Source organism: Salinicola salarius (genome assembly GCF_002179555.1).
GTDB classification, from domain to species: Bacteria; Pseudomonadota; Gammaproteobacteria; order Pseudomonadales; family Halomonadaceae; genus Salinicola; species Salinicola salarius_A.
In genome coordinates, this window is record NZ_NHOU01000021.1 from 1 (window position 1) to 57,671 (window position 57,671).

The window sequence follows — 57,671 nt, forward strand, 5'->3', positions numbered from 1 at the left end:
GATCAGGCAGCGTGACCTGAATAGTTACAAATGAACAAGCTCGACAAGAAACGCGTATCGAAGACGAGCCTGTGCCATGGTCTGGGCGTGGCGCTCTTCATCGCGCTGCTGACCGGCTGCGATGCCCATGGCGAGGCGGAAACCGCCAGTGCGCCGCCGCCTCCGGAAGTCGATGTGGCCACGGTACTGGTGGAGCCGGTCACGCTGCGCGAGACTTTCACCGGCCGCGTAGTGTCACCCCAGACCGTACAGGTCCGGCCACGGGTGAGCGGCTACATCGACGAGGTCGCCTTCGAGGAAGGCGAGCGGGTCGAGTCGGGTGACCTGCTATTCCGTATCGACCCCCGGCCCTACGAGGCTCGCGTCCAGGCCGCCAAGGCATCGTTGGCTCAGGCGCAGAGCCAGCGTCGGCTTACCGAGGTCGAGGCCGGCCGATCCCGCCAGCTGATCCAGAAAAACATGATCTCCCGAGAACAGCACGATCAGCGCCAGGCGGCGGCGCTCAACGCCCGGGCACAGGCAGCGGAAGCCGAGGCCACGCTGAGCAGTGCCGAACTGGATCTGCAATATACGCGTATTACCGCCCCGGTGACCGGGCGCACCGGCCGCGCCATGATCACCCAGGGCAACCTCGCCAGTGCCGACCAGTCGGTGCTGACCACGCTGGTGTCGGTGGATCCCCTGTATGTCTACTTCGACAGCAACGAAGCCGAGGCGCTGAGCGCGCAGACGCTCCTGGCCCAGGGCAAGGCCGCCACGCTGCATATCGGCCTGACCGGCGAGACAGGCTTCCCCCACCAGGGACAGTTGGATTTCGTGGACAACCAGATCAACGCGGATACCGGCACGCTGCGCTATCGCGCAGTTCTATCCAACCCGGATGGCGCCTTCAGGCCCGGCCAGTTCGCGCGCGTGGAGATGCCCGTGGCTCAGCTCGACGAGGCGATGCTGGTGAATCGCAAGGCGGTGCTCGCCAATCAGGATAGGCGTTTCGTCTACGTGGTCGGCGACGACGACACCGTGATGCCCCGTCAGGTGCAGCTCGGCCGTGAAGTGGGTGATCTGGTGGTGGTTCGCGAAGGCCTCCGGGCCGGCGAGCGGGTAATCGTCAACGGCACCCAGAAGGTGTTCGCTCCCGGCATGCCCGTCGCGCCGAACCCGATCGCCATGCGTGAGGCGAGCATGAGCAACGACGTCGCCATCAACCAACCCTAGGCTTTGTACGAAAACTGCCTGTGCTCGGCCATACGGCGTTAAAAATCAGCTCAAAGTACTCATTTACACCCGTAAACTCCGTCTTTTCGCTGATTTTTTGCCTTGCGACCCACAGGGAGGTGGGAAGTGCGTTGGCCCGTAGGGAACGGGCCTAGGGCTGGTCGTCGCTCGCCGACTTTTCGTACACACCCCAGCGCTTCCCGGCGTTTCACTCTCGAAAGCGCCTCTCCCAAGCGCCTCTCCCCCCGGAACGACAAGACGCGGCGGGCATCGTCCCCGCCGCCCAGGAGCCAGTCGTCATGAATTTTTCCCGCTTTTTCGTGGACCGGCCGATCTTCGCGGCGGTGCTCTCCATCGTCATCTTCGCGGTGGGGGCGATTTCCATTCCCAACCTGCCGGTCAGCGAATATCCGGAGGTGGTGCCGCCGTCGGTGCTGGTGCGCACCACCTACCCGGGAGCCAACCCCAAGGAGATCGCGGAAACCGTGGCGACGCCGCTGGAGGAGGCGATCACCGGCGTCGAGGACATGATGTACTTCAAGTCCGTGGCCGGTTCCGATGGCGTCTTGCAGATGACCATCACCTTCCAGCCCGGGACCGATCCCGAACAGGCCACCGTGCGCGTCCAGAACCGGGTCAGCCAGGCGCTGGCGCGTTTGCCGGAAGCGGTGAGGCGGCAGGGTGTGACCACCCAGAAGCAGTCCCCCACCTTTCTGATGGTGGTGCATCTGGTCTCGCCGGATGACAGCTACGACACCCTCTACTTGCGCAACTACGCGCGCCTGCACGTGCGCGACCAGCTGGCGAAGATTTCCGGTGTCGGCGAGGCGCAGCTGTTCGGCGGCGGCGATTACGCCATGCGCGCCTGGCTGGATCCCGACCGCATCGCCTCCCATGGCCTCACCGCCGGCGACGTGGTCGACGCCATGCGCGAACAGAATGTCCAGGTCTCCGCCGGGCAGATCGGCGCCGAGCCGATGCCGGAAAGCGACTTCCTCACCCTGATCAACGCCAAGGGCCGTCTGTCCACCGAGCAGGAATTCGGCAACATCGTGCTCAAGGTCGGCGAGGATGGCGAGATCCTGCGACTCCGTGATGTCGCTCGGCTCGAGATGGGCGCGGGCGACTACACCCTGCGCTCCAGGTTGGATGGCAAGGACGCGGTGGCGATCGGCATCTTCCAGTCGCCCGGTGCCAACGCCCTGCAGATCCGCGACCAGGTGGTCCGGACCATGGACGAACTGGCCACCCAGTTCCCGCCGGGTGTGGAGTATCGCACCGTCTACGACACCACGCTGTTCGTCAGCGACTCGATCCGCTCGGTAATCCAGACGCTGCTGGAGGCGATACTGCTGGTGGTGCTGGTGGTGACGCTGTTCCTGCAGACCTGGCGCGCATCGCTCATTCCGCTGCTGGCGGTGCCGGTCTCGGTGGTGGGTACCTTCTCGGTGCTGTTGCTGCTGGGGTATTCGATCAACACCCTGACGCTGTTCGGGCTGGTGCTCGCCATCGGCATCGTCGTCGACGACGCCATCGTGGTGGTAGAGAACGTGGAGCGCAACATCGGCCAGGGGCTGGCGCCACGTGCCGCCGCGCATCAGGCGATGCGCGAGGTGTCAGGGCCGATCGTCGCCATCGGCCTGGTGCTGTGCGCGGTGTTCGTGCCGATGGCGTTCCTCTCCGGCGTGACCGGCCAGTTCTATCGTCAGTTTGCGGTCACCATCGCCATCTCCACGGTGATCTCCACCATCAACTCGCTGACGCTGTCACCGGCACTGGCCGCCATGCTGCTCAAGCCCCACGACGCGCCCAAGGACCGCCTGACCCGGGTGATAGACTTCCTGTTCGGCTGGCTGTTCCGACCGTTCAACCGTTTCTTCAACGCCAGCTCCAGGCGCTATCAGGGCGTGGTATCGAGCAGCCTGCGCCGTCGCGGCGCGGTGTTCGTGATCTACCTGGTCCTGCTGGGGTCCACCGGTTATCTGTTCCAACTGGTGCCGCCGGGGTTCATTCCGGTGCAGGACAAGATGTACCTGATCGCCGGCGTGAAGCTGCCGGAGGGCGCCTCGCTGGATCGTACCGATGACCTGCTGCGCCAGGTGGTGGATATCGCCATGGAGACCGACGGCGTCGAACATGCGATCTCGTTCCCGGGACTCAACGCGCTGCAGTTCACCAACACCGCCAATACCGGGCTGGCGTTTCTGACCCTGAAGCCGTTCGATCAGCGCACCCGTACCGCGGCGGAGATCAACGCCGAGATCGCCGGCAAGATCAGTGGTCTCAAGGACGGCATCGCGTTCTCGTTCATGCCGCCGCCAATCCTCGGGCTGGGCAATGGCTCCGGCTATCAGCTGTTCATCGAGGACCGCGGCGGGCTCGGCTACGGCCCGCTGCAGGAGACAGTGACCGCCTTCCAGGGCGCGGTGGTGCAGACGCCAGGCATGAGCTATCCGATCACCAGCTATCAGGCCAACGTGCCCCAGCTCGATGCCGAGGTGGACCGACTCAAGGCCAAGACCCAGGGCGTGGCGGTGAGCGATCTGTTCGATACCCTGCAGACCTATCTGGGCTCCACCTATGTCAACGATTTCAACAATTTCGGCCGCACCTGGCAGGTGATCGCCCAGGCCGACGCCCCCTATCGCGACAGCGTCGAGGATATCGCCAGGCTGCGTACCCGCAACGCCCAGGGCGAGATGGTGCCGATCGGCTCGATGATCGATATCCACCAGAGCTTCGGCCCCGATCCGGTGCTGCGCTTCAACGGCTACCCGGCGGCGGACCTGGCCGGCGAAGCCGACCCGCGGGTGCTCTCCTCGCCCCAGGCGATGAGCGTCTTGACCGATATCGGCGCACGGGTACTGCCGGATGGCATCGACTTCGAATGGACCGACCTCAGCTATCAGCAGTCCACCCAGGGCAATGCCGCGCTGGTGGTGTTCCCGCTGGCGGTACTGCTGGTGTTCCTGGTGCTGGCGGCGCTCTACGAAAGCTGGACACTGCCGTTGGCGGTGATCCTGATCGTGCCGATGTGCCTGCTGTCGGCACTCGTCGGCGTCAGAATCTCCGGCGGCGATACCAACGTCTTCGTCCAGGTGGGCCTGGTGGTCCTGATCGGACTGGCCTGCAAGAACGCCATCCTGATCGTCGAATTCGCCCGCGAGCTCGAATTCCAGGGGCGCGGCGTGGTGGAAGCGGCGCTGGAGGCCTGCCGGTTGCGACTGCGCCCGATCATCATGACCTCGATCACCTTCACCGCGGCGGTGATACCGCTGGCGCTGGGTCACGGCGCCGGGGCCGAGGTGCGTCAGGCGCTGGGGATCGCGGTGTTCGCCGGGATGCTTGGTGTGACCCTGTTCGGCCTGTTCCTGACGCCAGTCTTCTACGTCGCGCTGCGCAAGCTGGCCGGCCCGCTCAGCCAGGATCACGGCTCGACGATGGAAGGCGAAGATCATCGGCCGAAAAACGACCCTGCGTGATCGAGGGGCAGGGCCACACCAGCCAACCGTTGGCAAGGAGGGATACGATGCGCCACCCTGCTGTCTACGCCACCGGGAGCCGACATCGTGACCGTTTCTCGCCGACTCTTTTTTGCCCTGTGGCCCGACGACGCCAGTCGCCAGGCACTGGCCGACGAGGCCGAACGCCTGGCGCCACTCTGCGGCGGCTACCCGCTGCCAGCGGAGAACATGCACATCACGCTGGCGTTTCTGGGCAGTGTCGACGCCCCGCGGCTGGAGGCACTCGTCGATCTGACCCGAGCGTGGCCGGCGCTGCAGGGCGAGTGGACGCTGGATCGGCTCGGGCATTTCCCCAAGCCCCGCATCGTCTGGGCCGGCAGCCAGACGCCGAATGACATACTCATGACGCTCAATGCCGAGCTCTGGCAGGCGCTGTCCCGCCACGGCTTCACCGCGCCGCAACGTGAATTCACCCCGCACGTCAGCCTGGTACGCCAGGCCGACCGTGCGGCACCCCAGTCACGGCTGCCCACGTCGATCCGCTGGCGCTTCGATCATCTCGCCCTAGTGGAGTCGCAGCTCGGCAACGGCGGCTCGCGCTATCGGACGCTGGCTGACAACATCGGCTGAGATCATGGCGATGATGGACGCGACTCGCCCTCGACGGCTTCGAGAAACGCCCCGGTATCGCCCTGAAATAGTGGCAGCATGCGGGCCAGCCGCTCGTGGGGCCAGTCCCACCAGGCCAGCGCCTCCAGGCGTGCCACGGTTTCGGGATCCTCGAAGCGTGGGCGCAGCGGGCGAGCGGGGTTGCCGACGACGATGGTGTAGGCGTCAACGTCCTTGGTCACCACGCTACCGGCACCGACGATGGCGCCATTGCCGATGGTGACGCCGGGCAGCACGATGGCACCGTGGCCGATCCAGACATCGTGACCGATCACGACACGATCCTCGGCGCGCCAGTCGAAGATCCGGTCGTCGACGCCCTGGTCGCTGCCGGCGAAGCCGAACTTGCCGGGGCGGTAGCTGAAATGGTGCAGCGTCGGCCGCCACCAGGGGTGATTGCTGGGATTGATGCGCACGCTGGAGGCGATCGACGTGAATCTGCCGATCTCGGTGAACATCAGGTCGCAATCGCGCTCGACATAGCTGTAGTCGCCGAGCGTGACGTGGTTGAAGACGCAGCGGTCGCCCACCTCGGTCCAGGCGCCCAGGCGACTCTCGTGGAGTTTCGCCGTGGGCGCGCTGGTGGGGGCGGCGCTCAAGCGCCGGGAAACGGGCTGTGAAGACATGAATCCCTCTCAGAAAAGAATGTCGCTGCCATCGGCAGCCAACTCCACGCCTTCCGGCAGGGTTCGCGACGTTGCCAGGAAGTCGGCGTCCAGTTCGTGACTGATGTGCGTCAGCCAGGCGCGAGACGGCTGGATTCGCTCGATGATCTCCAGCGCCATGGCGACGTTGTTGTGGTTGCGGGGCGCAATGTAGGAATCCGGATGGGTGGCATCGATCACCACGCCATGCGGCCGCCATTCGGTCAGGAAGCTTTCGGTGGCGCCGGGCAAGCCCACGGTATCGCACAACCAGGCCAGCCGATTGACGCCGTCGGAGAGCGCGTAGCCCAGCGTCGGCTTGCTGTGATTCAGCGGCAGCGGCGTGACCTCGAGCCGGCCCAGCTGCAAGGGCCGAAACGGCTTCAGGCCGGGCTGGAAGTCGAGAATGCCGGGGTTCTTGTGCAAATCGGCACAGCCTTGAGGATCTTTGGGACCGTAGACCGGAATCGATTCGCCCCGGCCCCAGCGCAGATGCAACAGCCCCTGCACATGATCGGCGTGATAGTGGGTCAACAGGATGGCGGCCGGGCGCTGACGCTCGCAGCGGGCGGCCAGATCCATGCGGCCGGCGTCGATCAGAATCAGGTCGCCATCGAGTTCGATCTCGCCGCAACAGGGCTCGCGGCGGTGGCAGCTCAGCAGCCGCGCCCGCTGGCAGGCCAGGCAGTCGCAGCCGAAGCAGGGAACCTGTCCGCTGTCACCGGTACCCGAAAAGCGCAGCTTCACGCCGGACCGTCCGCTACGGGCGTGGCGTCGAGCCAGGCTTCGAGCGCCTTCACGCCATGCGCCAGCTCGCCGCCGTTGTCGATTCGCGCAATATCGCCCAGCGCATCCTCACCGCCGCCGCGCGCCAGCCGCGCCTCGATCTCGGCCGGCGTCTCGCGCCCGCGAGCGATCAGACGCCGGCGCAGCACCTCGACATCCGCCACGACCAGAACCGGCATCAGGGCCGCGCCGAAGCGTCGACGGGCGCGCTCCAGCGCTCGCCGGCTGCCGTTGAGCACCACCGTGTGCCCCGCCGCCAGCCACGCTTCGATCTCGATCCCGACGCCGTAGTCGAGCCCATGCGCGCTCCAAGATAGGCAGAACAGCCCCTGCTCCCGCCGCCAGTGAAATGCCTCGCGGGAGAGTTCGATGCAGTTCTCCGCCCCGCCGCTGGCGCGCGTGATGTAGCGATGCGCCACCAGCGCGTCCGGGCGCCGTCGTGCCAGCTCGCGCAGCAGGCTGTCCTTGCCGACGCCGCTGGCGCCCATGACGTAGATCAGACGCGACATCTCGGACCTCTCGAAAAATACGCCATCAATGGACCTGTCTACCCGCAGACCAAACTCTCTGCACCACCGGATGATCGTCGATCAATCGCACCCGCAACAGATCGGCACGGAGCCCCGGCGCCAGGCGCCCACGATCGGTCAGGCCTACCGCTTCGGCCGGTATGCGTGTCGCGGTGGCGACCGCCCGGGGCAGCGCGTAGCCGTTCTCCATCGCCGCCACCTTGAACACCGCGTCGAGCAGCGCCGCCGGGTAGTAATCCGATGACAGGATATCCAGCACGCCCAGCTCGACCAGATCGGCAGCGGCGATGTTGCCGGAGTGGGAGCCGCCGCGGACGACGTTGGGTGCGCCCATCATCACCGCCATGCCGGCACGGTGGGAGGCCTCCGCCGCTTCGCGGGTGGTGGGGAACTCCGCGACTCGGGTGCCATATTCATGGCTTTCGGCGACGTGCTCGACGGTGGCGTCGTCGTGGCTGGCGATCGCCAGGCCCCGTTCGCGACAGCTGGCCGCGATGGCGCGGCGATGCTCGGCGCTGTAGCGCTGGCTGTTGTCGATCTGGGTCGCCATGAAGGCGTTCATCGCCGCGTCATCGAGCTGGTACTTGCCCTGATAGTAGACGCGATACGCCTCGAGGCTGGCGAACTGGCGCTGGCCGGGGGCGTGATCCATCAGCGAGACCAGGCCCAGCAGCGGTGACGACGACAGCTCGCCGAAGCGCACCAGCGTGTTCGGGTGACTCACCTCACAGCGCAGGTGCAGACGATGATCGACCCGCGCCAGACCGTCGTGAACGATCTGCGACAGGGCATGGCACATCTCGTCCAGTGCCCGGTGGCGCATGCTCTGCTCGTCGACGTCACCGATCGAGACCGCATCGAACACGGTGGTGATGCCGCTGGCCGCCATCTGGGCGTCGTGGGCCAGCGCCGCCTGACGTCCCGGCCATTCGACCTTGGGTCGCGGCTGGAAATACTTTTCCATGTTGTCGGTGTGCAGCTCGACCAGCCCTGGCAGCAGCGTGTCGCCTTCGCAATCGACGGCGCCCCCGGTCTGGCTCGCGCCATGGTCGATGGCGGCGATCCGGCCGTCGCGGATCACCAGCGTGCCGTCGATCACCTCGTCGTCGAGCACCAGCCTGGCGTTGGTCAGTACCTGTTCCTGCGTGCTCATGACAGCGTCTCCTGAGTGTTCTGGGTAACGGAAGCGCGGGCGCCGAGACTATCGTCCAGCGGCAGCAGGCGATCGGCGACGCGCTCGCGCACGTCCTCGTCGTGGAAAATGCCGAGCATCGCCGCGCCGCGGGCCTTGGCCTCGCCGATCAGGGTGATCACCACGTCGCGATTGGTGGCGTCCAGCGACGCGGTGGGTTCGTCGAGCAGCAGCAGCGGATGCTCGCCGATGAAGCCGCGGGCGATGTTGACGCGCTGCTGCTCGCCGCCGGAGAAGGTGCCGGGCGGCAGCTGCCACAGTCGCTCGGGCAGGTTGAGCCGGGCCAGCAGCGTCTCGGCGCGCTGGCGGGCCTCGTTTTCGTCGGCACCACGCGCCAGCAGCGGCTCCATCACCACATCGACGGCGGCGACCCGCGGTACCACGCGCAGAAACTGGCTGACGTAGCCGATCACGTCCCGGCGCAGGCCGTGCCAGGCGTAGGCCGGCAACGTCTCGAGGTCGAGTTCGCCATCCTCGAAATGCAGCCGGATGTGCCCGCGGTCGATGCGATAGTCGCCGTGAAGCATCTTCAGCAGCGTGCTCTTGCCGATACCGCTGCGACCGGCAAGCACCAGGCATTCGCCGGCGTCGAGGGTCAGCGAGAGATCGCGCATCACGTCGATCTCGAGCCCGCCCTGGCCGTGCAGCAGGAACCGTTTGTGCAGCCCATCCACCGTGAGGCGAGGTCGGGCGCGTTTCGGGGAAGCGCTAGTCTCGGAAAGCATCGGAATTCCTCCCTCAAGGTGTCAGCACGGATGAAACCAGCAGCTGCGTATACGCGTGCTGCGGATCGTCGAGGATCTGGTCGGTAAGGCCGGCCTCGACCACCTGGCCGCGGCGCATCACCATCAGGCGGTGAGCGAGCAGGCGCGCCACGGCGAGGTCGTGGGTGACCAGCACCACCGAAAGGCCCAGTTGGCGTACCAGCGTGCGCAGCATGTCGAGCAGGCGCGCCTGCACCGAGACGTCGAGCCCGCCGGTGGGCTCGTCCATGAACACAAGACGCGGCCGGGTGACCAGGGTGCGGGCGATCTGCAGGCGCTGCTGCATGCCGCCGGAGAAGGTGCGCGGGGCGTCGTCGATACGACCGGGGTCGAGCTCGACCTGGCGCATCCACTCCTGGCCGGTGGCACGCAACTGACCGTAGTGGCGCTGGCCCTGGGCCATCAGCCGCTCGCCGATATTGGCCCCGGCGGAAACGCCCATCCGCAGGCCATCGCGGGGGTTCTGGTGCACCAGCCCCCATTCGAGACGCAGCAGTGCTCGACGCCGTGCCTCGCCGATGGCGTAGAGATCGAGCTCGGCCTCATCCCTCTCCAACTCTCCCTTATCCAGCACGTCTTCTCCGGCGCCGGCTCGAGCGGCTTCGGACTCGTGAATAGCCCTTCGATAGACCACGCGTCCCGCATCGGGCGCTTCCATCCCGGCGAGCACGCGCAACAGCGTCGACTTGCCGGAGCCGGATTCGCCGACGATGCCCAGCACCTCGCCGGCATGCAGTTGAAAATCGATCGCCTCGCAGCCCTTGCCGGGACCGTAGAGGCGGGTGATGTCCTGAACGTCCAGCAGGACCGGGCGCTCCAGTGCCGGCTTCTTCATGCCACCTCTCCCCGTCGCGTCTGGCAGTAGTCGGTATCGGAGCAGACGAACATCCGCCCGCCCTTGTCATCGGTGATCACTTCGTCGAGATAGCTGTGATCGCTGCCGCACAGCGCACAGGTGTGCTCCCAGCTCTGGACCTCGAACGGATGGTCCTCGAAGTCGAGGCTCTCGACCCGGGTGTAGGGCGGGATCGCGTAAAGCCGCTTCTCGCGACCGGCGCCGAACAGCATCAGCGCCGGGTTGCCGTCGAGCTTGGGGTTGTCGAACTTGGGGATCGGCGACGGGTCCATCACGTAGCGCCCGTCCACCTTGACCGGGTAGGCGTAGGTGGTGGCGATATGGCCGTAGCGGGCGATGTCCTCGTAGAGCTTGACGTGCATCACGCCGTACTCCTCCAGCGCGTGCATCAGCCGCGTCTCCTGCTCGCTGGGCTCGATGAAGCGCAGCGGCTCGGGAATCGGCACCTGGAACACCAGGATCTGGCCGCTTCGCAGCGGCGTCTCGGGAATCCGGTGGCGGGTCTGGATGACGTCCGCCGCGGTGGTGGCGGTGGTGGTCTCGACGCCGGCCACGCGCTGGAAGAAGTGGCGGATACTGACCGCATTGGTGGTGTCGTCGGCACCCTGGTCGATCACCTTGAGAATGTCGTAGGCACCGAGAATGCTCGCGGTGAGCTGCACACCGCCGGTGCCCCAGCCGTAGGGCATCGGCATCTCGCGTCCGCCGAACGGTACCTGATAGCCGGGAATCGCCACCCCCTTGAGCAGCGCGCGGCGGATCATCCTTTTGGTTTGTTCGTCCAAATACGCGAAGTTATAACCGTCCACGTTAGCGCTCCTCCTGCTGGGGGCTGGCGGTGTCGCGGGTGCCGTCGAGTTCAGCCTGGCGTGCGGCATGCTCGCGTCGCAGACGGCGCAGCAGATCGAGCTCGGACTGGAAGTCGACGTAGTGCGGCAGTTTCAGGTGCGAGACGAAGCCGGAGGCGTCGACGCTGTCGGCGTGGGCCAGCACGAACTCCGCCTGCTGGGCGGGGCCGATGATCGGCTCGCCCAGCTCCTCGGCGCGCAGGGCGCGATCGACCAGCGCCATCGCCATGGTCTTGCGCTCGTTGTGGCCGAAGGCGAGGCCGTAACCGCGCGTGAACTGCGGTGCGGCCTCGCGCGAGCCGCCGAACTGGTTGATCATCTGGCACTCGCTCAACGCGATCTCGCCGACGCAGATCGTCTCGTCCCACTCGTCGACGTGGATCTCGACCTCCACCTGACCCAGGCGAATCTCGCCGGCAAACGGGTGGTTGCGGCCGTAGCCGCGCTGGGTGGAGTACCCCAGCGCCAGCAGGTAGCCCTCGTCGCCGCGGGCCAGCATCTGCAGCCGGGCGGCACGGTCCATCGGGTAATCGGGCGGATCGCGGGTGATGTCCGCAGGCTCACTGCCGTCGTCGATCTCCTGCTCCACCAGGCCTTCGTCGTTGAGCAGCTCCAGAATCTGCGGGCACGCCTCGGCTTCGGTAACCTCTTCGCGAATCTCGGCGGCCGGCACCTCGGCACCGGCCAGCTGCAGGAAGTCGAGCAGGCGGTGGGTGTAGTCGTAGGTCGGCCCCAGAATCTGGCCGCCGGGGATGTCCTTGTAGGTGGCGCTGATGCGGCGCTCGATGCGCATGCTGGCGGTGTCGAGCGGCTCGCTGACCGCCAGTCGCGGCAGCGTGGTGCGATAGGCGCGCAGCAGGAACACGGCTTCGGTGAGATCGCCGCTGGCCTGCTTGAATGCGAGCGCGGCGAGTTCGGGATCGTAGAGCGAGGCTTCGCTCATCACCCGGTCGACGGCCAGCCGCAGCTGGTCACCGACCTGGGCGACCTCCAGTTCCGGGCGATCGCGATCGCCGCGGCGGCGGTCGGCCAGCCAGCGATGGGCGTTGGCAATCGCCTGCTCGCCTCCCTTGACGGCTACGTACATCAGTTCGTCTCCTGAGAATCGGCGCGAGCCTCGACACTCGCAATTCGGGTGCTGCGGGGAATCGCCGCCAGCTGCGCGCCGCAGCCGAAGATGGCGTCCAGCCCCTGCGGAAAGCTGGCACGGTTGCCGGCCAGGCGAGTCATCAGTGCCCGGCAGCCGGCGCCGTCACCGATATCGAGCACCCGCGACTCGGCGATGCCGGGGCCGCTGAGCCGCCAGCCGTGGTCTGCGTCGTCGGCACCGTTCGAATCGTTTTCCAGCCGCTCGACGGCGACCAGCAGCGTGGTACCGCGATCGGGATAGGTGTCGCTGCCCACCGCGAAAGGTGTCTGCGGATCGAAGGACTCGTGGGTCAGCAGCGCGAAATCGGCACTCGCCGGGTCATCGGTGATTCGCGCGCCGGTGTGGAAGGTCAGCGCCTCGCGCAGGGCCGGCGAGTCGAGGTCGGCGGCGATCCAGACGCGTGTCTCGAGGTCGCAAAGCGTCAGCACCACGCCCCACAGTGCGGCGCCCAGCGCGTCACTCGGCGCCACCTGGGGCGGTGCCGGCAGTGCCAGCGTGGTCAGCGTGCCCGGCTCGGAAAGCGCGCCGAGAATCTGGCGAAACAGACGCTGACTGTCGTGGGCGGGGTCGGCCAGCCCAGGCCAGACGAGATCCCTCGTCGTTTCCGTCTTTACCGTCATTGCTTTGTCCATCGTCACTTCCTCCATCGTCATTCGCCCGTGCTCACTCGCCACGTACTCATTCACCACGTGCTCACTCGCCACGTACCTATTCACCACGTACGAGGGTGAAGAAGTCGACGCGGGTGGCGGCGGCGGTGGCGGCATCGCGGCGCTGACGCTCGGCCAGTTCCTCGGCCAGCGGCGCGAGTACGTGCGTCTCGAGCTTCTGCTGCCATTCGGCGTGCTGGGCGACGGCATCGGCCAGTGCGATCAGCTCGGCGTGGCGGTGGTCACGGCCCCGCACCCAGCCGTGGCCGAGGGTGCCGTCATCGAGGGCGACGCTGGCGCGGGTCAGGGTCATCTCGCCGAGATGGAAGGCGTTGCCGGTACCGCCGGTGCGGCCCTTGAGCATCGCCATGCCGGTTTCCGGGCCGCGTACGCAGCGATGTGCGGGCACTGCATCGAGCGCCGTCCAGCACGCCTCTATTCGCTCGCGGGTGGAGAGCGCCAGCAGCCGCTGACGCGCGCCTCGTGATGTGTCGTTCATGACGCAACCTCGTCGGTGTCGAAATCCATGGGGTCGATGTCGAAATCAACGTGATAGGAGAGCCGGTCGGCGCGCGCCCGGCCCATCGAGATTTCCACCAGCGCGCCGTCGGCATCGGTGTTTTCGCTGGTCATCAGCAGCAGCGGTGCGTTGAGCGGACACTGCAGCCAGCGGGCGTCGTCGCGGGTGGCGGTTGCGGCATCGATGCGCACCCGGCGTCGGTGAAGCCGCAGGCCATAGTGCTGACCCAGCAGGGCGCGGGTGGAACCGCCGCGATAGCGCTCCAGCCAGCCCGGCACGCGCTCGGGATCGAACCAGTGGCGCAGCCGCATCAGCGGGGCATCGTCGACGTAGCGCACGGTATCGACCCGCAGCAGCGGCTCGTCGGCGGGCCGTCCGAAACGCAGCGCGATCGCCTCGGGAGGCGTCACGAACCCCTGTTCGAGACAGCAGGTATTCGAAGGCAGACCGAGGCCGGCCAGATTCTGGGTCACCTTGCTACCGGCGCTGACGGCGTAGTCGAGACGTCGATCCACCACCTGAGTGCCGCGTCCCTGGTGGCGCGTCACCAGGCCGGCGGCGACCAGCTCGTCCAGCGCCCGGCGTACCGTGTGGCGATTGACCGCGAAGCGCTTGGCCAACTGGGCCTCGGTCGGCAGCAGATCGCCGGGGGCGTAGTCGGCGCGAACTTCGCGCACCAGCTCCTCGGCCAGTTCGCGGTAGCGCGGCATCGTCAAAATTTGTCTAGACATCATCGGACCCAAAAAACCGGGGGAAGCCCCGGCATCAGATGAAGCGTTTGCGAACACGCTGCGACGCCATATCGAGCAAAGTGACGGCAACGATGATCACCAGCATGATCGTGGCGGTCTCGGTGTACTGGAATCCGCGCATGGTTTCCCAAAGCGAGACGCCGATCCCACCGCCGCCGACCATGCCGAGCACCGTGGCCGAGCGAATGTTGGACTCGAAACGGTACAGGCTGACCGAGATCCACAGCGGCAGAACCTGGGGAATCAGGCCGAAGATGATCTCTTCCAGCCGCCCGGCGCCGGTGACGCGAACGCCTTCCATCGGCCCGGCATCGGTGGCTTCCACCGCTTCCGAGAACAGCTTGGCGAGCACGCCGGTGGTGTGGACGAACAGCGCCATGGTGCCGGCGAACGGCCCCAGGCCGACGGCGACCACGAACAGCATCGCGAAGACCAGTTCGTTGATCGCGCGGCACGCATCCATCAGGCGTCGTACCGGCTGGTTGATCCACCACGGTGCCAGGTTGTCCGAGGAGAGCAGGCCGAACGGAATGGCGAACAGCACCGCCAGCAGCGTGCCCCAGATCGCGATCTGGATGGTCACCAGCATCTGGTCGATGTAGTGATCGAGGCTGCCGAAGGTCGGCGGCACGAAGTCGGCGGCGAGCGTGGCCATGTTGCCGGCGTTGCTGACCAGCAGGCCCGGGGCCATTTCGGCGCCCTGCCAGGCCCAGCCGAGCACGCCTGCGGCAACCGCCCAGCCCAGCAGCGTGGTCCAACTGCGCTTGCCGGCGCGAGCTTGCATGTCGAGGGAAGAGGCGCTTTGCATGTGCGTTGTCCTGACGAAGAGATCGATGAGGATCGGGGCTCGATCGCCGGCGGCAGGTCGAAGAGCTGATCTGCCGCCGGCCGGGAGCGGAACCTCAGTTGGCCATTGCCGTGGTGTTGTCGGCCTGCTTGGCCTGCGCGGCTTCGCGGGCGTCCATGCGCTGGTTCAGCGATTCGAGGCGAGCGTCGATATCCGCGAGTTGCTGCTGCTTCTCCTCGGCATCGATCGAATCGTCGGCGGCGAGCTGGGCGCGCTGCTTGAACAGGGCGAGCTGACGGATCGGCAGCAGCTGGTCGTTGTCGGAAGCGGCAAAACCGGACCACTGCAGCGGCTCGAGAATCTGCTTCTGCTTGTCGGTATCGCCGTAGCTCAGGAAGAACTGGCGCAGCTCGTCCTTGGTTTCCTGCGGCAGATTGGTGCGCCAGACCAGCGGGTCGGAGGGGATCAGCGGCGACTTCCAGATCACCTTGAGCTGGTCGGCCTTGTCGGGATGGGTGATCTCCAGGCGCTCCATGCTTTCGGTGTTGAACGTCGCGACATCGACCTGGCCGTTGGCCACGGTCAGCGCATTGGTCTCGTGATTGGAATTGAGCGTGCGCTTGAACGCGGTGGCGGGATCGACGTGGTTCTTGGCGAAGACGTAGTAGCCCGGTACCAGATAGCCCGAGGTGGAGTTGGGATCGCCGTTGCCGAAGGTCAGCTCGCCGGCGTGATCCAGCACTTCGTCGACCGAGTCGTAGGGGCTCTCCTTGTTGACGATCATCAGGCTCCAGTAGCCCGGCGCGCCATTGGCGGCGACGGTCTGGGCGAAGATCTCGCCACCGGCGCGATCGACTGCTTCCATTGCCGACTTGTTGCCGTACCAGGCGAGATCGACCTTGTCGAAGCGCATCGCCTGGATCACCGCGGCGTAGTCGGTGGCGAAGAACGGCTGGACCTCGACGCCCAACGCCTCGGACATGTCATCCAGAAACGGCTGCCACTGGGTCGACTGGTTGGAACTCGATTCGGTGGAGATGATGCCGAAGCGCAGCGGCTCGTCGGCGGCCTGGGCCGAACTGACGGCCAGCGTGGTGCCGAACAGGCCGAGTCCGGCGATCAGCGGCAGGGCCGCACGGCGTAGACGGGATGAGATCATGTCGTTTCCTCGAAGCGTCGGGGTTGGTGATCGATGGTCAGGGATCGGTCGTGGGTATGTCGGTTTTCCTGCAGAGCTCGCTCGGCTCAGCCCACCGCATGCAGTGGCGCCGCCATCCGATGATCGGGCTGACGGGATTCGAGCTCGTCGAGACCGGCGTTCTCGTAGAGCGCCTGCAGGCGGCTGTCGGTGAGGCCTTCGATCGGCCCGTCGTAGTAGAGCCGCCCCTGCTTGAGGGCGATGGCGCGGCGGCAGTAGCGGCGCGCGACATCGACCTGATGCAGAGTGACGACGATGGTGCGGCCGTCCTCGCGATTGATGCGCTGAAGAATCTCCATCACCTCGCGGGCGCTACGCGGATCGAGGGAAGCGATCGGCTCGTCGGCGAAGATCACTTCGGCCTCCTGGACCAGCGCCCGGGCAATGGCGACGCGCTGCATCTGGCCGCCGGAAAGGGTATTGGCGCGCTGGTGGGCGAGACCGACGATGCCGACCCGCTCGAGTGCGCGCAGCGCCAGATCCCGTTCGTGCTGGGTGAAGCGGCCCGTCAGCGCCCGCCATCGCGGCATCGCCCCGAGGTGGCCGATCAGCACGTTGGTCAGCACGCTCAGGCGGCCGACGAGATTGAACTGCTGGAAGATGTAGCCGGCACGACGGCGCTGTTCGCGACGCGCGCCGACCAGTCGTCCCTGGCGCTGCACGTCGCGATCCAGCACTCTGACGTGACCGTGCGACTGGCGGTCGGCACGGGTCAGACCGATGAGATGGCGCAGCAGGGTCGACTTGCCGGAGCCCGACGGCCCGATCAGGGTGACCATTTCGCCGCTGGCGATCTCGAAACCCACCTCGCGCAGCGCGGCGTGGTTGCCGAAGGATTTGTCGAGCCGTTCGACGCTAATGATGGCGGTCATACGATTCGTCCCGGAAAGTGTTTGGAACCCGAAAAGGTTGGACACAGTCTGGCGACGTCGTGTGACGGTTATTTATCTAGACAATTAAGAAACGGTGACAAGGACGGGGGCAAAAAACGCCACGAAAAAAGCGCCCGTGGGCGCTTTATGAGGAGTATCAGCAGGTTGGCGGCGGCCGTCATCGCGCTGACACGAATTCGTCGTCGAATCGTCACATCCAGCACAAGACGATGTCGGCCGCCGGCCGGGCGTCAGGCGCTTTCCGTGGCGGGCAGGAAACCGCCCTGTCTGAGCACGTCCTCGTAACCTTCTCGGAAGGTGGGATAGCGGAACGTGTAGCCGGAATCGAGCAGCAGCCGGTTGTTGCAGCGCTTGCTGGAACGGCGACGCAGCGGTGACTGGATGACGTCCGGCGTCTCGACCTTGAGTCGCCCGGCGATCCAGGCCATCACCTCGTGCAGCGGTGCCGAATCGCAATCGCTGGCGAGATAGACCGGCTCCAGCGGCTTGCCTTCCAGCGCCAGCTGGATCAGGTGGGCGATCACGCCCGCGCAGTCGTCGCGATGAATGCGATTGGAGTACATTGGCGGGTTGGAGGCGGCGATACGGCCTTCGCTCACCTGGCGGATTAGCCGGTCGCGACCCGGGCCGTAGATTCCCGAGAAGCGGATAGTCGTGCCCGGCAGATCGTGTGCGAGCAGCGCCTGCTCGGCCTCACGCATCAGTACCCCCGAGAAACCGTGGGGTTCGGTCACCGAGGTCTCGTCCACCTCTTCGCCGCCCTGCTGGGCATAGACGCTGGTCGAGGAGACGAAAAGGACCCGCTCGGGCGGCTTCTCGCGGGCGCCGAACGCCTGCAGAACCGCCTTCAGGCCGATCGGATATGCCGCCTCGTAGGCCGACTCCTCGAACCGGTCCGCCGTCACCGCGTAGACGATGAAGTCGGCGTCCGGCAGTGCCGCCAGCGCGGCTTCGTCGGTCACGTCCAGCGCCACCGCTTCGATCCCGGTGCCGGCGAGCGCGCCGACGTTGCGGCGTGCGCCGATCACGCGATGACCGGCATCGATCAACTGCTTCCCGAGCTGGGTGCCGATATCGCCACAGCCGAGAATTAGCGTAGTTTTCTTCACCTTTCCCTAGCCTCTTGGTAAAACGTCCTTGATGATTCGTCCCTGAGGACGCGAATGACCTCGAGAACCACACACTGACTTCGTGCGACAGGGAGCCTTCCGGTCCCAGCCAATGACTCTAACAGAACTCCGCTACATCGTAACCTTGGCCCAGGAGCGCCACTTCGGCCGCGCCGCCGAACGCTGCTTCGTTTCCCAGCCGACGCTGTCGGTGGCCGTCAAGAAACTCGAGGACGAACTCGGCATCGCCCTGTTCGAACGCTCCAAATCCACCGTTCAGGTGACCCCGCTGGGCGAGCGGATCGTCGAGCAGGCACACCGCGTGCTGGAGCAGGCCACGCTGATCCGGGAGATGGCCACCGAAGGCAAGGACCAGCTGATCAGCCCGCTGCGGATCGGTGCCATCTATACCATCGGCCCCTATCTGTTTCCGCATCTGATTCCGGCGCTGTCGCGCATCGCACCGCAGATGCCGCTCTATATCGAGGAGAGCTTCACCGGCGTGCTGCGGCGCAAGCTGCGCAGCGGCGAACTCGATGCCATCTTCGTGGCGCTGCCGTTCAACGAGTCCGACGTAGTCACCAAGACGCTCTACGAAGAGCCATTCGAGGTGCTGCTGCCGGCCGGCCATCCATGGACGGAGAAGGCGGCGATCGCCAAGGAGGATCTGCTCACCGAACGGCTGTTGTTGCTCGGCGAGGGTCACTGCTTCCGGGACCAGATTCTGGAGGCCTGCCCGGCGATCAGCGCGCAGCTCAACAACCCGTCGAACACCCTGATCGCCGAAGGCGGCTCGCTGGAGACCATCCGTCACATGGTCGCCTCCGGCCTGGGCATCACCGTGCTGCCGAAGCTGGCGATCGGCACCAATCATTATGAAAACGGCCTGCTGGAGAGTCGGCCGTTCAAGGGCAGTGCCCCCACGCGTAGCGTCGCGCTGGCATGGCGCGCCAGTTTCCCGCGGCCCAAGGCGATCGACGCACTGATTCAGGCGATCGATAAAATCCAGGGTAGCGACGTCGAGGCCGCATGAGCCTCGATGCGCCGGTAACCGACCTCTCCGGCGTCGGCGAGGCCCTGGCCGGCAAGCTGGCCCGGCTGCGCATCGAGCACGTCGTCGACCTGCTTTTCCATCTGCCGCTGCGCTATCAGGACCGGACACGAATCACGCCCATCGGCACCCTGCGTGCCGGCACCGAGGCCGTGGTCGAAGGCGAGGTCAGCGCTGCCGAGGTCGTCCGCGGCCGTCGGCGCAGCCTGCTGGTCCGCCTCAAGGACGGCACCGGCATCCTCAGCCTGCGCTTTTTCCATTTCTCGCCGGCCCAGCAGCAGCAGTTCGCCAAGGGCGTGCAGGTGCGCTGCTTCGGCGAGGCCCGCGCCGGCAGCACCGGGCTCGAGATCTATCACCCGGAATATCGTCTCATCCAGAGCGAAGCGACGCCGGTGGACGAACACCTGACCCCGATCTATCCCGCCACCGAAGGGCTGGCGCAGCCGCGCCTGCGCGCCTTGATCCAGCAGGCGCTGAAGCGGCTCGAACAGGCGCCCGAAAGCCTGCCGGAGTGGATTCCCGAACCGCTGCGCGGTCGTTTTCGGCTGCCGGGGCTGATCGAATCGGTGCGCTATCTGCACGAACCACCGCCGGACGCGCCGCAGGAACGGCTGGCCGATGGCCGCCATCCCGCACAGCGGCGCCTGGCGCTGGAAGAGCTGCTGGCCCATCAGTTGAGCCTGCGCCAGGTCCGCCTGCGCATTCAGACCGATGGCGCGCCCCGGCTCGCGGCCAGCAGCAACCTGCAGGCGCGCTTTCTGACCCAGTTGCCGTTCTCGCTGACCCAGGCACAGCGCCGGGTGCTGGAGGAGATCGGACGGGACCTGGAGCGGGAAGTACCGATGCTGCGGCTGGTGCAGGGCGATGTCGGTTCGGGCAAGACCGTGGTCGCCGCCATGGCGGTGCTGAACGCCATCGCCGGCGGCTGTCAGGCGGCGGTGATGGCGCCCACCGAGATTCTCGCCGAGCAGCACTTTCGCCAGTTTCGGGCCTGGCTCGAACCGCTGGGGATCGAAGTGGGCTGGCTGGCCGGCAAGCTCAAGGGCAAGGCACGCCTGGATACCAAGGCCGCCATCGCCGACGGCCGCGTGCAGGTCGCCGTCGGCACTCACGCGCTGTTTCAGGACGACGTGGTCTTCCACCGCCTGGGGCTGGCGGTGATCGACGAGCAGCATCGATTCGGCGTGCATCAGCGCCTCGCACTGCGCCAGAAGGGCGAATCCGGCGGCCTGACGCCGCATCAGCTGATCATGACTGCCACGCCGATCCCGCGCACCCTGGCGATGAGCGCCTACGCCGATCTCGACCTGTCGGTGATCGACGAGTTGCCGCCGGGACGCACGCCGGTACATACCGTGGCGGTGCCGGACGAGCGTCGCCCGGAAGTGATCCAGCGTATCCGCAACGCCTGCGCCGACGGCCGCCAGGCCTACTGGGTCTGCACCCTGATCGAGGAGTCGGAAGCGCTCACCTGCCAGGCGGCGGAGGTGACCCGCGACACGCTGGTGGAAGCGCTGCCGGAGCTCAACGTGGGACTGGTTCACGGCCGCATGAAGGCGCAGGAAAAGGCCGACGTGATGGATGCCTTCAAGCGCGGCGAGCTGGACCTGCTGGTCGCCACCACGGTGATCGAGGTCGGCGTCGACGTGCCCAACGCCAGCCTGATGATCATCGAGAATCCGGAGCGGCTGGGGCTCTCCCAGCTGCATCAGCTCCGCGGCCGGGTCGGTCGCGGCAGCGTCGACAGCTACTGCGTGCTGCTCTACCACCCGCCGCTGTCGAACCATTCGCGCCAGCGGCTCGGTATCCTGCGCGACACCACCGACGGCTTCAAGGTGGCGGAAAAGGACCTCGAACTGCGCGGCCCCGGCGAAGTGCTCGGCACCCGCCAGACCGGGCTGGCGCAGATGAAGATCGCCGATCTCGAGCGCGACCGCGACCTACTGGATACCGTCACCGCCCTGGCCCAGGCGCTGCTCGAGGAAGCCCCCGACGCCGCGCCACCGCTGATCCAGCGCTGGCTGGGCGACGAAGCCGGGCGCTACGGGCAGGTGTGAAGCCTGGCCGTAACGCCCGCGCGCTCAGGAATTTCAAGCATTCTCGGCGGCTTTGCCGCCAATCTTCTCGCCGCTGTCCTCTTCGTCATCTTTTCCGTCGTCACCCTTTCCGTCGCCACCCTTTCCGTCGCCACTTTTGCCCTCGCCCGGCGTCTCCACCGGACGCGCGATCAGCCGGGCCGCCGCTTCGCTCATCGGCACCAGCTGGCGGCTGATGTGCAGCAGTTGAGTCTGGATCACGCGGCGCTCGTCGTCGGCGTCGTCCTGAGCGGCGGTGGGCTCCTGCTCGAAGATCGCCACCAGCGCGTTCTGCTCGCCCCGGGGGTCGTCGATGGGCTGGCGCGACTGCAGGTTGGCGGCAATGGCGTCGAAGCGATCCGCGATCCGCCGCGCGGCGGCATAGATCTCGGCATCGCTTTCGGCATTCGACTCGTTGGCCGCCAGCGCGCCCCGATGCGCTCCCAGCGCCGAGAGATAGCCGAGCAGCGTGTGGGAGACGACCAGGAAGCGGAAACCCTCGTCGGCGTCCTTCTTACGATAGTGGCCGGGCTCCTGCAGCATGTTGGCCAGCACCGTGGAGAGCGCGGCATCGGCGTTGTGGGCGTTGCGGCGCGCCAGCCGGTAGGCGAGGTCGTCCTGCTTGCCGGCCTCGTACTGGTGGATGATCTCGCGCAAATAGAGCGTGCTGTTGGTCAGCGCCGTCGAGGCCACCTTGTGCAGGCGCCGCCCCTGCCAGTCCGGCAGGATGAAGAACACCGCCAGGCCGGATATCAGCGCGCCGATCAGCGTATCGATCAGCCGCGGCAGGATCAGGTCGAAGCCGTCGCCGACCTGGTTGAAGCTGCTCAGCACCAGCGTGGTGATGGCGGCGGTGGCGATGACGTAATGCTTCTCGCGATTGGCGAAGAAGACGACGCCGGCCACCACGGAAATCAGCGACTGGAGCAGCGGGTTCGGAAACAGGCTGATCAGCGCCCAGCCCACCACCAGCCCGACTACCGTGCCGACGATGCGCTGGCGCAGGAAACGGCGCGTGGCGCCGAAGTTCGGGCGACACACGAACAGCGTGGTCAGCAGGATCCAGTAGCCTTGGGTCGGGTGAACCAGGTGCAGCACGCCATAGCCCACCAGCAGCGCGGTCGACAGGCGCAGCGCGTGACGAAAGGTCGGCGATCCCGGCGTCAGGTTGAGGCGGATACGCTCCCAGGCGTCGCGGAAGCTGCGCGGCGAGCGGTCGAGGAGGCTGGCGTCCTTCTGATCGACCACCGCATCCGGGTTGTGGGCGCTGGAGAGCTGGTCCTCCAGTGTCGCCAGGTTACGGCCCAGTGCCTGCAGCGAGCGCAGCAGCGGGGTCCATTCCGGATTGCGCTGCGCCCGCAGGTAGACGATCGACGCCCGCAGATCCTCCAGCGCCTGCTCGCTCTGGCCGTGCTCGAAGGGCTGGCGCAGCAGCAGCGCCTTGGCCAGCCGCTTGCACGCCCGGCCCTGCTGGTCGAGCAGCCGCTGGCAGCGAAACAGCACGTCGTGATGGAAGAAGGTCTCGGTCAATGCCGAATAGGGGTAATGGGAGGCGCTGACCCGCTCGTGGATGTCCTGGGCGATGAAATAGAGCCGCAGGTAGCGGTTGAGCTTGCGGCTGCCACGCTGGCCCTCGAGCCGGCGGAAGATCATCTCCTTGGCCTGATTGAGCGCGGTCACCACGCGGCCGTTCTGGCGCGCCAGCGCAACGCGACGGCTTTCGACATCGACCCCGCGCAGCGGCTCGAACAGTGTCGCCTTGATGATCAGATATTCGCCCAGCTCCCGGTAGAGCTGCGCCATGCTCTGCTTGACCGGCTGGCGCGAGAACAGCGCACACCAGACGACCGAAATCGCCCCGTACCAGGCCGCACCGCCGACCAGCAGTAGCGGCTGATGCCAGAAATTGCCGTCGGTGGTGCCGCCGTGCTGCTCGATATTGATCATCGAATAGACCGACAGGATCAGCGTCGCCGAGGCGATGGTGGCGTAGCGCTGCTCGATGGCCCCGAGCATGATGAAGGTAAACGCCGACAGTGCCAGACCGGGCGCGAACAGCCACGGCCAGGGGAACAGCAGCTCCACCGAGCACGAGGCGACCAGGAAACAGATCAGCGTGACCAGCAGCGCCCGAACGCGGCCTTCCCAGTTGTCATCGGTCTCGGAGAGCGCGCTGGCGATGATGCCGAGGAACAGCGGAATGGCGAGCGCGATCTGATCCTGGGACCAGCTCAGCGCAATGGCGCCACTGAACGCCAGGAACACGCGGAAGCTGTAGGCGAACTTGTCCAGCGTCCACAGCTGGCGCAGGGAGTGGGAAAACGAATCGGAAATCTCGGTCTCTCCAGGATTGTGGTCGTGCCGTCAAGATAGCGCGCCCGCGATACCGGGAACAGACGCCGCCGACCATGAACGAATAGAGAACCCCACCAGGATTTAGACTTTAGTATAACGTCTTTACACCTATCGGCAGCAACGGCGCTGCGCTTTATCCTCGCCCCCACTTCATCCCTATCCCGGAGTTCGGCATGATCGGGGTTTACCGGAAGATTGAGGCAGAGCGTGCGACCGACCAGGCATTCGCATCGAAACGGCGTGTGGCGAGCACTCGCCATCATGGGCCAGGCATTGCGGGCGCTGGTGTTGCTGGCCGTGATCGCCTGGGGCGTGCTGGCGCTGCACTTCGAACTGCCGGGACCAACGCTCGTCGTCGATTTGGTGATCGCAGCATGGGTGCTGGTCGGCCTGGCCGCGCTGCTGGCCCCCTTGGCAAAGCGCCGCCATCGCCGGGCGTCGTCGGCGCTGCGCGTCCTGTTCGCGCTGGCGCTGATCGCCGTCGTGAGCTGGTGGCAGAGCCTCGAGCCCAGCAACGAGCGGGACTGGGCGCCGGACGTGGCGCGCCAGCTCTCGGTCGAACGCGAGGGCGACCGGGTCCGGCTTCACAACGTGCGCGACTTCGAGTGGCAGACGCCGGACACCGCGACGACGCGCTGGGAGACCCGCGAGTACGATCTCTCGCAGCTCGACTCGGTGGACATGGCGGTTTCCTACTGGATGGGCCCGGCCATCGCCCACACGCTGGTCACGTTCGGCTTTGCCGACGGCCGGCATCTGACGTTTTCGGTGGAGATCCGGCGCGAGCGGGACGAGGCGTTCTCGATCAGCGGCGGCTTCTTCAAGCAGTTCGAGCTCAACCTGATCGCCGCCGACGAGAACGACATCCTGCGCCTGCGCAGCAACGTCAGAGGCGAGGACGTCTATCTCTACCAGGTCGGGCTCTCGCCGCAGGCACGCCGCGAGCTGTTCGTCGCCTATCTCGACGAAGCCGAGCGGCTGCGCCGAACGCCCGAGTTCTACAACACCCTGACCAGCAACTGCACCACCATCGTGTTCGACATGGTCGACAGGATCGTCGCCGGGCTGCCCCGGGACATCCGGCTGATTCTCTCCGGCTACCTGCCGGAATACGTCTACGAGATCGGCGGGCTGGATACGAGCCATCCGCTCGCGTTCCTGCGCCGCCGCGGCTATATCAACCCGCGCGCCCAGCAGATTCCGTACAATGCCGGGAGCGAGGCCTTTTCCCGTGCCATTCGCGACGGGGTTCCCGCCGCCGACGGCGAGATCCTTCACGCTTCGTCGCCCTGACGTGCCCTGACCCGACATTCATGCCAATGACCTCCCTGCGCGACGCCATCGAAAACCGTATCAGCCACCTGACCGGCCGCACGCTGGGCGGGGTCGACTATACCCAGCCCAAGGGCGATCCGGGCCTGTTCGGGCCGGAGACCATGGCGTGGCGGGTGCATGGGGATTTCACCTCGATGATGTGCGGCGGCATCAGCGCGCTGCTGCTGCAGATGCTGCATCCGCTGGCGCTGGCCGGCGTCTGGGACCATTCCAACTTCCGCCGCGACATGATCGGCCGGCTTCGCCGCACCAGCCAGTTCATCGCCGTCACCACCTTCGGCTCCCGCGACGACGCCGAGCGCATTCTCGAGCGGGTACGCCGAGTCCACGACAGCGTCAGCGGGTACGCCGCCGACGGCACACCCTACGCGGCCAGCGATCCGGACCTGCTGGTGTGGGTCCATGTCGCCGAGATGAGCCGCTTTCTCGCCTCCCATATTCGCTATCGCGATCCCGGCCTGAGCCTGGCCGACCAGGATCGCTACTTCGCCGAAACCGCCCGCGTGGCCGAAGCGCTGGGCGCGCGCCACGTGCCCAAGAGCCGGGCGGCCATCGATGACTATCTCGAGCACCAGCGGCGCTATCTGGTCTGCGACGCCCGCACTCGCGACGTCATCGACGTGCTGCTGCACGCGCTGCCGCTGAGCCCGGTCATCCGCCCCGTCGGCGCGCTGTTCATGCGCGCCGGCATCGACCTGCTGCCGCCCTGGGCGGCGACGCTATTGAGCCTCGAGATGTCGGCACCCGAACGTCTCGCCGTGCGCAGCGGCATTCGCACCATCGCCCCGGTGGTGCGCTGGGCGGTGCGCAACGGCTCCTACCGTCGCGCCATGGAGCGGATGCAGGCCCGGGAGCAGGCTCAGAACTGATCGCCGGGCAGCTCGCGACGCAGCCATTCGGCGAGGCGCTCGCCGCGTCGGGCGTCGACTCCCGGAGCCAGCCACAGCCCCAGCGAGGCGGTGGTCTCGACCGCCGGCCATGGTGCCATCAGGCGTTCCTGACGCAGTTCGGCGGCCACCAGCAGCTGCGGGGCAATGGCGACCCCGAGTCCCGCCAGCGCGGCTTCCAGCAGATAGTAGAGATGTTCGAAGCTGCGCCCCCGGCCCCGCGCCGCTGCCAGCGTCTCGTCGTCCACGCCCATGGCCGCCGCCCATTCGGGCCAGGCTTGCGGCCGCGACGCCGTGTCCAGCAGCGTGAGCCGTTCCAGCATCGCCCCGGCCGACGCCTGCGATGTCGCCGTCCAGACCGCCGGTGTCGCCACGGCGACGATTCGTTCCGGCATCAGCGGGAACACCGTCATGTCGGCGGGCCACGGCGGCGCGGCGAAGCGCAGCGTGGCATCGACATCCTCCCGGCGCGGGTCGAGTTCGTTCTCGCTGGAAACCACCCGCAGTCGCAGTTCGGGCAGGTCGGCGTTGAGCCGGTCGAGCCGCGGGATCAGCCAGCGCGCCAGCAGGCTGCCCGGGCAGGCCAGCGTGAACGGCGCTTCGTCGAGACGCCGCGCGAGTCTGGCGCAGCCCTCGCTCAAGCGTGAGAAAGCCTCATGCACCGCCGGATACAGCTCCCGGCCGTGGGCCGTCGGTTCGAGCCCGCGCCCCGCCTTGTCGAACAGCGCCGTGCCGAAATGGTGCTCCAGGGTTCGCAACTGGCGGCTCACCGCGCCGTGCGTGACGTTCAGCTCCCGCGCAGCGTCGCTGACGCTGCCCAGACGAACCGTGGCTTCGAACGCGCGCAGCGCATTGAGCGAAGGTAGCGTGGCCATTCCGCCTCCGTCGATGGGTGAGTTTTACTCACAGGATGCGGAGAGTTTATCGATTTTCTCCGCCGCGCGACCAGCCTAGTCTGAGCCCATCGAATCGACTGACCGGGAACGACTGATGAGCACAAAGATGGTTGATCTCCCCGACGAGCATGGCTTTTTCGGCGGCTCGGACGACCGGGGCCAGGCAGGACGAGGCTACGGCGGGCGCTATGTCGCGGAAACGCTGATGCCGCTGATCGACGAGATCGAGGCCGCCTACGACGAGGCGCGGGCCGACCCCGCCTTTCAGGCACGGCTGGACGAGCTGCGCCGTGACTATATCGGTCGCGCCACGCCGCTCTACTTCGCCGAGCGCCTGACCGAACACTTCGGCGGCGCGAAGCTCTACCTGAAGCGCGAGGATCTCAATCACACCGGCGCGCACAAGATCAACAACGCGCTGGGGCAGGCGCTGCTGGCGAGCCGCATGGGCCGCCGGCGTCTGATCGCCGAAACCGGCGCCGGCATGCACGGCGTCGCCGTCGCCACGGTGGCGGCTCGACTGGGCATGACCTGCGTGATCTACATGGGCGCCACCGACATCGAGCGCCAGCAGCCCAACGTGCAGCGCATGCGCCTGCTCGGCGCCGAGATCGTGCCCGTCCACGCCGGCACGGCTACGCTCAAGGACGCCATGAACGAGGCCCTGCGCGACTGGGTCGCCAATGTCGACGACACCTTCTACATCATCGGCACCGTGGCGGGACCGGCGCCCTATCCGCGCATGGTGCGGGATTTCCAGTCGGTGATCGGTCGCGAGACGCGCGAGCAGCTGCTGGCGATGCAGCATCGCCTGCCGGACTCGCTGGTCGCCTGCGTCGGCGGCGGTTCCAACGCCATGGGGCTGTTCCACGCCTTTCTCGACGATGCGGACGTGGCCATGATCGGTGTCGAAGCGGCCGGCGAAGGGCTGGAGAGCGGCCGCCATGCCGCCAGCATCAACGGCGGCACGCCCGGCATCCTGCACGGCAACCGCACCTACCTGCTGCAGGACGACGACGGCCAGATCCGTGACGCGCACTCGATCTCCGCCGGGCTCGACTATCCCGGCGTCGGTCCCGAGCATGCGTATCTGCACGATAGCGGCCGGGCGAGCTACGTGGCGGTGACCGACGACGAGGCGCTGGAGGCCGTCGCGCTCTGCTGCCGGCTGGAAGGCATCCTGCCGGCGCTGGAGTCGGCACACGCGCTGTACCACGCCGGGCGCCTGGCGGCGACACAGGATCCGGACCAAGTCATCGTGGTCTGCCTGAGCGGCCGCGGCGACAAGGACATGGATACCATCACCCGTCACCTGATGCCCGAGGAGGCCGACTCATGAGCGCTTCGTCTTTGAATACGGATGCCCTGGATACGAACGTCCTGGATACGGATGCCCTGGATATGAATACCTCGAATACCCAGGCCTTGATCGCCGATTCGCGGCTGGCGCGCCGCTTCGCCGCGCTGAAAGCCGCCGATCGCGCCGCGCTGGTGACCTACGTCATGGCCGGCGACCCCGACCCCGAGACCAGCCGCGACCTGCTCGAGCGCCTGCCGGCAGCGGGCGCCGACATCATCGAGCTGGGCATGCCGTTCAGCGACCCGATGGCCGACGGCGTGGCAATCCAGCGCGCCGGCCAACGCGCATTGGCGAACGGCCAGACACTGTTTCGCACGCTGGAAAGGGTGCGCGACTTCCGCCGCCGCGACGATGACACGCCGATCGTGCTGATGGGCTATCTCAATCCGATCCAGCGCTTTGGCGAGGATCGCTTTCTGCAGGCGGCTGCCGAGGCCGGCGCCGATGGCCTGATCCTGGTCGACCTGCCGCCGGAACATGGCGCCGCGCTGACCGCCCGGGCCCGCGACCTGGGCCTGGCGCGGATTCCGCTGGTGGCACCGACCACGCCGCCGGAGCGGTTACCAAAGCTGCTCGCCCAGGGCGATGGCTTCGTCTACCGCATCGCGTTCAATGGCGTGACCGGCACTCGGCGAACCGATATCGCGGCGTCGCTGGGCGAATCGCTCAGCGAGCTCAAGCGACGCTCGCCCCTGCCGGTCGCCGTCGGCTTTGGCGTACGTGATGGTGACACGGCCGCTGCCGTTGCCCGGGTTGCCGATGCCGTCGTCGTCGGTAGCGCGCTGGTCGAGCGGCTCGCCGAGACAGGCGTGGAGGGCGCGCTGGCACTGACGCGGGAGCTGGCCGAGTCGATTCACGGCGCCCGGAAAAGCGAAGCCTGAGCGCGCCCCGATCGTTCGATTTTGCGCACGTGTACGTGCGCAAAAACGCGCTTTTGTTCGATTATTTAGGCAATACACTGTCTCCATTGCGCCGTGACTGACGTTCGGCGCCCGAAACCAGGAGACAGACCATGTTGACGATTCGACGCGGTAACGAACGCGGTTATGCCGATCACGGCTGGCTCAAGAGCTACCACTCGTTCTCGTTCGCCGGCTATCACGACCCGAAACATGTGCACTTCAGCGTGCTGCGGGTGATCAACGAGGACCGTGTCGCCCCGGGTCAGGGTTTCGGCCAGCACGGCCATCAGGACATGGAGATATTCTCCTATGTGCTGAGCGGCGAGCTGGCCCACCGTGACACGCTGGGCAACGGCTCCTCGATCGGCCCTGGCCGGGTGCAGATCATGACCACCGGCACCGGCGTCGAGCACAGCGAGTTCAATCACTCCGCCAGCGAGCCGGTGCACTTCCTGCAGATCTGGCTGTTCCCGCGGGCGCGAGGGCTGACGCCGCGCTACGCCGAAAAGGATTTCGATGAAGCCGACAAGCGTGGCCGGCTGTGCCTGATCCTGTCACCGGATGGTCGCGACGGTTCGCTGGAACTGCAACAAGACGCCTTCATCTACGCGTCGCTGCTGGACGGCGACGAATGGGCAGAATTGCCACTGGCAACGGATCGCCAGAGCTACGTGCACGTGGTCAGGGGCAGTATCACGGTCAACGGCCAGGCGCTTGAAGGCGGCGATGCGCTGATGCTAGTGGATGAGCCCGGCGTGACGCTAGAAGGCGGCGAGGATGCGGAAGTACTGGTCTTCGATCTGCCGGCCGTGCAGCCGTCTTGAGATCGATGCGGTATCAGCGACCGGCGACAGGGACGTTGCCGGCTTTTATCGTCGGGTGACAGCGTTACAAGTGCTTGAGCAAACTCTGCAATCGCTCCAGATCGCGGGAGTCTCCCACCAGCCGCAGCTGGCCGTTGAACAGCCCTTCGCGAAAAGCGCGCTGGGAAGGCCTGCGCAGAAATCGCGTGGCGCTTTCCGCGTCGCGGAAGCGCAGTTCCAGCGCCAGGTCGATCGGCAGGCCGACATCGCTCTGGATCGCCTGTGGCGTCATGCGGTAGTGACGGGCGATCGTGAGGTCTTCGGTGGCAACGCCCCAATCGAATCGCTGGAGCTTTTCCAGGGCGTCGCGAAACGCCGCCTTGCGGGAACGCGCGCGCTTGAGCATCACGCCCAGCCACCAGAGCATCAACTTGAGCTTCATGCCACCTCGCACGAATCGTCCATCACGGGAATACAGCAGGGGAAGAATGCCGATCCACCCCTATTTCGTTCGGCGGATCGGCTATCGTTTCGCTCATGGCAAATGAGCGACTCAAGAATCCAGGATCCGATCTTACTTGCTGACGGCGTCCTTGAGAGCCTTGCCGGGCTTGAAGGCCACGGTCTTGCTGGCCGGAATATCCAACGGCTTGCCAGTCTGCGGGTTCTTGCCCGTCCGTGCGGCGCGCTCGCGAACCGTGAACGAACCGAAACCGATCAAAGTGACATCGCTACCCTTGGAAACCGTACCGGTGATCTCGTCGAGGATGACGTTCAACACCTGACTGGCCTTGTCCTTCGACAGATCCGCACGCTCGGCAATCGCCGCAGCGAGTTCTGGCTTACGCATAGAGCCCTCCTAGTTTGGCAATGGCGTCACCTAAAACGCCTCGCGTTTGAGACGAGTTGTTGTTCTCGATGAGGAACAACGCCCTCCGGTCGCATAATAGGCCGCTTGGGGCGCGGTTTGTCCAGCATCAGGTGACGATTCGTGGCTTATAGATCCGCAGCCACCGGGGCTAGCCTAGCAATGGGGGGGTCGCTCGCGCCAGTTCGACTTTTCGACGAACGCAGCGCCCGGTCAGCGCGAAGCCCAGCAGGGCACCGTTGTCGTCCTCGGCAAGCGCGGTGAAATCACCGCCTTCCCCTTCGATCCGCCAGCGCTGAGGCGCTTTTCGAGGCGGCAGCGCGACCACCGGCAACAGCGGCGTTTTGACCACGATCGGCCAGCTCCCGTAGCTGACCTCGGTCGGCGTGCCGGTCAGCGTCGCCGCCAGCGCCTTGGCACTGGCCTGCAGCGGCTGGACGTACATCGCGTTCAGGCCGTTGCCCGGGGTACCGAGACCGTCGACACAGGCCACGTCTCCCAGCGCGAAGACGTTCGGATCGCTGGTGGCGAGCCGGCGATCGGTGAGGATGCCCGCCGAAGACACCGCCAGCCCCGCGGCCTCGGCGAGCGCCGTTCGGGGCGTCAGTCCGGTTGCGATCAGCACCAGGTCCGCTTCGAGGCTTTCGCCGTCCTCCAGCGCCAGCGTCACGCCTTCGCCGTCGTCGTGGAGCGCCGTCACCCGGCGTTCGAAAATGCTGCGGATGCCGGTCTCCTCGAACGCCTCGCCCAGCGCCCGCCCCAGCGGCGGCGGCAGCAGGCGGGCCAGCGGCGTCGCCTCGGGAGAGATCAGCGCCACCCGGTGGCCGCCGGCGTGCAGGTCGCTGGCGAATTCGCAGCCCACCAGGCCCGCGCCGATGATCGCGATGCGAGCCTGTCGCCCGGGGTGGCGATCCAGCACGCCACGCAGCCGCCGGTAGTCGTCGAGATCGTTGATCTGGAAGACCCGATCGTACAGCGCGGGAGACACGTCGAACGGCTGCCGGGGCGCCGCGCCGGTGGCCAGTACCAACTGGCCGTAGGGCAGGATTTCGGTGCCGATTCGCAGCTGGCGATTGGCGGTGTCGATGGCGTCCACCGTGGTATGGATGCGAACCCGGACCTGCAACGATTCGGCCACGCCCACCGCATCGCGTATCGCCAGCCTTTCCGCCGTCTGCCGCTTGGTGAAGGCGCTGGAGAGCAGCGGCTTGGTATAGTCCTCGCCGCTGTCTGCGCTGATCAGGGTGATCGGCCGCTCGGCATCGTGGCTTCGCACCGCCCGGGCCAGGCCCAGGCCGGCCATGCCGGTGCCGATGATCGTCAGTGGCGCAGTGGAATGATCGGATTGACTCATTACGGGGGCTCGTTCGGTCGGTCGTCTCGAGGCCTCATGGTACACTACGCTGCCTTCGAGCCGCGTCACCCTGCGGTTCCCGGCATTTTTTACGGCGCTTATCATGGTGCTGCTCATGGAGTCGTTTCGCGTGCCCCCAGCCTGTCACTGCCATGCCTTGTCACCCGCCGAACGATCCTGGCGCTGGGTCCGCTGGACGCCGGCCGCCGCTCAGCGCCCTCGCATGAGCACCGCCTGGTGGCAGTGGGTGGCCTCCACCGACTCCCTTACCGCACGGCTGATCGCGGCGTCCGCGCGCCCGTTCCGGGTCAAGCTGGTACACCAGGGCGTCGAGCGGCCGCGCCGCGACGAAGCCCAGGCCCTGGGCCTGGCTCCCACCGAGGTGGCCTGGGTGCGCGAGGTGCTGCTGATGAGCGGCGAACGGCCCTGGGTCGCGGCGCGCTCGATCGCACCGCTGGATCGCATCGGTTGCCGCCGCCTGCGAACGTTGGGGGAGCGCTCGCTGGGCAGCTGGCTGTTCGCCCAGCACGATCTCCAGCGCGATCCGATCGAGATGGCGCGGGTCTCGCCCGCTGGCGCTGGCCTCTGGCTGCGCCGCTCGCGCTTTCGCCACGGCACCATCCAGTTGCTGGTCCAGGAGTGCTTCCAGCGGGAAATGGCCGAGGACCTGGGCCTTTCTTCGATCTGAGCGACGATCCACGACCTGAACGGCGGTCCACGATCCGGACGACGATCCGGCCCGATTGCCCATCCAGCCTCGAAGCGAGGCCGCAGTTGCAGTAAAGTCGTTGGCGATTTTCAGGCCTTGCCGTTTCGGAGATTCGTATGTCCAGCGCCAACGATTCAGCCGCCCGACCCCGCGGCGATGGTCCCCCCGCTCTCCCCCGCGGCCTCGCCCGCCTGCCCGACTTCCTGCGCCTGACGCGGCTGGACAAGCCGATCGGTACCTGGCTGCTGATGTGGCCGACGCTGTGGGCGCTGTGGCTGGCCGCCGACGGCCTGCCGGATCGCGCCACGCTAATCATCTTCGTGCTCGGGGTCTACCTGATGCGCGCGGCCGGCTGCGTCGTCAACGACTATGCCGATCGCCATCTCGACGGCCACGTCAAACGCACCCGGGAGCGCCCGCTGGCGACCGGGCGGATCAGCGAGAAGGAGGCCAAGATCCTGTTCGCGGGCCTGGTGGCGCTGTCGTTCGTGCTGGTCTGCCTGACCAATCTCGCCACCGTGCTGCTCTCCTTCGTCGGCGTCGCGCTGGCCGCGATCTATCCTTTCATGAAGCGCTACACCCACCTGCCCCAGGTGGTGCTGGGCATGGCGTTCTCCTGGAGCATTCCGATGGCGTTCATGGCGGTGAGTCGCGAGGTGCCGCTGGACGCCTGGCTGCTGCTGGTCGCCAACGTCGCCTGGACCGTGGCCTACGATACCCAGTACGCGATGGTCGATCGCGACGACGACATCAAGATCGGGATCAAGTCCACCGCCCGGCTGTTCGGCCGGTGGGACAAGCGGATCATCGGCCTGCTGCAGCTGCTGACGCTGGCACTGCTGGCCTGGGTCGGCACCCGGACCCAGCTGGGCGGATTCTTCTGGCTGGGGCTGGCGGCGATGGCGGGCACCTTCGTCTACCAGCAGTGGCTGATCCGCGAACGCGAGCGTGATGCCTGCTTCCATGCCTTTCTCAACAATTTCTGGTCCGGTCTGCTGCTGTTCGCGGGGCTGGTTCTCGCCCTGTGGCCACTGGTCTGACCAAGACGAGACTGACCCGGCTGGCGCGGTTGTCATATCGCTGTCATATTTTCACGATGTAATCGTCACCGTTCTGTCACGGCCGGAAGGGATCCCGGTGCGCCAATCGCGCATGAGGGAAAGCTCCCCGGCGGCTCACCCGAGGCATGCGCATGAGCTCCAAGACCGTACTCATCGTTGACGACGAAGCACCCATTCGCGAAATGATCGCCGTGGCGCTGGAGATGGCCGATTATCACGTGCTGGAGGCGGAAAACGCCCAGACCGGCCACGCCATGGCGCTGGACAAGAAGCCCGATCTGATCCTGCTCGACTGGATGATGCCCGGCACCAGCGGCATCGAACTGGCCCGACGCCTGAAGCGCGAGGAAGCCACCGCCGAATTGCCGATCATCCTGCTCACCGCCAAGGGCGAGGAGGACAACAAGGTGCAGGGGCTGGAAGCCGGTGCCGACGACTACATCACCAAGCCGTTCTCGCCCCGTGAGCTGGTGGCCAGGCTCAAGGCGGTGCTGCGCCGGGCGACGCCGCCGGGCATCGAGGAAGCCGTCGAGGTCGCCGGCCTGCGTCTGGACCCTTCCAGCCACCGCGTCACCTCCCACGGCGGCGCGCTGGAGATCGGCCCCACCGAATATCGGCTGCTGCAGTTCTTCATGACCCACCAGGAGCGCGCCTACACCCGCAGCCAGCTGCTGGATCAGGTCTGGGGCGGCAACGTGTACGTGGAAGAGCGTACCGTCGATGTCCATATCCGCCGGCTGCGCAAATGCCTGGGCGAGGCGCACCAGCATCTGGTCCAGACCGTGCGCGGCACCGGTTACCGTTTCTCGACCCGGGAGTGAGATAGGACGTGCGCTACTGGATCAACGAACTGTGGCGCCTCGGCTACATGCTGTTCGGGCTCGGCGCGATAGGCTTGTTGCTCGGTGAGCTGGGCGGCGAGCTGTTCGCCGGGCTGGGATGGGGCTTGGCGGCCGGCCTCGGGCTCTATGTCTTCCTGCATCTGTGCCACGTGCGCATGCTCTACGTCTGGCTGCTGAAGAATCCCCGCGAAGCGCCGCCACCCGGTACCGGCGTCTGGGGCGACCTGTTCGACCGGCTCTACAACTATCAGAAGGCCCAGACGCAGCTGCAGCAGCGCCTGCGCGACATCCTGCGCCGTATCCAGGACTCCTGCGAGGCGATGCGCGACAGCGTGGTGATGCTCGATCCCAACGGCGATCTCGAGTGGTGGAACAGTGCCGCCTGCGACATGCTCGGCCTGCAACCCGATCACGATCGCGGCCAGCCGATCACCAACTTCCTGCGCGATCCGCGCTTCATTGCCTATTTCGAGAACGGCGACTACAGCGAGCCCCTGCTGATTCCCTCGCCGATCCAGGCCAACCGCACCCTGCAGTTCCATCTCACCCTGTTCGGCGACAACGAGCGCCTGCTGATGGCCCGCGACGTCAGCCGCCTGCATCAGCTGGAGATGATGCGCCGCGACTTCGTGGCCAATGTCTCCCACGAACTGCGCACGCCGCTGACGGTGCTGGCCGGTTATCTCGAGACCTATCTCGACCATGCCGACCAGCTCCCCGAGCGCTGGCAGCGCGGATTCGCGCAGATGCAGGCCCAGACCACCCGCATGCAGAATCTGGTGGAGGATCTGCTGCTGCTGTCGCGCCTGGAGATCGACAGCCCCGACGACGATCGCGATGTGCTCGATGTGGCCTCGCTACTCGAGGAGATTGCCGCCGATGCCCGCGATCTCAGCGCCGGCCGGCATCAGGTGGCAGTGGAGGCCGAGGCCTCGGGACGGCTGCTGGCGAACACCAAGGAGATCCGCAGCGCCATCTCCAACCTCGCGTTCAACGCCGTCCGCTACACGCCCGAGGGCAGTACCATCACCCTGCGCTGGAAACCCTGGCACGACGGCGCCGCCATCGAGGTCGAGGACAACGGCGACGGCTTCGACCCGATCCATATCCCCCGCCTGACCGAGCGCTTCTATCGCGTCGACAAGGGGCGCAGTGCCGCGACCGGCGGTACGGGGCTGGGGCTGGCTATCGTCAAGCACGTGCTGCTTCGCCATGATGCCAATCTGGAGATCGTCAGCCGCCCCGGTCTCGGCGCCCGTTTCCGCTGCGTGTTTCCGGCCTCACGCCTGGCGCCGGGCGCCTCTCGGCCAGCTTCCGCGCTTCCCGATAGCTCGGCCTGACCACGGGGCGTGACCCTGTCGCGAATGCCATCCGGCGTCGGCGGCGTTTCTCCCGCCACCGCATCGGGTTATGGTGGCGGCATCCAGCGATACGGAGTTCGACCCGGTGCCGATCATTCTCTCCCTTTCCTCATGGCGCCGACTGCTCGGCGCCCTCGTCATCCTTGTGTTCTCGTGTCTCGTCGGTGTCGCCCGGGCGGATTCGGTGCCCATCACTTTCCCGGACAGCGTCCAGCAGGGCTCGATGGTCATCGGCCGCGTGCCGCCCGGCAGCCAGGTGACGACGGCGGGGCGGGAGCTTCGCGTCACCGGCTACGGCACCGTGGTGTTCGGCGTGGGGCGCGATGCCAGCGGTCGTCAGACGGTGTCGATCACCACGCCGGACAGCCGCCAGCAGAACGTCGCGGTCGCGATCACGCCCCGGGACTGGCCGATCGAGCGCATTGATGGCGTGCCGCCCAAGACCGTCTCACCGCCGCCGGAAATCGCCCGGCGCATCCAGCGCGAACAGGCCGCCGTCAGCGCCCAGCGCACCCGCAACGACGACCGGGTAGGTTTCGCCCAGACCTTCGTCTGGCCGGTGAAAGGGCGAATCAGCGGGCGCTTCGGCAATCAGCGCATCTACAACGGCACGCCGGGTTCGGCCCACTCGGGGATGGACATCGCCGCCGCCGAGGGCACGCCGGTCAAGGCGCCGGCCAGCGGCGTGATCACCTTTGCCGATGATCTCTACCTGACCGGCGGCACCGTACTGCTCGACCACGGCTACGGCATCAGCTCCAACTTCCTGCATCTCTCGCGGATCGATGTGGAAGTCGGCGACAGCGTCGAACAGGGAGAAGTGATCGGCGCGGTAGGCGCGACCGGCCGCGCCACCGGCCCGCATCTGCACTGGGGCATGAACTGGTTCGATACGCGGATCGACCCGCTGCTGGTACTCGACAGGGCTCCGTGAGTCCAAGCTTCGTTTGAAAAATTGGCGAGCGATGGCCAGACAAGGCAAAAATTGGCGAGAAAGCGGAGTTTACGTGGGTGTAAATGAGCACTTTGAGCCGATTTTTAACGCCGTATGGGCGAGCGTAGACATTTTTCGAACGAAGCTTAGCGCTTCCAGTAGCCAGTGACCAAATGCTGCCCCTTCTGCAGCCCGAACTCCTGCTTGAGCCGCTTGCGCAGGCGCTGGCTGACATCCGCCTCGCCGGCGAACCAGACGAACAGGTCGTCGCGGGTCGCAGGGATGGCCTCGGCGACCGCCGCGGCGAGCTGCTCACTGGGGCCGTAGCCGCGACAGCGATAGCGCCACTGCACGTCGCAATGAGCGGGCACCGGCAGCTCGAGGGCGTCGACTGGCGATTCGACCTCCAGCCAGGCCTCGACACGGGCGTGCCCCGGCAGTATCTCCAGCAGGCGAGAAATCGCCGGAATGGCGGTTTCGTCGCCGGCCAGCAGATAGTGGGAGGCCTCGGCGACGCCGCGTCCGTAAGGCCCGGCCATGCCGCAGAGATCTCCCGGCCTGGCACGCCGCGCAAAGTCGCCTCCCGGCCCCGGCGCCTCGTGCAGCAGAAAATCGATCTCGACCTCGCCGCGAGCGACATCCAGGCGACGAATCGTGTAGTAGCGAATCTCGGCGCGCTCCTCTGCCGGCGGCCACTGGGTGCCGCCTTCCGCGGTAGGCCGCGGCCACTGCGGCCGTTCGATGCCGGCCGGCGGAAAGTGCAGGCGCACGTGCCACTCTTCCGGATGATCGAAGCGCGCCAGGTTCTCGCCACTCAGCGTCAGCCGCCGGATACTGGGGCTCAGATCCTCGATCCGCGTCACCCGCATCTCGCGGAAATTGGCGAAGGTCGGGGCCGCGACGACATCGCCGTGCCAGTGCAACGGCAGCGCGTTCTCGCCCGCGAAGAGCGACACGTAGTGCTCGATGATGCCGCGCAGCGTCTCCAGACCGTCCCGCGCCTCGGCTCGGGCTTCCATGTGCAACCCCACGCGGATGGCGGCGAAATGCGCCTCGCCCCCGGGCAGCTCGATCACCGTTAGGATGTCGTCGGCTCGATAGGGCACATCGTACTCGTCCAGAAACGATCTCAGGCGCAATTGAAAATTATTTACATCAGTGAGCGTCAATGTGGCGTCGCAGCGAAGTGCAGTCATGATGTGGGATCGTCTTGCAGCAGTGGGGCGGTGGCGTGCGGAGCTTGGAATCGGCGGGAGGCCGATGTCGTCAGCCTATCAGAAAAGCGCTGGCGGTGGGAATCGATGCAAGATGCCCCCGCTCCGGGGATGAAACCGAAGCGGGGGCATCCCGAAACTGACTTATGCCGAGACAGTCAGTACTGGACAGTTAGTACTAGACAGTCAGCGCCAAGTATCAGGCGGTAGCTTCGGCATAGCGACGATTGACTTCGTCCCAGTTGATGACGTCGAAGAACGCGGCGATGTAATCCGGACGCTTGTTCTGATACTTCAGGTAGTAAGCGTGCTCCCAGACATCCAGGCCGAGGATCGGCGTCAGGCCTTCCATCAGCGGGCTGTCCTGGTTCAGGGTGTTGATGACCTTGAGCTTCTTCTCCGGGGTCACGACCAGCCAAGCCCAGCCACTGCCGAAACGACCGGCTGCCGCTTTCTTGAACTCTTCCTTGAAGGCATCGTAGCCGCCGAGTTCGCTGCTGATCGCTTCACCGACCTTGCCGGTCGGCTCGCCGCCGCCGTCCTTGGACATCACGGTCCAGAACAGTGAGTGGTTGGCGTGACCGCCACCGTTATTGATGACTGCCTGACGCTTGTCCTGCGGAACCTTCTCGATATCGGCCATCAGCTTGTCGACCGGTACGTCCTCGAGACCCGTACCTTCCAGCGCGGCATTGAGGTTGTTGACGTAAGTCTGATGGTGACGAGTGTGGTGAATCTCCATCGTCATCGCGTCGATCTTGGGTTCCAGCGCGTCATACGCATAGGGTAGCGACGGTAAGCTATGAGCCATGATCAAAACTCCCTTTCGTGAGGAGGCATTGCCCGACGTGGGCGCCTCTCGGGTGAATCAAAATAGTGAGCAACGCATGACAGTGTCAAGCGAACCCGACCCAGATATGGCGCTGCTCGGGAAAACTATCGCTTTGATTTCACTAGGATTTGTAGAAGCCCCGATGCGCCTGGCTCCGGAACTTCGACAAACCCTAGTGCCGTATCCTTATACATGGCGTGCAACGGTGCCGCTTTCAACCCCGGCCGGCGTTTTTCTCGCCGGCCGGGCAGCCGCCCGCGCTCACGCCCCCGCGTTCAGCGGCTCACGGCCGGCACCATGTTGCGGTAATAGCGGTCCCACAGCATGACGCCACCGGCAACGCCACCGGGCAGCAGGATCAGGTTGAGCACCGGCACCCAGGTGGCCATGGACATGCAGGCGCCGTAGGTCAGCGTCGGCCACCAGCGGGCACGCAGGCGACGACGCATGTCGGTAAACCCGACCTGGTTGTTGTCCATCGGGTAGTCGAGATACTGGACGGCCATCATCCAGGCGGAGAACGCCGCCCACAGGAAGGGCGTGATCAGGTTGAGGCCGGGCACGAATCCCATCAGGAACAGAACCGCCATGCGCGGCAGGATATAGCCCAGCTTGACCAGTTCCCGCCCCAGCGCATCGACGCCGGCCTTCATCAGCCCGCGCTTGTCGCTCGGTGGCCGGCCGGTGACGCGCGTTTCCACCTTCTCGGCCAGAAAGCCGTAGAACGGTGCCGCGATCAGGTTGGAGACCAGCGTGAAGGTGAAAAAGACGATCAGCGCCAGAGCAATGACCAGCAGCGGCCAGATCAGCCACTCCAGCCAGGTCAGCCAGCCGGGTATCTGGCGCATGCCGTAGTCGAGCCAGCCGCCGAAGTTCTCGAAGAGATAGAAGATCGTGCCGCCGTAGAGCAGCAGATTGACCAGCACGGGGCCAATCACGAAACGACGCAGGCCGGGCTCGAACACCAGGCGCGTGCCACTGAGAATCGCTTGCAGGGAGTAGATCATGCCAAATCCGCCGAACAGACAAACCGTTGCGAGGTCGACACGCTAACACAGTCCGAACGGCGGAGCGCTAGCCCCGAGCGAGTCGACGCCCGAGGGATTCAGCGTTAGCGGCCCTTGCCCAGGAGCTCGTGATCGAGATCGCTGACCGATGTATGGCGGATGTCGCGGCCCTTGACCAGATAGATGACGTGCTCGGCCAGGTTGTCGGCGTGATCGCCGATCCGCTCCAGCGCGCGCAGCACCGTCATCACGTTCAGCACGCCGCCGATGGAGCGCGAATCTTCCATCATCAGGGTCGCCAGCGAACGCATGGCAGTGGTGTATTCGCTGTCCACCGAGGCATCTTCCGCTACCACTTTCAGCGCCAGCTCGGTGTCGAAGCGGGCGAAGGCGGTCAGCGAATCACGCAGCATGTTGCCGACGTGTTCGCTGATGTGGCGAATCTCGACGCTACCCTGGGGAATCCGACCGGCTTCGATCAGATCGAGCGCATTGCGCGCGATCTTGTTGGCTTCGTCGCCCATCCGCTCGAGATCGTTGGTGGCCCGGATGACCGCGATGACCAGGCGCAGGTCGGAAGCGGCCGGCTGACGCCGAGCCAGGATCCGCACGCACTCCTCGTCGATCTTGAGCTGCATCCCGTTGACGCTGGCGTCGTTGTCGCGCACGCGAATCGCCAGTTGGCTATCGCCATCCAGTAGCGCCGCCAAGGCTTCCTGGAGCTGCTTCTCGACCAGTCCACCCATCGCCATCAGCTGGGTCTTGATGGTTTCCAGGTCCTGGTTGTACTGCTGCGAGATGTGCTGACTGTGGGTATCGCTGGTGATATCCATGTGTGACTCCAAATGGGGGCGCGACGACAAACCGAGGGCGCAACAAGCGTTTTACGACTTATCTCGCCATTTTGGCACAAGAGTATTGCAAACAGATGACGCTGCCGACGCGCGCGTCGACGGCGCACATCTCTTTCATGTCCGACACGCCGTTACAGCGGGGTCAGCTTGGCGAAGCCCAGCACCAGCCACTTGTCGCCCTCGCCCTCGAAGCTGACATGCACCCGGGCGCGGGCACCTTCCCCTTCGGCATCGAGAATCACGCCCTCGCCGAACAGCGGGTGGCTGACGCGCTGACCGAGCGACAGCGACGGCAGGTCGTCGCCGCCTTCGATGCCCTGCTGGCGCGCCGGCCCCACGTTGGGGCGGGATGTCACCGGTCGCGATATCTGCCCGCGCAGGCGCACTTCCTCGAGCAGTTCCTCGGGGACTTCCCGCAGGAAGCGCGAGGGGCGCGCCATGGTTTCGCGGCCGTGCAGGCGGCGGATCTCGGCGTAGGTGAGATAGAGCTTGCGCATGGCGCGGGTCATGCCGACATAGCAGAGCCGGCGCTCCTCCTCGAGGCGTCCCGGCTCTTCCAGCGACATCTTGTGCGGGAACAGGCCCTCTTCGATGCCGGCCACGAACACCACCGGAAATTCCAGCCCCTTGGCCGAGTGCAGCGTCATCATCTGTACGCAGTCCTCGAATTCGTCGGCCTCGTGATCGCCCGCGTTGAGCGCCGCCTCCGCCAGAAACGGCTCCAGCGCGGCAGCGCCTTCGCCGACCTCCTGCAGGTCGATCGGATTGACCTGTGCATTCTGCGAGAACGCCCGCGCCGCGTTGATCAGTTCTTCCAGGTTCTCGACCCGCGCCTGACCTTTTTCGCCCTTCTCGCTGCGGTGGTGCTCGATCAGGCCGGAGATCTGGATCACGTGCTCGATGATCTCGTAGAGCGCCATGCCGGCGGTGTCGTTGTCGAGACGTTCGATCAGCTCGGCGAAGGCGTTGACCGCATTGCCCGCGCGGCCCTTGAGCGTGCCGTCACTCAGGCTGTCGTGCAGCGACTGCCACAGCGATACGTTGGTATCGCGGGCGCGGCCACGCAGGATCTCCACCGTGCGCGTGCCGATCCCGCGGGCCGGCACATTGATCACCCGTTCCAGCGAGGCGTCATCCTCGCGATTGAGCAGCAGGCGCAGGTAGGCCAGCGCATTCTTGATCTCCAGGCGTTCGTAGAAGCGCTGACCGCCGTAGATGCGATACGGCACGCCGCTGCGGATCAGCGCCTCCTCGATCACGCGGGATTGGGCGTTGGAGCGGTAGAGGATCGCCATCTCGCGCCGGGCGACGCCGTTGCGCGACTGCTCGCCGATGGTATCGACGATGAAGCGCGCCTCGTCGAGATCGTTGAAGCCGGCATAGACGGAGATCTTGTCGCCGGCATCGCCGTCGGTCCACAGCTCCTTGCCCATGCGCCCGCTGTTGTGGCTGATCAGCGCGTTGGCGGCATCCAGAATGGCGCTGGTGGAGCGATAGTTCTGCTCCAGGCGCACGGTCCGGGTGTTGGTGAACTCGCTCTCGAAGCGGCGGATGTTCTCGACCTTGGCGCCGCGCCAGCCGTAGATCGACTGGTCGTCGTCGCCGACCACGATCATGGCCGCGCTGTCGCCGTCACCCTTCCCATTGCCATCAGCGCCGGCCAGCAATTTCAGCCAGGCGTACTGCAGGGTGTTGGTGTCCTGGAATTCGTCGACCAGGATATGCCCGAAGCGCTCGCGGTAATGCTTGAGCAGCGCCGGCGTATCCCGCAAAAGCTCTAGGCTGCGCAGCAGCAGCTCGCCGAAGTCGACCAGCCCGCCGCGCTCGCAGGTCAGCTGATAGAGCTCGTAGAGTTCGACCATCCTGGCCATGTAGGCGTCGCCGTGGGTCGCCACCTGCTGCGGACGCAGCCCCTCCTCCTTGCAGCCGCCGATGAAATACTGCACCTGCTTGGGCGGATAGCGCTCGTCGTCGACGTTGTGGTCCCGCAGCAGACGCTTGACCAGCCGCAGCTGGTCGTCGCTGTCGATGATCTGGAAGTGCTGGGGCAGACGCGCGTCGTGCCAGTGGGTGCGCAGCAGGCGATGCGCGATCGAGTGGAAGGTGCCGACCCACATGTTGCGCAGCGACGCCCCCTGCAGCGCCTCGAGACGCGTGCGCATCTCGCGGGCGGCCTTGTTGGTGAAGGTCACCGCCAGAATGGCATAGGGGGAAACGCCTTCGACCTGCATCAGCCAGGCGATGCGGTGCACCAGCACTCGGGTCTTGCCCGAACCGGCGCCGGCCAGCACCAGCATATTGCCGGGCGGCGCGGCGACGGCCTCGCGCTGATTGGCGTTGAGGGAGTCGATTAGTGCCGAGACATCATCCATTGGAAACCGTGCGGGGCCTGCTGCTGGGAATGAGAAGAGCGCGCCAGCTTAACACAGCCGGCCGGCCCCGCCTGGCGTCAGGCGCTGCCTGTTGCCCTGCCCGGGGCGCTTCCGCGCCCGGTGGCGGCATCTTGGGCGGCGGCGTGAATCGCCGCATCCTGCGGGCGTCCGGTCGACGAGCCGGATTCGCCACCGGCGGCCGTTTCGGGCGATGCCTTGCCGGCCGTCGGGGAGGCGGATGGCGATGCGGAAGACTTCGCCGCCGCACCGGAAGCCGTTGGCGCCGTCGCCGACGGCTCCGCCCTGGAAGCTGTCGAGGAAGCCGACGCGTCGCGCTTCTCGTCGTCGGTGCGCAGATCCTGGGTGATCGCTTCCGGCTTGGGCGGCGGCTCGATCACCGTTTCATGGTGCATGTCCGCCAGCTTCTCGGCGCCCTTGGCGACATGGTGATACATCTCGCGATAGTCCTCGACCATCCGCGTCATGGTCGCGGAAACCTGCTCGAAGTGTTCGCGAACGTCTTCCTTGTAGGCATTGTGCTCGCGATTGAGCTCGCGCATCGGTTCGGTGTTGTGACCGCCCATCCTGGTTCCCAGCCAGTAGCCGACCAGTACCCCGATGGCACCCACGGCCACCGCGATGGCAATCCAGGGCCCTACGCCAATGCTCTCCATAAATCAGCCGCCTCTTGAGTTGTTTGAAGGAAAATCATTGCTGCGAAATACGCCACAATAAAGACCGGCAGCGCAGCACAATGGTTCCTTACCTAATCACAGGATCACGCCGTTTTGCCAGTCCGCGCCATCGCGCTCCCGGTCGTCCGCACCGCCCCACAGCGCGTGCGACGAGAGCCGGACTAATGAAAATCCCGACTGCGCGTGCTCAGCCCCTCCAGCAGGCCGGTGAGATCGACCAGTCGCCTGGCGATCACGTGGCGCACGCCCGCCTGGCTTTCGAGCTTGCCCACCACCCGCAGCAGCCGAGACTCGAGCAGGACCCGGCGATAGCGGACGGCGAGATGCGGCCAGAGCACGACATTGACCATGCCGAATTCATCCTCGAGGGTGAGAAAAGTCACCCCCTTGGCGGAGCCGGGGCGCTGGCGCCCGACCACCAGCCCGGCGATCGCCACGCCGATATCCCCCGGCAGCTCGGCGAGACGCCTGGAATCCACCACCCCGCCCAGACCACGAATACCCTCCACCCGGCAGCGCTGGCGCAGCAGCGACATCGGATGCGGCCCCAGCGTGGTACCGAGCGTGGCGTAATCCGCCTTGATCGCCTCGCCGACCTCGATGGCAGGCAGCGCGAGCGACGCCTCTTCGCTATCGACCTCGGAAAACAGCGGCAGCGAAGCCTCGACACCGGCCGTGGCCCAGCGCGCCCGATGGCGATCTCCGGCCAGCCCCTCCAGCGCCCCGGCATCGGCGAGCCGTGACAGCACCGCCCGCTTGACCCCGGACCGTGCCGCCAGGCGTTCGACGCTATCGCAACCCGGCGTGTCGCGCGCCGCCAGCAGCCGTTGGCCGTCGCTCTCGGCGAGCCCCTTGATCATGTGCAGCCCGAGCCGAATCGCCAACTCGCCGGTACTGGTAGAGGCAACCTCCAGCGTGCTCTCCCACTGGCTCTGGCGGATATCGACCGGCCGCACCTCGACGCCGTGGCGGCGGGCATCCTGCAGTACCTGATCCGGCGAATAGAAGCCCATCGGCCAGCTGTTGATCAGCGCGCAGGCGAAGATCGCCTGTTCGTGGCACTTGAGCCAGCAGCTGGCGTAGGTCAGCAAGGCAAAGCTGGCGGCGTGGGATTCGGGAAAGCCGTAGCTGCCGAAGCCCTTGATCTGCTCGAAGATGCGTTCGGCGAAGCTCAGCTCGTAGCCGCGCTCGAGCATGCCCTCGACGATTCGCTGGCGGTGATGCTCGAGCCCGCCGTGGCGCTTCCAGGCCGCCATCGAGCGCCGCAGCTGGTCCGCCTCGCCGGGGCTGTAACCCGCCGCCTCCACTGCCAGCGCCATTACCTGTTCCTGGAAAAGCGGCACGCCGAGAGTGCGTTCGAAGGCATCTTTGAATGCCTGTGACGGATAGGTGATCGGCTCCTCGCCATTACGCCGCTTGAGATAGGGGTGCACCATGTCGCCCTGGATCGGCCCGGGGCGCACGATCGCCACTTCGATCACCAGGTCGTAGAACTTGGCCGGCTTGAGCCGGGGCAGCATCGCCATCTGGGCACGGGATTCGATCTGGAACACGCCGAGGGTATCGGCGCGCTGGATCATGGCGTAGGTCTCGGCGCACTCCTTGGGAATCGTCGCCAACGCGTAGTCGATACCGCGGTGAAGGCGCACCAGATCCAGACTGCGTCGCAGCACCGTCAACATGCCCAGCGACAGCACGTCGACCTTGAGCAGCCCGACCAGATCGAGATCGTCCTTGTCCCACTGGATCACCGTGCGCTCCGCCATGGCGGCGTTTTCCACCGGCACCAGCGTCTGCAGCGGCGCATCCGAGATCACGAACCCGCCCGGATGCTGGGAGAGATGGCGCGGAAAGCCAACCAGCGTACCGGCCAGCACCAGCAGACGCTGGAGCATGGGCTCTTCCGGCTCGAAACCCTGCTCTCTGAGCCGTGCTTCGTCGGGAATATGATCGGTCCAGCGCCCGGCACAGCGGGCGAGCCGGTCGATACGCTCCGGCGCGAAGCCCAGTGCCCGGCCGATATCGCGGATCGCTCCAGCGGCGTGGTAATGGCTGACCACGGCGGTCAGCGCCGCGCGATGGCGGCCGTAGCGGCTGAAGACGTACTGGATCACCTCCTCGCGGCGCTCATGCTCGAAATCGACATCGATATCCGGCGGCTCGTCGCGTTCGCGGGAGATGAAGCGCTCGAACAGCAGCGCCGTGCGCGACGGATCGATCTCGGTGATTCCCAGCGCGTAGCAGACCGCCGAGTTGGCCGCCGAGCCGCGCCCCTGGCACAGGATGTGCTGCCGCCGCGCGAAGTCGACGATGTCATGCACGGTGAGGAAATAGTGCTCGTAGCCGAGCTCCTCGATCAGTGCGAGCTCGTAGTCGATCTGCGCGGCCGTCTTCTCGGGCACACCATTCAGCCAGCGTCGCGCGCAGCCTTGAGCCGTCAACTCGCGCAGCCACTCGGCCGGCGTCTTGCCCTCCGGCACCACCTCGTGGGGATAGGTGTAGTGCAGCTCGCCGAGATCGAAGTCACAGCGCGCCGCCAACGCCACGCTCTCGGCCATCAGCTCAACGGGATAGATCGCGGATAGCGCATCCCGGCTGCGCAGATGGCGCTCGCCGTTGGGGAACAGCGTGTCTCCCGCCTCGAACACGCTCAGGTGGTGACGAATCGCGGTGAGGCAGTCCTGCAGCGCCCGCCGGCCCCGGGCATGCATGTGAACGTCTCCCGCCGCCAGTACAGGAATGCCCAGCTCGGCGGCCAGCGCCTGCAGTCGGGCCAGACGCGCCGCGTTATCGCAGCCGTTCTCGAAGCCGTAGTGAAGCTCCACCGCCAGCCACAGCCGATCGGGGAAGGCACGTGCCAGCCGCTCGCCCACCTCATTATCACTTACCTCACGATCATCCATCTCATGGCCCGGCACTGCCTCCGGAATCCACAGCGCGAACAGGCCGTCACCGCCGTCGAGTTCGTCGAGATCCGAGGCGAGCAGCCGATACTCGCCCTTGGGCGCACGCCCGCGAACGCGGGTGATCAATCCGCAGAGCGCCTCGTAGCCACGCCGGTTCTCCACCAGCAGCACCAGCTTGATGCCGCACTGGGTACGAAACTCGGCACCGACGATTAGCGCGACGCCATGCTCCCGTGCCGCCTGCCAGCCGCGTACGATGCCGGCCAGCGTGGCCTCGTCGGTGATCGCCAGGGCACGGTAGCCGAGCCGTGCGGCGCGCTCGAAAAGCTCATCCGCGGTCGACGCGCCGCGCTGAAAGCTGAAGGCGGAGAGGCAGTGCAACTCGGCATAGGCGATCGCATCGCTCATCCGAACCACCCGTGCAGATACCAGCCCTGCCGCCCAGGCTCGCACCAGACCCAGGCTTGGCGGCCGTCGGCCCACTGGGCCAGATAGTAGTCGCGCCGGATGTCGCCGCCGTCCCACCAGCCGCTTTCGATCCGCTCCGGCCCTGCCAGCAGTTGCACCACGTCGCCATCGCAGCGCTGGGGCGTGGGGGTCAACCAACCGGGACGCGCCGGGCCGACGCTGGCGTCACGCGCCCGTGGGCCGGCGCCGTCGATCACCGCCATTTCCGGGCGATGCTCGCGGTACTCGACCAGCGGCTTGAGTACCGGCTCGCCCAGCCGCGCGACCAGCCGCTGATGCAGCGCCGCCCAGGCCTGGGCCTGGCGGGCTGGCTCTTCCAGCAGCTCCCGCCGGACCGGCGCGTAGGCCGACAGGCGTGGCGCGGAAAGCGCCAGGGCAACGACGGGGCCGTCAAGACGAACACGCTCCAGATGCGCACGGGTCAGTTCGAGCAGGGTATCGGGGTCGCGCTGTACCGCCAGCAGGCCGATCTCGACGGCCTGCGCCGGCCCGTCCTCCAGTTCGAACGTCAGGCGGAACCGCTCGACGCCCGCATCCTGGCCCATCAAAAACGCGGCCAGCTCCTGCAGCAGGCGCTTGAGCGGAAAGGCCAGCCCCGCCAGGGCATGCACCGGCTGGTCGAATTCGAAGGTACGGGAAAAACGCGGCGTAGGCCGATGGTAATCCAGCGCCAGCGGCCACTCCCCGCGCAGCTCGCTCAGATGGCGCAGCAGGCCGCCACCGAAACGTCGGGCCAGGGCGCTGCGCGGCAGCCCGAACAGCTCGCCCAGGCGCTGGAAGCCGCTGCGTTTGAGGGTCTGCACGATGTCCTGAGCGGCATCGATGTTCGCCAGCCCGGCACGGTCGAGGCGCAACGCGGCCAGCGCCGGCTCCAGCCCGGCGTCGTCCACCGCCAGTCCGTCGTGGACATTGACCAGCACCCGCGCCGCCGCCGGATTGGGCGCGATCACCAGCCGATGCGAAAAGCCGAGTTCGGCGAGCTCCGCCCGCAGCCGCGTCTCCAGCCGAGGCCAGGGGCCCAGCAGATCGAGGCTGCTGGCGACCTCGAACACCAGCGCGTGCGGATAGTGCAGGCTGACCTGGGCGCTGAAACCGTAGGCCCAGCTCGCCAGACGCCGCCGCCAGCGCTCGACGGCCTCGGCATCGAACGGTGCCGTCTCGAGCCGCTGACTCGAACCGGATCGAGAACCCCTATCTGGCGCGGAGTTGGGCGCCTTGGAAAGCGGCGCGGCGTCGGGCGCCTTAAAAAGCGGCGCGTTACACAGCGCTTCGGCGAAGCCTCTCGCCTGGCCGGGCCTGACGCCCTGCTCGCGGGCGGCGCGATTGGCGGCCCGTATGCATTGGCGCTGCGCCGGACCATCGACCAGCGCGAAGGGCGCCTCGGGATCGGGGCGTCGGCGTAATGCGCCCTCCAGTGCCAGACGCGGAAACAGCAGGCAGACCCAGCGCATGGCGTCACGCCCTGGCGCCGAAGGCGATCCGCCGCGCGGACGGAAAGCCGCCACGACACTTGAGGATCTCCAGTTCGGCATGGCGGTGCAGCCGCAACCGGAGCGGCGCCGGCGACGCCTCGGACACCTTCGCCAGCGGCCGGTGGACGAAAGCCAGCGTGTTGCCACTTGCCGCCGCCACCTGCAACCGCCGCATGAGGCGGCTATCGGCCTGCGGCAGCCAGGCGACGACGGCCGCGCAGCAGCCGGCGCGCAGGCACTGCTCCGTCGCCCACAGCGCCTCGCGGCCCTGCACGTCGAGCCAGTGACACTGCTCCAGCGCCACGCCCGCCTGTCGCCACGCCGCCGGATACGGCACGCCCGGTGGCGAGACCAGCACCACCGGCCGGCCTTCCCGGGTCATCCGCGAGATCACCGGCCACAGCAGGGCCAGTTCCCCGTTGCCGGCGCCCGCCGACAGCAGCTCACTGACCGCGGCCGACGGCCAGCCGCCCCCCGGCAGGATCGCATCGAGCGCCGCATGCCCGCTGGCGATCGCATCGCCGCCCTGGCTATCGGCACCGGCCTGGGCGCGCCAGACCTGACGGCTATCGAGCAGGGATTCCAGGCTGCTCATTGACCACCCCTCGTATCGAGGAGCGACAGCGATATCCATCGGAAACAGCGAGTAGCGAGTAGCGAGTAGCGAGTAGCGAGTAGCGACATGACGGTAGCCGGGACGGTGAAACGTGGCCACCAGTGTCACTCAGAACAAGAATACTGTCTATATATACAGTATTCGAGATGCAAAAAATGTCGAGCGAAGTCGGCGTTTCCCCGGCCATGAAGCCGTCACGACACGTTGTTGGAAACCCTCAGCGACCCCAGGCTGCGCTTGATCGCCTTGAGCTGATCGGTGATCTGTGGGCCGCGATTCTTGGCCACGCCCACCGCGAGCACGTCGATGGTCAGCAGATGGACGATACGCGAGGTCATGGGGATGTAGACCTCGGTATCCTCCTGAACGTCGATCGGCAGCGTCAGGGTCACCTCGCGGGCCAGCGGAGAATCGCTGGGGCACAGGCCGATCACGGTCGCGCCGGCCTTGACCGCCGTCTTGGCGCTGGCGAGCAGCGCCCGAGTGCGGCCGGTCTGGGAGATCGCCACCACCACGTCGCCTGCTTTCAGGGTCGCGGCGGACATCGCCTGCAGGTGCGGGTCGGAGTAGGCCGAAGTCTGGATCTGCAGGCGGAAGAACTTGTGCTGGGCATCGGCGGCGACGATCCCCGAGGCGCCGTAACCGTAGAACTCGACCCGGTTGGCCACCGCCAGCGCCGCGATCGCCTTGCCCAGCGCCTCGTTGTCCAGCTGATCGCGGACCTGTTCGAGCGTCTCGATGGTGCTGTCGAAGATCCCGTGGGAGAACTCGGCCACGCTGTCGCCGTCGTTCATGGTGAACTGGGCGTACTGGCTTCCCCGCGCCATCATCTGCGCCAGCTTGAGCTTGAACTCCTGGAACCCCGCCATGCCCATGGCGCGGCAGAAGCGCACCACCGTCGGCTCGCTGACCTGCGCCTCGCTGGCCAGGTCGGTGATCCGCATCAGGATCACCTCTTCCGGATTGCGCAGCACGAAGCGCGCCACCTTCTGCTCGGAGCGGCGCAGACGATCCATGTGCACACGCAATTCATCGAACAGCGAACGGCTCATGGCTGGCCCTCGGTTGACGACATCGGATCTTCTCGGTCAGGAATCAGGCGCCCAGTATGCCCCAGTCACGCGGGCGGGAACACGCCGCCAAGGCGCGTTGAAAGCATGAAAAAAGTGAATCGTCATCATCTTGTAAAGTTGAGTATAGTATGCATGTCGGGCGCGAACCGACAGGTCTTAGGATGCCAGGAGATTCGATCATGAAGAGCGTCGAACACCTTCATGCCCTCAAGAGCGACATTCTCGAGATTTTCATGACGCTGGAAGTCAGCGAACATGAACAACGCAAGCGCAAGGCCGCCATTCGCTATCTCAAGGCCCGGCGCGGCATCGAACAGCGCCAGGAAAAGCGCCAACTGGCGGAAGAGATCGCCGAATTACCCGAATAGCTCGAATAGCTTGAATAGCCCGAGCGGCCACCGCCACCCGCCGTTCGCCGGCCCTCAACGACCAGCGGCCGCGCCCTCGAAGAGGACCGCGGCCGCTGCCTGACCGTCAGATTCATCCCGGCGGGTGAATACCTGTCACGCGATGCTCTGCGACATATGCCTTCCAAGAGAAGACGATGAGAGCCGTTACGAGCGACGGCTCAGCAAGGCGAGATTAACCGAGGAAGCGCAGTTTACGAGGTTGTAAATGAGCATTCCAAGGTTGATCTCAACACCGCTGAGCCTAGCGCAGTCGGCTATCGCGTTTTCTCAAAGACTGTTGAGGAACACCACGATCACCCCGATCGGCGCCACATAGCGCGACACGTAGTGCCACAGCACCCGGCCCTTCGGCCCCAGGCCCAGCTCCTGCTTCACGCCTTCGCTATCCAGGAACCACGCCGTGAAGACGATGGCGGCCAGCCCCGTCAGCGGCAGCATCAGCTTGCTGGTGAGCGCATCGAGCAGATCGAAGACATTGAAACCGAACGGCTGGAAGCCGGACCAGACGTTGAACGCCAGCAGCGCGGCGATGCCCAGCGACCAGGTCGCCAGCGCCGCGACAAAGGCCGAACCCAGGCGCGACAGCGGCGTGCGCTCTTCCAGGAACTCCGTCACCGGCTCCAGCAGCGAGATCGCCGAAGTCAGCGCGGCTACCGTCAGCAGCGCGAAGAAGATCGTGCCGAACGCCAGCCCCCAGGGCATGTCGATGAAAGCCAGCGGCAGCGTCACGAACAGCAGCCCCGGGCCGGCGCTCGGATCGAGACCGTTGGCGAACACCACCGGGAAGATCGCCATGCCGGCGCCCAGCGCAATCACCGTATCCAGGATCACCACGGTGCGCGCCGTCTTGATCAGGTTGACCTCCTGCCCCAGGTAGGAGCCGTAGGCCATCATGATCCCCATGCCCAGCGACAGCGTGAAGAACGCATGCCCCAGCGCGGCGAGCACGACGCCGCCGTTCAACTTGCTCCAGTCGGGCGAGAACATGAACGCGGCCGCCTCGCCGAAGCCGGCAGTGGTCGCGCCGAAGCCGATCAGCAGGACCAGCGCCACGATCAGCAGCGGCATCAGCCACTTGGCCGCCCGCTCCAGGCCGCCCTTGACGCCGCCGGCGACGATGCCGAACGTCAGCAGCATGAAGATCGTGTGCCAGAACAGCAGCGTGCCCGGCTGGCCCAGCAGCGTGGTGAAGTAGTCACCGACATCGACCCCGCTCGACTGGCCCAGATCGCCGGTCAGCGTGCTCCAGGTGTAGTTGAGCGACCAACCGCCGACGACGCTGTAGAACGAGAGGATCAGAAACGACCCCAGCACACCGGCGATGCCCACCAGCACCCAGTCCGGCGAGAGCTTCGAATCGCGGCTGAGCTTCTGCATGGTATTGATCGGGTTGGACTGCCCGCGCCGGCCCAGCAGCCACTCGGACACCAGGATCGGCAGGCCGATCAGCGCGATACACACCAGGTAGACGAGCACGAACACGGCGCCGCCGCTGTCGCCCACCATGTAGGGAAACTTCCAGATATTGCCGAGACCCACGGCAGAACCGGTCGCCGCCAGAACGAAGGCCGTTCGCGAGGACCACTGCGCATGGGTATGGGATTGCTTGGCCATGAATTCACCATCGAGTATTGCTGTTGTCGGAAACCCGCAGCGCTCCATGACGGGCGTCGGTCACGCGAGGGGATTCTCATGTCGGCGCGGATTATAACGACTCAGGTCCGTTTCATCCCCGTTTGCCCCATGAAATCGACCAAAAGGGTAAGAATCGTCCGCATAACGCAACGATTGCGCACGCGGCACCGCGACGAGCGAGTCTTCGGAAACCTCACGCACCGGTATCGGCCGGCCGTGAACGATGCGCGAAATGTCGCGTGTTCTTGTAGGGCATCTTCATGTAGCCGGACACGCCGAGCCCGTCGATCTGCGGCACCGCCGCCAGCAGCGTCTCCAGACAGCCGCGGAATTCTTGCTCCCGGGCCGGATCGAGCAGGCGATAGTAGCTGTGGATCTTCAGGTGGGTCGGCAACGCCTCGAAGATGATCATGCCGGTGTGATGAATGGCGTTGAGTCGCGACAGCGCCTCGATCATCACCGGCGGCAGGCGCAGGAACTCCTCGGGATCCGGGCCATCCTCGAAGTAGGAGTGCTCGCGGCTGGCGTCCTCCAGCTCCGGCGTCGGGCTGACCTCGTAGGGAATCGCGCAGCCGGGCTCGGGCACGAACGGCCGGGAAGCGTCATCGCGATCGATGTGCAGGGTGCGCCGGGCGTTGAACAGGCACGCCTTGAACACGCCATCGCGGCGGCGGATCGCCCGGGCCAGGGTGATCATGTTGTTCACCGCCGCGACGAACGCCGTCCGGAGCGACGGTTCGTTGAGACTCAGCGTGGTATCGAATTCCACGCCCGCCTCGCTCCAGCGCACCGCCAGGCCGCCCACCACCGGATACTTCCCCAGCCGCCCGACCGAGACCAGAAAGGCCTTTTCGAGATCGCCCATGCCCTGCATGAAATGCTTGTAGTAGCGATCGAACTGGACGTCATTGATCGCACTCAAGGTGTCGTCGCGGTCCCGCCCGCGCAGTGACGTATCGTGCAGCACGTCCTCGCGCAGAAAGGCCTTGCGCGAGCTGTAGACCACCGTCTCGATCTCTTGCTCCAGCGAGCGCACCCACACCGGCACCAGCGGGATTTCCGGCACCGCCTGCGGCTCACGGATGATGGTGCGGGCGATGCGCGGCATATGCTCGAGAAAGTAGTCCCCGGCCCGACGGCGCAGCGCGGCGTCTTCGCTGAGCATGGCATCCAGCATCCGGGCGAACTCGATCGGCAGGCCCAGCGAGGTTGCCGGGATCGTCCCGTGGCCGAAGCGGCTGGACTGCGCGGTCGCCAGCGCATAGAGGGTCGCGGCGGCGCCCTGCTCATCGAAGCGTGGCGACGACAACGCACCGTTCAACTGTTCGTCGCCGATATAGTAGACGTCGCCCATGCGGGCGTTGGTGTGCTGGAGATCGGCGGACATCAGCTCCATCACGTTACGCGACAGGAACTGGCCTTCGGCATCGAGCTGGGCGAAGACCGAGGAGCCCCAGTCGATCAGCGCGATCTGCTCGGTCCGCGCATCGAACATCAGATTCGAGGGTTTGATGTCTCCGTGCACGACCACGCGCCCCTCGGCGGATTCACGGCGTAGCGTGCGCAGGATGTCCGCCAGCTGCGCCGCGATCCTGATCAACAGGCGTGGCGCCAGCCGCCCCTCGCGCAGCGAGAACTCCTCCAGATTGATGCCCGGCGCGCGCGCCATCACCAGCATCGCCTGATGGCGCAGGGTGCGATAGGCGATCAGTCTGGGAACGAGGGGATGATCGACCTGTTCGAGCATGAACGCCTCCTCCTCGAGGCGCTCGTGAAAAGACTGCGGCAGGTTCTGGCGGGTGAACTTGAACACATGGCTGTCGCCGGCGCCGTCGATGCCCGCGAAGACGAACCCGTAGGCGCCCTTGCCGATCAGCTCGACCTCCCGGTAGCCGACCTGGGCGAGCTGATGCCGACAGCGCTCGATCCACTCCCGCAGCTGTCGCGCCTGGCTCTGGCTGAGCAGGTAAACCGACTGCTCCTCGGGAATGTAGAACTGCTGCAGCTCCGTCGGCTCGTTCATGGGTGTTCGCTCAAAACTCAGCGCAGATCGGCCAGCATCGTCTCGGGCGCCTCCAGGTAGCCCTTCCAGCGATTGCAGAAACGCGCCATGGTGCCGCCATCCAGCACTCGATGGTCGCCGGACCAGGTCACGGTCATGATCGATCGCGCCACCACGTTGCCGTCGGCATCGAAGCGCGGCAACCGCTGAACCCGGCCGAGCGCGACGATCGCCACCTCCGGCGCGTTGATGATCGGCATGGCGTAGGTGCCGCCCAGCACGCCGATGTTGGAGATGCTGATGGTGCCGCCCTTCAGATCGCCGGGTTCGACTCGCCCCTCGCGGGCCGCCCGGGTCAGGCGTTCCACCTCGCTCGCCACTTCGCGCAGGCTCAGTCGCTCGACGTGCTTGACGTTGGGCACCAGCAGGCCGCTGGCGCTGTCCACCGCCATGCCGATATTGCAGGCGGCCTGATAATGGATGGCGTCGGCTGCCGCACTGAGCCGGCAGTTGAGCAGCGGAAACGTCGTCACCGCCAGCGCCAGCGCCTTCATCAACAGCGGCATCAGCGTCAACCGCTCACCGCGCGCCTCGAAATCGCCCTTGAGGCGTTCCCGCAGCGCCAGCAACTCGGTGACGTCGAACTCGTCGCCGTAGGCAAAATGCGGAATCGTGGCTGCGGCCTCGCTCATTCGCTTGGCCATGACGGCACGCACGCCGCGCAGCGGCTCGGTCCGCTCGTCGGAGGCAAGGTCCGGCGCTGGCGTTCCACGTCCCGGCGTTGCGGCTTTCGGCTGTGAATCCTGCGGTTCCGCGCGGTGCTGTTCCTGACGCTTTTCATGTTGCTGCTGGAACGCCAGCACGTCCTCCTTGAGCACCCGGCCATCCTTGCCGCTGCCGGCAATCTCCTCGAGGCGCACGCCAAGCTCGCGCACCCGGCGACGTACCGCCGGGCTGGCGGGAATGCGTCGCTGGCCGTCGCCGGCCCTGCTCTCCGCTGCCGCACCGGTATCGCCCGAATCAGGCCCCGCGTCACCGTCGCCATCGCCGTCGGTGGCCCGAGGCACGTACGCGAACAGCGGCGCATGGACTCTGGCGACCTCGTCGAGCTGGCAATACCGGCGCACCAGCCGGCCCGCTTCCGGCGCGGTGATCTCCATCACCGCCTTGTCGGTGCTGACCTCGACCACCGGCTGGTCCTCGGCGATCTCGTCGCCCTCCTCGACCCGCCAGGCCACTACCTCGCACTCGACGATCCCTTCACCCAGATCGGGCAGAATGAAATCCTTCGACGCCGCCGATTCTGTCTTGTCCGCATTCGGTCCGGGCGGCTGTGGGGATTCGTCTTCGGGGGTCGCGGCGATCGGCTCGGGTGGCCTAGCGTCGTGGTCGGATCGAGCGCCGGAATCGGATGATCGGGCGCTCTCGTCGAGGCTTTCGATGGCGAACAGTGGCGCGTGAACCCGGGCCGTTTCGCCTTCACGAACGTAGAGCCGCGTGACGCGCCCGGCCTCGGGGGCGGGAATCTCCACCAGCGCCTTGTCGGTGGTGACCTCGGCGACGGACTGATCCTCGGCGATGGTATCGCCCTCGCTGACCAGCCACTTCACCACTTCGCACTCGACGATGCCTTCACCGATATCGGGTAGTAGGAAATCGCTCATCATCGCTCCTCAGAAGTCCATCGTGCGGTGGATGGCATCGAACACCTTCAGCGGCCCCGGCATGTACTCCTTCTCGAGCGTCAGCGGGAACGGCGTGTCGAGCCCGGTGACGCGCTCGATCGGCGACTCCAGATAGAGAAAGCAGCGTTGCTGAATGGTAGCGGCGATCTCGGCGGCGAATCCGCCGGTCAACGGCGCCTCGTGGCTGACGACCAGGCGCCCGGTCTTGAATACCGATGCCGCCACCGTCTCGATATCCCACGGCACGATGGTTCGCAGGTCGATCAGTTCGCAGGAGATACCTGACTTCTCGGCCATCTCGGCGGCCTGTTCGATCACTTCCATCTGCGCGCCCCAGGCCAGCAGCGTGATGTCGCTGCCCTCCTTGACGACTTCCGCCTGACGCAGCGGCAACTCGTAGTCGTCATCCGGCACCTCGCCCACCGAGGCGCGATAGAGCCGCTTGGGCTCGAAGAAGATCACCGGATCCGGCGAGCGGATCGAGGCCAGCAACAACCCCTTGGCCTGGTACGGGTTGCGCGGCACCACCACCGTCAGCCCCGGCGTATGAGCGAAATACCCCTCCGGCGACTGGGAGTGATAATGGCCGCCGGCGATCCCGCCGCCGTAGGGCGCCCGCACGGTCAGGCCACCGACATCGAACAGGCTGCCGGAGCGATAGCGGAACTTGGCGGTCTCGTTCACCAGCTGATCGAACGCCGGATAGATGTAATCGGCGAACTGGATCTCGGCCACTGGCACCGAACCCTGCGCCGCCAGGCCGTTGGCGAAGCCGACGATGCCCTGCTCCACCAGCGGCGTATTGAAGCAGCGCTCGCGACCGTATTTTTCCTGCAGATGACTGGTGGCACGGAACACACCGCCGAACACGCCGACATCCTCGCCGAAGCAGAGCACGCGCTCATCCAGAGCCATGGCGGTATCCAGCGCGTTGTTGACGGCCTGGAGCAGATTCATCCGGCTCATGGCTGGCCCTCCTTCCCGATACCGCCATCCAGCCACGGCGCGCTTCTGGGATAAGCCTCGGGATGACGGCGAATATGCGCTTCCAGCGTTTCGAGCTGCTCACGCAGCAGCGGCGGCGTCTCGGCATAGACATCGCTGACCAGCGTCTCGAGTGCCGGCGGGCGGCGCTTTTCGGCCTGCTTCATGGTTTCCAGCACCTCGCGGCGCAGCGACTCGGTCAGTTCGCGTTCTTCGTCCTCGTTCCACCAGCCGCGATCGAGCAGCCAGCGCTGCATCCGCCGCAGCGGGTCTTTCTTGTGCCACGCTTCCTCTTCCTTCTTGCTGCGATAGCCGGACGGATCGTCGGAGGAGGAATGGGCGGCCAGGCGATAGGTCATCGCCTCGATCAGCACCGGCTCGTTCTCTTCGACCGCCAGTCGCCGCGCCTCGCGGGTCGCCTCGTATACCGCCAGGATGTCGTTGCCATCGACGCGGATCGACTGCATGCGATAGCCGAAGGCGCGGGCGGCGACGCCATCGCCGGCGAACTGCTCGGTGACCGGCGTGGAGATGGCGTAGCCGTTGTTCCGGCACAGAAAGATCACCGGCACCTTGTGTACCGATGCCATGTTGAGCGCGGCGTGGAAGTCCCCTTCCGAGGCCGC

At 66.2% G+C, this 57,671-nt stretch carries 51 protein-coding genes (1 of these 51 running past the window's edge); 16 read left to right on the top strand and 35 right to left on the bottom strand.

From position 1 onward, the window contains the following. Positions 1-30: 30 nt before the first annotated feature. The 3 genes from CCD76_RS14250 (at position 31) to thpR (ending at position 5,309) form a co-directional block, all read left to right on the top strand. Entirely contained in the window at positions 31-1,215 is a 1,185-nt protein-coding gene (locus tag CCD76_RS14250) for an efflux RND transporter periplasmic adaptor subunit (protein WP_087720115.1), read from the top strand. 299 nt (positions 1,216-1,514) lie between these two features. Next, positions 1,515-4,697: an efflux RND transporter permease subunit gene (locus CCD76_RS14255; protein WP_087720116.1), complete on the top strand. Its 3,183-nt coding sequence runs from the start codon at positions 1,515-1,517 to the stop codon at positions 4,695-4,697. 87 nt (positions 4,698-4,784) lie between these two features. After that, positions 4,785-5,309 carry an RNA 2',3'-cyclic phosphodiesterase gene (gene thpR, locus CCD76_RS14260; protein WP_179208935.1) on the top strand — a complete coding sequence of 175 codons (525 nt, stop codon included), beginning with the start codon at positions 4,785-4,787 and terminating at the stop codon, positions 5,307-5,309. Positions 5,310-5,311: 2 nt separating this feature from the next. On the opposite strand, the gene CCD76_RS14265 is transcribed toward thpR, so the two are convergent. From CCD76_RS14265 to CCD76_RS14335, 15 genes are all read right to left on the bottom strand, one after another. Next, the gene (locus tag CCD76_RS14265) at positions 5,312-5,974 is read right to left on the bottom strand and encodes a DapH/DapD/GlmU-related protein (RefSeq protein ID WP_087720118.1); all 663 of its coding nucleotides are present in this window, start codon (positions 5,972-5,974) and stop codon (positions 5,312-5,314) included. Positions 5,975-5,983: 9 nt separating this feature from the next. Further along, complete coding sequence (phnP, locus tag CCD76_RS14270; RefSeq protein ID WP_087720119.1) at positions 5,984-6,739, bottom strand: phosphonate metabolism protein PhnP; 756 nt, start codon at positions 6,737-6,739, stop codon at positions 5,984-5,986. After that, positions 6,736-7,287: a ribose 1,5-bisphosphokinase gene (gene phnN / locus CCD76_RS14275; RefSeq protein WP_087720120.1), complete on the bottom strand. Its 552-nt coding sequence runs from the start codon at positions 7,285-7,287 to the stop codon at positions 6,736-6,738. Before phnN ends, phnP begins: the two co-directional genes overlap by 4 nt. A 25-nt stretch (positions 7,288-7,312) precedes the next feature. Next, positions 7,313-8,461 (bottom strand): alpha-D-ribose 1-methylphosphonate 5-triphosphate diphosphatase, encoded by a 1,149-nt coding sequence (locus CCD76_RS14280; protein WP_087720121.1) that lies wholly within the window; start codon positions 8,459-8,461, stop codon positions 7,313-7,315. Further along, positions 8,458-9,225, bottom strand: coding sequence for a phosphonate C-P lyase system protein PhnL (phnL, locus tag CCD76_RS14285; protein WP_071230459.1), 768 nt, complete (start codon positions 9,223-9,225; stop codon positions 8,458-8,460). The genes CCD76_RS14280 and phnL overlap by 4 nt, the downstream gene beginning before the upstream one ends. 13 nt (positions 9,226-9,238) lie before the next feature. After that, a complete protein-coding gene (locus CCD76_RS14290) occupies positions 9,239-10,099 on the bottom strand; it encodes a phosphonate C-P lyase system protein PhnK (RefSeq protein WP_071230460.1) in 861 nt (286 codons plus the stop codon). Next, the gene (locus tag CCD76_RS14295; RefSeq protein WP_071230461.1) at positions 10,096-10,929 is read right to left on the bottom strand and encodes an alpha-D-ribose 1-methylphosphonate 5-phosphate C-P-lyase PhnJ; all 834 of its coding nucleotides are present in this window, start codon (positions 10,927-10,929) and stop codon (positions 10,096-10,098) included. Before CCD76_RS14295 ends, CCD76_RS14290 begins: the two co-directional genes overlap by 4 nt. A 1-nt stretch (position 10,930) precedes the next feature. Further along, positions 10,931-12,055: a carbon-phosphorus lyase complex subunit PhnI gene (locus CCD76_RS14300; RefSeq protein WP_071230462.1), complete on the bottom strand. Its 1,125-nt coding sequence runs from the start codon at positions 12,053-12,055 to the stop codon at positions 10,931-10,933. Next, positions 12,055-12,738, bottom strand: a complete 684-nt coding sequence (phnH, locus tag CCD76_RS14305; protein ID WP_071230527.1) for a phosphonate C-P lyase system protein PhnH — start codon at positions 12,736-12,738, stop codon at positions 12,055-12,057. The genes CCD76_RS14300 and phnH overlap by 1 nt, the downstream gene beginning before the upstream one ends. 88 nt (positions 12,739-12,826) lie before the next feature. Then, positions 12,827-13,267 (bottom strand): phosphonate C-P lyase system protein PhnG, encoded by a 441-nt coding sequence (gene phnG, locus CCD76_RS14310; RefSeq protein ID WP_087720122.1) that lies wholly within the window; start codon positions 13,265-13,267, stop codon positions 12,827-12,829. Further along, positions 13,264-14,019: a phosphonate metabolism transcriptional regulator PhnF gene (phnF, locus tag CCD76_RS14315; RefSeq protein WP_179208936.1), complete on the bottom strand. Its 756-nt coding sequence runs from the start codon at positions 14,017-14,019 to the stop codon at positions 13,264-13,266. Before phnF ends, phnG begins: the two co-directional genes overlap by 4 nt. A 34-nt stretch (positions 14,020-14,053) precedes the next feature. Further along, the gene (gene phnE, locus CCD76_RS14320; protein WP_071230465.1) at positions 14,054-14,848 is read right to left on the bottom strand and encodes a phosphonate ABC transporter, permease protein PhnE; all 795 of its coding nucleotides are present in this window, start codon (positions 14,846-14,848) and stop codon (positions 14,054-14,056) included. A gap of 94 nt (positions 14,849-14,942) precedes the next feature. Next, the gene (gene phnD / locus CCD76_RS14325; RefSeq protein ID WP_087720124.1) at positions 14,943-15,986 is read right to left on the bottom strand and encodes a phosphonate ABC transporter substrate-binding protein; all 1,044 of its coding nucleotides are present in this window, start codon (positions 15,984-15,986) and stop codon (positions 14,943-14,945) included. An 86-nt stretch (positions 15,987-16,072) separates the two neighbouring features. Next, the gene (phnC, locus tag CCD76_RS14330; RefSeq protein ID WP_087720125.1) at positions 16,073-16,897 is read right to left on the bottom strand and encodes a phosphonate ABC transporter ATP-binding protein; all 825 of its coding nucleotides are present in this window, start codon (positions 16,895-16,897) and stop codon (positions 16,073-16,075) included. Between the two features lie 251 nt (positions 16,898-17,148). Further along, positions 17,149-18,027, bottom strand: coding sequence for an NAD-dependent epimerase/dehydratase family protein (locus CCD76_RS14335; protein ID WP_087720126.1), 879 nt, complete (start codon positions 18,025-18,027; stop codon positions 17,149-17,151). A 112-nt stretch (positions 18,028-18,139) separates the two neighbouring features. Here CCD76_RS14335 and CCD76_RS14340 point away from each other — a divergent pair, with 112 nt between their 5' ends. Further along, on the top strand, positions 18,140-19,060 hold the full coding sequence (locus CCD76_RS14340) for a hydrogen peroxide-inducible genes activator (protein ID WP_087720127.1): 921 nt from the start codon (positions 18,140-18,142) through the stop codon (positions 19,058-19,060). Further along, positions 19,057-21,135, top strand: a complete 2,079-nt coding sequence (recG, locus tag CCD76_RS14345; RefSeq protein WP_087720128.1) for an ATP-dependent DNA helicase RecG — start codon at positions 19,057-19,059, stop codon at positions 21,133-21,135. Before CCD76_RS14340 ends, recG begins: the two co-directional genes overlap by 4 nt. 33 nt (positions 21,136-21,168) lie before the next feature. Here the strand turns inward: recG and yccS are convergent, their stop codons facing one another. Then, the gene (gene yccS / locus CCD76_RS14350; RefSeq protein ID WP_087720129.1) at positions 21,169-23,487 is read right to left on the bottom strand and encodes a YccS family putative transporter; all 2,319 of its coding nucleotides are present in this window, start codon (positions 23,485-23,487) and stop codon (positions 21,169-21,171) included. A 261-nt stretch (positions 23,488-23,748) separates the two neighbouring features. Here yccS and CCD76_RS14355 point away from each other — a divergent pair, with 261 nt between their 5' ends. Continuing rightward, a complete protein-coding gene (locus tag CCD76_RS14355; RefSeq protein ID WP_256961316.1) occupies positions 23,749-24,801 on the top strand; it encodes an Lnb N-terminal periplasmic domain-containing protein in 1,053 nt (350 codons plus the stop codon). A 20-nt stretch (positions 24,802-24,821) separates the two neighbouring features. Beyond that, on the top strand, positions 24,822-25,712 hold the full coding sequence (locus CCD76_RS14360) for an oxygenase MpaB family protein (protein WP_256961317.1): 891 nt from the start codon (positions 24,822-24,824) through the stop codon (positions 25,710-25,712). Here CCD76_RS14360 and CCD76_RS14365 read toward each other — a convergent pair. Continuing rightward, positions 25,703-26,605, bottom strand: a complete 903-nt coding sequence (locus CCD76_RS14365; protein WP_087720131.1) for a LysR family transcriptional regulator — start codon at positions 26,603-26,605, stop codon at positions 25,703-25,705. The genes CCD76_RS14360 and CCD76_RS14365 overlap by 10 nt on opposite strands. 115 nt (positions 26,606-26,720) lie before the next feature. On the opposite strand from CCD76_RS14365, the gene trpB reads away from it, so the two are divergent. The 3 genes from trpB (at position 26,721) to CCD76_RS14380 (ending at position 29,712) form a co-directional block, all read left to right on the top strand. Further along, on the top strand, positions 26,721-27,965 hold the full coding sequence (gene trpB, locus CCD76_RS14370) for a tryptophan synthase subunit beta (RefSeq protein WP_218777040.1): 1,245 nt from the start codon (positions 26,721-26,723) through the stop codon (positions 27,963-27,965). Then, on the top strand, positions 27,962-28,867 hold the full coding sequence (gene trpA, locus CCD76_RS14375) for a tryptophan synthase subunit alpha (RefSeq protein WP_256961318.1): 906 nt from the start codon (positions 27,962-27,964) through the stop codon (positions 28,865-28,867). The genes trpB and trpA overlap by 4 nt, the downstream gene beginning before the upstream one ends. 131 nt (positions 28,868-28,998) lie before the next feature. Then, positions 28,999-29,712, top strand: a complete 714-nt coding sequence (locus tag CCD76_RS14380; protein WP_087720133.1) for a pirin family protein — start codon at positions 28,999-29,001, stop codon at positions 29,710-29,712. Between the two features lie 64 nt (positions 29,713-29,776). Here the strand turns inward: CCD76_RS14380 and CCD76_RS14385 are convergent, their stop codons facing one another. The 3 genes from CCD76_RS14385 to CCD76_RS14395 form a co-directional block, all read right to left on the bottom strand. Next, positions 29,777-30,133: a hypothetical protein gene (locus CCD76_RS14385; protein ID WP_087720134.1), complete on the bottom strand. Its 357-nt coding sequence runs from the start codon at positions 30,131-30,133 to the stop codon at positions 29,777-29,779. Between the two features lie 132 nt (positions 30,134-30,265). Beyond that, positions 30,266-30,541 (bottom strand): HU family DNA-binding protein, encoded by a 276-nt coding sequence (locus CCD76_RS14390; RefSeq protein WP_071230476.1) that lies wholly within the window; start codon positions 30,539-30,541, stop codon positions 30,266-30,268. Between the two features lie 169 nt (positions 30,542-30,710). Next, complete coding sequence (locus CCD76_RS14395) at positions 30,711-31,913, bottom strand: NAD(P)/FAD-dependent oxidoreductase (protein WP_087720135.1); 1,203 nt, start codon at positions 31,911-31,913, stop codon at positions 30,711-30,713. Positions 31,914-32,016: 103 nt separating this feature from the next. Here CCD76_RS14395 and CCD76_RS14400 point away from each other — a divergent pair, with 103 nt between their 5' ends. The 5 genes from CCD76_RS14400 (at position 32,017) to CCD76_RS14420 (ending at position 36,820) form a co-directional block, all read left to right on the top strand. Further along, positions 32,017-32,601 (top strand): chorismate--pyruvate lyase family protein, encoded by a 585-nt coding sequence (locus CCD76_RS14400; protein WP_306298810.1) that lies wholly within the window; start codon positions 32,017-32,019, stop codon positions 32,599-32,601. A gap of 137 nt (positions 32,602-32,738) precedes the next feature. Beyond that, complete coding sequence (gene ubiA, locus CCD76_RS14405) at positions 32,739-33,662, top strand: 4-hydroxybenzoate octaprenyltransferase (protein ID WP_087720137.1); 924 nt, start codon at positions 32,739-32,741, stop codon at positions 33,660-33,662. A gap of 152 nt (positions 33,663-33,814) precedes the next feature. Continuing rightward, complete coding sequence (phoB, locus tag CCD76_RS14410) at positions 33,815-34,504, top strand: phosphate regulon transcriptional regulator PhoB (RefSeq protein WP_087720160.1); 690 nt, start codon at positions 33,815-33,817, stop codon at positions 34,502-34,504. Positions 34,505-34,512: 8 nt separating this feature from the next. Further along, positions 34,513-35,865 carry a phosphate regulon sensor histidine kinase PhoR gene (phoR, locus tag CCD76_RS14415; protein ID WP_087720138.1) on the top strand — a complete coding sequence of 451 codons (1,353 nt, stop codon included), beginning with the start codon at positions 34,513-34,515 and terminating at the stop codon, positions 35,863-35,865. Positions 35,866-35,971: 106 nt separating this feature from the next. Then, positions 35,972-36,820, top strand: a complete 849-nt coding sequence (locus tag CCD76_RS14420) for a M23 family metallopeptidase (RefSeq protein ID WP_256961319.1) — start codon at positions 35,972-35,974, stop codon at positions 36,818-36,820. Between the two features lie 146 nt (positions 36,821-36,966). Here CCD76_RS14420 and CCD76_RS14425 read toward each other — a convergent pair whose 3' ends face one another. From CCD76_RS14425 to hexR, 10 genes are all read right to left on the bottom strand, one after another. Then, on the bottom strand, positions 36,967-38,016 hold the full coding sequence (locus CCD76_RS14425) for a siderophore-interacting protein (RefSeq protein ID WP_087720140.1): 1,050 nt from the start codon (positions 38,014-38,016) through the stop codon (positions 36,967-36,969). A gap of 217 nt (positions 38,017-38,233) precedes the next feature. Next, a complete protein-coding gene (locus CCD76_RS14430; RefSeq protein WP_087720141.1) occupies positions 38,234-38,845 on the bottom strand; it encodes a superoxide dismutase in 612 nt (203 codons plus the stop codon). Between the two features lie 296 nt (positions 38,846-39,141). Beyond that, positions 39,142-39,873: a sulfate transporter CysZ gene (gene cysZ / locus CCD76_RS14435; protein ID WP_087720142.1), complete on the bottom strand. Its 732-nt coding sequence runs from the start codon at positions 39,871-39,873 to the stop codon at positions 39,142-39,144. A gap of 104 nt (positions 39,874-39,977) precedes the next feature. Beyond that, positions 39,978-40,706, bottom strand: a complete 729-nt coding sequence (phoU, locus tag CCD76_RS14440) for a phosphate signaling complex protein PhoU (RefSeq protein ID WP_087720143.1) — start codon at positions 40,704-40,706, stop codon at positions 39,978-39,980. Positions 40,707-40,858: 152 nt separating this feature from the next. Continuing rightward, positions 40,859-43,099, bottom strand: coding sequence for a DNA helicase II (gene uvrD / locus CCD76_RS14445; protein ID WP_087720144.1), 2,241 nt, complete (start codon positions 43,097-43,099; stop codon positions 40,859-40,861). Between the two features lie 77 nt (positions 43,100-43,176). Further along, on the bottom strand, positions 43,177-43,773 hold the full coding sequence (locus CCD76_RS14450) for a ZapG family protein (protein ID WP_087720145.1): 597 nt from the start codon (positions 43,771-43,773) through the stop codon (positions 43,177-43,179). A 182-nt stretch (positions 43,774-43,955) separates the two neighbouring features. Further along, positions 43,956-47,108 (bottom strand): error-prone DNA polymerase, encoded by a 3,153-nt coding sequence (locus CCD76_RS14455; protein WP_087720146.1) that lies wholly within the window; start codon positions 47,106-47,108, stop codon positions 43,956-43,958. Then, on the bottom strand, positions 47,105-48,673 hold the full coding sequence (locus CCD76_RS14460; RefSeq protein WP_218777041.1) for a Y-family DNA polymerase: 1,569 nt from the start codon (positions 48,671-48,673) through the stop codon (positions 47,105-47,107). The genes CCD76_RS14455 and CCD76_RS14460 overlap by 4 nt, the downstream gene beginning before the upstream one ends. Continuing rightward, positions 48,624-49,355, bottom strand: a complete 732-nt coding sequence (imuA, locus tag CCD76_RS14465; RefSeq protein WP_218777042.1) for a translesion DNA synthesis-associated protein ImuA — start codon at positions 49,353-49,355, stop codon at positions 48,624-48,626. Before imuA ends, CCD76_RS14460 begins: the two co-directional genes overlap by 50 nt. 95 nt (positions 49,356-49,450) lie before the next feature. Continuing rightward, complete coding sequence (hexR, locus tag CCD76_RS14470) at positions 49,451-50,308, bottom strand: transcriptional regulator HexR (RefSeq protein ID WP_087720149.1); 858 nt, start codon at positions 50,306-50,308, stop codon at positions 49,451-49,453. A 200-nt stretch (positions 50,309-50,508) separates the two neighbouring features. On the opposite strand from hexR, the gene CCD76_RS14475 reads away from it, so the two are divergent. Further along, entirely contained in the window at positions 50,509-50,697 is a 189-nt protein-coding gene (locus CCD76_RS14475) for a PA3496 family putative envelope integrity protein (RefSeq protein WP_071230490.1), read from the top strand. A 309-nt stretch (positions 50,698-51,006) separates the two neighbouring features. Here the strand turns inward: CCD76_RS14475 and CCD76_RS14480 are convergent, their stop codons facing one another. The 5 genes from CCD76_RS14480 to CCD76_RS14500 form a co-directional block, all read right to left on the bottom strand. Then, a complete protein-coding gene (locus CCD76_RS14480) occupies positions 51,007-52,353 on the bottom strand; it encodes a sodium-dependent transporter (protein WP_087720150.1) in 1,347 nt (448 codons plus the stop codon). Between the two features lie 214 nt (positions 52,354-52,567). Then, positions 52,568-54,397: a protein kinase domain-containing protein gene (locus tag CCD76_RS14485; protein WP_087720151.1), complete on the bottom strand. Its 1,830-nt coding sequence runs from the start codon at positions 54,395-54,397 to the stop codon at positions 52,568-52,570. 17 nt (positions 54,398-54,414) lie between these two features. Continuing rightward, entirely contained in the window at positions 54,415-56,040 is a 1,626-nt protein-coding gene (locus tag CCD76_RS14490) for a dihydrolipoyllysine-residue acetyltransferase (RefSeq protein WP_087720152.1), read from the bottom strand. A gap of 9 nt (positions 56,041-56,049) precedes the next feature. Next, positions 56,050-57,027: an alpha-ketoacid dehydrogenase subunit beta gene (locus tag CCD76_RS14495; protein ID WP_087720153.1), complete on the bottom strand. Its 978-nt coding sequence runs from the start codon at positions 57,025-57,027 to the stop codon at positions 56,050-56,052. Beyond that, positions 57,024-57,671, bottom strand: the 3' portion of a protein-coding gene (locus CCD76_RS14500) for a thiamine pyrophosphate-dependent dehydrogenase E1 component subunit alpha (RefSeq protein ID WP_087720154.1). Its footprint extends 561 nt past the window's final position; the window shows 648 of its 1,209 coding nt (coding positions 562-1,209); the start codon falls outside the window, past its right edge; it ends in the stop codon at positions 57,024-57,026. The genes CCD76_RS14495 and CCD76_RS14500 overlap by 4 nt, the downstream gene beginning before the upstream one ends.

Excerpts from the sequence above, each read along its gene's own strand:
- CCD76_RS14380 (WP_087720133.1), top strand. The coding sequence starts at position 28,999 with ATGTTGACGATTCGACGCGGTAACGAACGCGGTTATGCCGATCACGGC.
- CCD76_RS14455 (WP_087720146.1), bottom strand. The coding sequence starts at position 47,108 with ATGAGCGATGCGATCGCCTATGCCGAGTTGCACTGCCTCTCCGCCTTC.
- CCD76_RS14485 (WP_087720151.1), bottom strand. The coding sequence starts at position 54,397 with ATGAACGAGCCGACGGAGCTGCAGCAGTTCTACATTCCCGAGGAGCAG.
- cysZ (WP_087720142.1), bottom strand. The coding sequence starts at position 39,873 with ATGATCTACTCCCTGCAAGCGATTCTCAGTGGCACGCGCCTGGTGTTC.
- recG (WP_087720128.1), top strand. The coding sequence starts at position 19,057 with ATGAGCCTCGATGCGCCGGTAACCGACCTCTCCGGCGTCGGCGAGGCC.
- CCD76_RS14280 (WP_087720121.1), bottom strand. The coding sequence starts at position 8,461 with ATGAGCACGCAGGAACAGGTACTGACCAACGCCAGGCTGGTGCTCGAC.
- phnD (WP_087720124.1), bottom strand. The coding sequence starts at position 15,986 with ATGATCTCATCCCGTCTACGCCGTGCGGCCCTGCCGCTGATCGCCGGA.
- uvrD (WP_087720144.1), bottom strand. The coding sequence starts at position 43,099 with ATGGATGATGTCTCGGCACTAATCGACTCCCTCAACGCCAATCAGCGC.
- CCD76_RS14400 (WP_306298810.1), top strand. The coding sequence starts at position 32,017 with ATGGTGCTGCTCATGGAGTCGTTTCGCGTGCCCCCAGCCTGTCACTGC.
- CCD76_RS14250 (WP_087720115.1), top strand. The coding sequence starts at position 31 with ATGAACAAGCTCGACAAGAAACGCGTATCGAAGACGAGCCTGTGCCAT.
- phnH (WP_071230527.1), bottom strand. The coding sequence starts at position 12,738 with ATGACGGTAAAGACGGAAACGACGAGGGATCTCGTCTGGCCTGGGCTG.
- phnL (WP_071230459.1), bottom strand. The coding sequence starts at position 9,225 with ATGCTTTCCGAGACTAGCGCTTCCCCGAAACGCGCCCGACCTCGCCTC.
- CCD76_RS14365 (WP_087720131.1), bottom strand. The coding sequence starts at position 26,605 with ATGGCCACGCTACCTTCGCTCAATGCGCTGCGCGCGTTCGAAGCCACG.
- phnC (WP_087720125.1), bottom strand. The coding sequence starts at position 16,897 with ATGACCGCCATCATTAGCGTCGAACGGCTCGACAAATCCTTCGGCAAC.
- phnF (WP_179208936.1), bottom strand. The coding sequence starts at position 14,019 with ATGTCTAGACAAATTTTGACGATGCCGCGCTACCGCGAACTGGCCGAG.
- CCD76_RS14490 (WP_087720152.1), bottom strand. The coding sequence starts at position 56,040 with ATGAGCGATTTCCTACTACCCGATATCGGTGAAGGCATCGTCGAGTGC.
- CCD76_RS14360 (WP_256961317.1), top strand. The coding sequence starts at position 24,822 with ATGCCAATGACCTCCCTGCGCGACGCCATCGAAAACCGTATCAGCCAC.
- CCD76_RS14255 (WP_087720116.1), top strand. The coding sequence starts at position 1,515 with ATGAATTTTTCCCGCTTTTTCGTGGACCGGCCGATCTTCGCGGCGGTG.
- CCD76_RS14475 (WP_071230490.1), top strand. The coding sequence starts at position 50,509 with ATGAAGAGCGTCGAACACCTTCATGCCCTCAAGAGCGACATTCTCGAG.
- CCD76_RS14300 (WP_071230462.1), bottom strand. The coding sequence starts at position 12,055 with ATGTACGTAGCCGTCAAGGGAGGCGAGCAGGCGATTGCCAACGCCCAT.
- phnG (WP_087720122.1), bottom strand. The coding sequence starts at position 13,267 with ATGAACGACACATCACGAGGCGCGCGTCAGCGGCTGCTGGCGCTCTCC.
- CCD76_RS14480 (WP_087720150.1), bottom strand. The coding sequence starts at position 52,353 with ATGGCCAAGCAATCCCATACCCATGCGCAGTGGTCCTCGCGAACGGCC.
- CCD76_RS14450 (WP_087720145.1), bottom strand. The coding sequence starts at position 43,773 with ATGGAGAGCATTGGCGTAGGGCCCTGGATTGCCATCGCGGTGGCCGTG.
- phnN (WP_087720120.1), bottom strand. The coding sequence starts at position 7,287 with ATGTCGCGTCTGATCTACGTCATGGGCGCCAGCGGCGTCGGCAAGGAC.
- phoB (WP_087720160.1), top strand. The coding sequence starts at position 33,815 with ATGAGCTCCAAGACCGTACTCATCGTTGACGACGAAGCACCCATTCGC.
- CCD76_RS14265 (WP_087720118.1), bottom strand. The coding sequence starts at position 5,974 with ATGTCTTCACAGCCCGTTTCCCGGCGCTTGAGCGCCGCCCCCACCAGC.
- ubiA (WP_087720137.1), top strand. The coding sequence starts at position 32,739 with ATGTCCAGCGCCAACGATTCAGCCGCCCGACCCCGCGGCGATGGTCCC.
- CCD76_RS14290 (WP_071230460.1), bottom strand. The coding sequence starts at position 10,099 with ATGAAGAAGCCGGCACTGGAGCGCCCGGTCCTGCTGGACGTTCAGGAC.
- CCD76_RS14385 (WP_087720134.1), bottom strand. The coding sequence starts at position 30,133 with ATGAAGCTCAAGTTGATGCTCTGGTGGCTGGGCGTGATGCTCAAGCGC.
- trpB (WP_218777040.1), top strand. The coding sequence starts at position 26,721 with ATGAGCACAAAGATGGTTGATCTCCCCGACGAGCATGGCTTTTTCGGC.
- trpA (WP_256961318.1), top strand. The coding sequence starts at position 27,962 with ATGAGCGCTTCGTCTTTGAATACGGATGCCCTGGATACGAACGTCCTG.
- CCD76_RS14430 (WP_087720141.1), bottom strand. The coding sequence starts at position 38,845 with ATGGCTCATAGCTTACCGTCGCTACCCTATGCGTATGACGCGCTGGAA.
- CCD76_RS14425 (WP_087720140.1), bottom strand. The coding sequence starts at position 38,016 with ATGACTGCACTTCGCTGCGACGCCACATTGACGCTCACTGATGTAAAT.
- phnE (WP_071230465.1), bottom strand. The coding sequence starts at position 14,848 with ATGCAAAGCGCCTCTTCCCTCGACATGCAAGCTCGCGCCGGCAAGCGC.
- CCD76_RS14395 (WP_087720135.1), bottom strand. The coding sequence starts at position 31,913 with ATGAGTCAATCCGATCATTCCACTGCGCCACTGACGATCATCGGCACC.
- CCD76_RS14495 (WP_087720153.1), bottom strand. The coding sequence starts at position 57,027 with ATGAGCCGGATGAATCTGCTCCAGGCCGTCAACAACGCGCTGGATACC.
- CCD76_RS14390 (WP_071230476.1), bottom strand. The coding sequence starts at position 30,541 with ATGCGTAAGCCAGAACTCGCTGCGGCGATTGCCGAGCGTGCGGATCTG.
- phoU (WP_087720143.1), bottom strand. The coding sequence starts at position 40,706 with ATGGATATCACCAGCGATACCCACAGTCAGCACATCTCGCAGCAGTAC.
- hexR (WP_087720149.1), bottom strand. The coding sequence starts at position 50,308 with ATGAGCCGTTCGCTGTTCGATGAATTGCGTGTGCACATGGATCGTCTG.
- CCD76_RS14340 (WP_087720127.1), top strand. The coding sequence starts at position 18,140 with ATGACTCTAACAGAACTCCGCTACATCGTAACCTTGGCCCAGGAGCGC.